Origin of the sequence: Sphingomonas jeddahensis (assembly GCF_001981525.1) — a bacterium.
In the GTDB taxonomy this organism is placed as follows: Bacteria; Pseudomonadota; Alphaproteobacteria; order Sphingomonadales; family Sphingomonadaceae; genus Sphingomonas; species Sphingomonas jeddahensis.
The window spans coordinates 1-54,488 of sequence record NZ_MPSB01000003.1 but is presented as its reverse complement, the minus strand read 5'-3'; the positions used below and the strand labels follow the sequence as shown (position 1 = coordinate 54,488).

At 65.6% G+C, this 54,488-nt stretch carries 62 protein-coding genes and 1 pseudogene (1 of these 63 running past the window's edge); 24 read left to right on the top strand and 39 right to left on the bottom strand.

Annotated features, from left to right (window positions below; all coding sequences use genetic code 11):
- Positions 1-344, bottom strand: partial view of a sensor histidine kinase gene (locus SPHI_RS04285; protein ID WP_076743932.1) — the start only. 964 nt of this gene lie to the left of the window's left edge; 344 of the gene's 1,308 nt are visible here — the first part of the coding sequence; the start codon lies at positions 342-344; the stop codon falls past the left edge of the window.
- 114 nt (positions 345-458) lie between these two features.
- On the opposite strand from SPHI_RS04285, the gene SPHI_RS04280 reads away from it, so the two are divergent.
- Positions 459-710 (top strand): hypothetical protein, encoded by a 252-nt coding sequence (locus tag SPHI_RS04280; RefSeq protein ID WP_144036153.1) that lies wholly within the window; start codon positions 459-461, stop codon positions 708-710.
- Here the strand turns inward: SPHI_RS04280 and SPHI_RS04275 are convergent.
- From SPHI_RS04275 to gltX, 10 genes are all read right to left on the bottom strand, one after another.
- On the bottom strand, positions 683-1,348 hold the full coding sequence (locus tag SPHI_RS04275) for a response regulator transcription factor (RefSeq protein WP_076743664.1): 666 nt from the start codon (positions 1,346-1,348) through the stop codon (positions 683-685). The genes SPHI_RS04280 and SPHI_RS04275 overlap by 28 nt on opposite strands.
- 64 nt (positions 1,349-1,412) lie before the next feature.
- Positions 1,413-1,709, bottom strand: a complete 297-nt coding sequence (locus SPHI_RS04270) for a hypothetical protein (protein WP_233130674.1) — start codon at positions 1,707-1,709, stop codon at positions 1,413-1,415.
- Positions 1,710-1,820: 111 nt separating this feature from the next.
- Positions 1,821-3,188: a cytochrome P450 gene (locus tag SPHI_RS04265; RefSeq protein WP_076743662.1), complete on the bottom strand. Its 1,368-nt coding sequence runs from the start codon at positions 3,186-3,188 to the stop codon at positions 1,821-1,823.
- Positions 3,189-3,276: 88 nt separating this feature from the next.
- Positions 3,277-4,158, bottom strand: coding sequence for a bestrophin family protein (locus SPHI_RS04260; RefSeq protein WP_076743661.1), 882 nt, complete (start codon positions 4,156-4,158; stop codon positions 3,277-3,279).
- A gap of 106 nt (positions 4,159-4,264) precedes the next feature.
- Positions 4,265-4,684 (bottom strand): 6,7-dimethyl-8-ribityllumazine synthase, encoded by a 420-nt coding sequence (ribH, locus tag SPHI_RS04255; protein ID WP_076743931.1) that lies wholly within the window; start codon positions 4,682-4,684, stop codon positions 4,265-4,267.
- 153 nt (positions 4,685-4,837) lie between these two features.
- Positions 4,838-6,028, bottom strand: a complete 1,191-nt coding sequence (gene ribB / locus SPHI_RS04250; protein ID WP_076743660.1) for a 3,4-dihydroxy-2-butanone-4-phosphate synthase — start codon at positions 6,026-6,028, stop codon at positions 4,838-4,840.
- Positions 5,973-6,587, bottom strand: a complete 615-nt coding sequence (locus SPHI_RS04245) for a riboflavin synthase (protein ID WP_076743659.1) — start codon at positions 6,585-6,587, stop codon at positions 5,973-5,975. The genes ribB and SPHI_RS04245 overlap by 56 nt, the downstream gene beginning before the upstream one ends.
- A complete protein-coding gene (ribD, locus tag SPHI_RS04240; RefSeq protein WP_076743930.1) occupies positions 6,560-7,537 on the bottom strand; it encodes a bifunctional diaminohydroxyphosphoribosylaminopyrimidine deaminase/5-amino-6-(5-phosphoribosylamino)uracil reductase RibD in 978 nt (325 codons plus the stop codon). Before ribD ends, SPHI_RS04245 begins: the two co-directional genes overlap by 28 nt.
- 20 nt (positions 7,538-7,557) lie before the next feature.
- A complete protein-coding gene (locus SPHI_RS04235) occupies positions 7,558-7,905 on the bottom strand; it encodes a hypothetical protein (protein ID WP_076743658.1) in 348 nt (115 codons plus the stop codon).
- Between the two features lie 68 nt (positions 7,906-7,973).
- A complete protein-coding gene (gltX, locus tag SPHI_RS04230; RefSeq protein WP_076743657.1) occupies positions 7,974-9,311 on the bottom strand; it encodes a glutamate--tRNA ligase in 1,338 nt (445 codons plus the stop codon).
- Positions 9,312-9,424: 113 nt separating this feature from the next.
- On the opposite strand from gltX, the gene SPHI_RS04225 reads away from it, so the two are divergent.
- A complete protein-coding gene (locus tag SPHI_RS04225) occupies positions 9,425-10,360 on the top strand; it encodes a ribose-phosphate pyrophosphokinase (protein WP_076743656.1) in 936 nt (311 codons plus the stop codon).
- A 136-nt stretch (positions 10,361-10,496) separates the two neighbouring features.
- On the opposite strand, the gene SPHI_RS04220 is transcribed toward SPHI_RS04225, so the two are convergent.
- Positions 10,497-10,823, bottom strand: coding sequence for a pilus assembly protein PilZ (locus tag SPHI_RS04220; RefSeq protein ID WP_076743655.1), 327 nt, complete (start codon positions 10,821-10,823; stop codon positions 10,497-10,499).
- Positions 10,824-10,847: 24 nt separating this feature from the next.
- Positions 10,848-11,369, bottom strand: a complete 522-nt coding sequence (locus SPHI_RS04215) for a sterol desaturase family protein (RefSeq protein ID WP_076743654.1) — start codon at positions 11,367-11,369, stop codon at positions 10,848-10,850.
- A gap of 51 nt (positions 11,370-11,420) precedes the next feature.
- Between SPHI_RS04215 and SPHI_RS04210 the strand changes: the two genes are divergently transcribed.
- The 3 genes from SPHI_RS04210 to nhaA all read left to right on the top strand — a co-directional run bounded on the left by SPHI_RS04210 (position 11,421) and on the right by nhaA (position 15,095).
- The gene (locus SPHI_RS04210; protein WP_076743653.1) at positions 11,421-12,992 is read left to right on the top strand and encodes a lysine--tRNA ligase; all 1,572 of its coding nucleotides are present in this window, start codon (positions 11,421-11,423) and stop codon (positions 12,990-12,992) included.
- A gap of 292 nt (positions 12,993-13,284) precedes the next feature.
- Positions 13,285-13,875, top strand: coding sequence for an SOS response-associated peptidase family protein (locus SPHI_RS04205; protein ID WP_076743652.1), 591 nt, complete (start codon positions 13,285-13,287; stop codon positions 13,873-13,875).
- Complete coding sequence (gene nhaA / locus SPHI_RS04200; protein WP_076743651.1) at positions 13,872-15,095, top strand: Na+/H+ antiporter NhaA; 1,224 nt, start codon at positions 13,872-13,874, stop codon at positions 15,093-15,095. The genes SPHI_RS04205 and nhaA overlap by 4 nt, the downstream gene beginning before the upstream one ends.
- Before the next feature lie 15 nt (positions 15,096-15,110).
- Here nhaA and SPHI_RS04195 read toward each other — a convergent pair whose 3' ends face one another.
- On the bottom strand, positions 15,111-16,346 hold the full coding sequence (locus SPHI_RS04195) for a dipeptidase (RefSeq protein ID WP_076743929.1): 1,236 nt from the start codon (positions 16,344-16,346) through the stop codon (positions 15,111-15,113).
- Between the two features lie 295 nt (positions 16,347-16,641).
- Here SPHI_RS04195 and SPHI_RS04190 point away from each other — a divergent pair, with 295 nt between their 5' ends.
- Entirely contained in the window at positions 16,642-16,845 is a 204-nt protein-coding gene (locus SPHI_RS04190; RefSeq protein ID WP_144036152.1) for a hypothetical protein, read from the top strand.
- Between the two features lie 296 nt (positions 16,846-17,141).
- Here the strand turns inward: SPHI_RS04190 and SPHI_RS04185 are convergent, their stop codons facing one another.
- Both SPHI_RS04185 and SPHI_RS04180 read right to left on the bottom strand, forming a co-directional pair.
- A complete protein-coding gene (locus tag SPHI_RS04185; protein ID WP_076743649.1) occupies positions 17,142-17,786 on the bottom strand; it encodes a peptidylprolyl isomerase in 645 nt (214 codons plus the stop codon).
- 483 nt (positions 17,787-18,269) lie between these two features.
- On the bottom strand, positions 18,270-18,806 hold the full coding sequence (locus tag SPHI_RS04180; protein WP_076743648.1) for a hypothetical protein: 537 nt from the start codon (positions 18,804-18,806) through the stop codon (positions 18,270-18,272).
- 88 nt (positions 18,807-18,894) lie between these two features.
- Here SPHI_RS04180 and SPHI_RS04175 point away from each other — a divergent pair, with 88 nt between their 5' ends.
- Positions 18,895-19,269 carry a PRC-barrel domain-containing protein gene (locus SPHI_RS04175; protein WP_076743647.1) on the top strand — a complete coding sequence of 125 codons (375 nt, stop codon included), beginning with the start codon at positions 18,895-18,897 and terminating at the stop codon, positions 19,267-19,269.
- 9 nt (positions 19,270-19,278) lie between these two features.
- Here the strand turns inward: SPHI_RS04175 and SPHI_RS04170 are convergent, their stop codons facing one another.
- From SPHI_RS04170 to uvrB, 3 genes are all read right to left on the bottom strand, one after another.
- The gene (locus tag SPHI_RS04170; RefSeq protein ID WP_076743646.1) at positions 19,279-19,602 is read right to left on the bottom strand and encodes a HigA family addiction module antitoxin; all 324 of its coding nucleotides are present in this window, start codon (positions 19,600-19,602) and stop codon (positions 19,279-19,281) included.
- Positions 19,574-19,882, bottom strand: a complete 309-nt coding sequence (locus tag SPHI_RS04165) for a type II toxin-antitoxin system RelE/ParE family toxin (protein ID WP_233130672.1) — start codon at positions 19,880-19,882, stop codon at positions 19,574-19,576. The genes SPHI_RS04170 and SPHI_RS04165 overlap by 29 nt, the downstream gene beginning before the upstream one ends.
- Positions 19,883-19,945: 63 nt before the next feature.
- Positions 19,946-22,135, bottom strand: coding sequence for an excinuclease ABC subunit UvrB (gene uvrB, locus SPHI_RS04160; RefSeq protein WP_076743645.1), 2,190 nt, complete (start codon positions 22,133-22,135; stop codon positions 19,946-19,948).
- 285 nt (positions 22,136-22,420) lie between these two features.
- Between uvrB and SPHI_RS04155 the strand changes: the two genes are divergently transcribed.
- The 3 genes from SPHI_RS04155 to SPHI_RS04145 all read left to right on the top strand — a co-directional run bounded on the left by SPHI_RS04155 (position 22,421) and on the right by SPHI_RS04145 (position 25,047).
- Complete coding sequence (locus SPHI_RS04155; RefSeq protein WP_076743644.1) at positions 22,421-23,242, top strand: ferredoxin--NADP reductase; 822 nt, start codon at positions 22,421-22,423, stop codon at positions 23,240-23,242.
- A 159-nt stretch (positions 23,243-23,401) separates the two neighbouring features.
- Positions 23,402-24,742, top strand: coding sequence for an amidohydrolase (locus SPHI_RS04150; RefSeq protein ID WP_076743643.1), 1,341 nt, complete (start codon positions 23,402-23,404; stop codon positions 24,740-24,742).
- The gene (locus SPHI_RS04145; RefSeq protein WP_076743642.1) at positions 24,739-25,047 is read left to right on the top strand and encodes a hypothetical protein; all 309 of its coding nucleotides are present in this window, start codon (positions 24,739-24,741) and stop codon (positions 25,045-25,047) included. Before SPHI_RS04150 ends, SPHI_RS04145 begins: the two co-directional genes overlap by 4 nt.
- 148 nt (positions 25,048-25,195) lie before the next feature.
- Here the strand turns inward: SPHI_RS04145 and SPHI_RS04140 are convergent, their stop codons facing one another.
- Positions 25,196-26,188: an adenosine kinase gene (locus SPHI_RS04140; protein ID WP_076743641.1), complete on the bottom strand. Its 993-nt coding sequence runs from the start codon at positions 26,186-26,188 to the stop codon at positions 25,196-25,198.
- Positions 26,189-26,221: 33 nt separating this feature from the next.
- Here SPHI_RS04140 and SPHI_RS04135 point away from each other — a divergent pair, with 33 nt between their 5' ends.
- Together SPHI_RS04135 and SPHI_RS04130 are read left to right on the top strand one after the other, a co-directional pair.
- On the top strand, positions 26,222-26,956 hold the full coding sequence (locus SPHI_RS04135; RefSeq protein WP_332888901.1) for an EI24 domain-containing protein: 735 nt from the start codon (positions 26,222-26,224) through the stop codon (positions 26,954-26,956).
- Positions 26,953-27,318 (top strand): hypothetical protein, encoded by a 366-nt coding sequence (locus SPHI_RS04130; protein ID WP_076743640.1) that lies wholly within the window; start codon positions 26,953-26,955, stop codon positions 27,316-27,318. Before SPHI_RS04135 ends, SPHI_RS04130 begins: the two co-directional genes overlap by 4 nt.
- A gap of 193 nt (positions 27,319-27,511) precedes the next feature.
- On the opposite strand, the gene SPHI_RS04125 is transcribed toward SPHI_RS04130, so the two are convergent.
- Complete coding sequence (locus tag SPHI_RS04125) at positions 27,512-27,709, bottom strand: hypothetical protein (RefSeq protein WP_076743639.1); 198 nt, start codon at positions 27,707-27,709, stop codon at positions 27,512-27,514.
- Positions 27,710-27,862: 153 nt separating this feature from the next.
- On the opposite strand from SPHI_RS04125, the gene SPHI_RS04120 reads away from it, so the two are divergent.
- Genes SPHI_RS04120 through SPHI_RS04110 form a run of 3 tightly spaced genes read left to right on the top strand, consistent with a single transcriptional unit; the run spans position 27,863 to position 31,334 of the window.
- The gene (locus SPHI_RS04120; protein ID WP_096348724.1) at positions 27,863-28,792 is read left to right on the top strand and encodes an ABC transporter ATP-binding protein; all 930 of its coding nucleotides are present in this window, start codon (positions 27,863-27,865) and stop codon (positions 28,790-28,792) included.
- Positions 28,789-30,039, top strand: a complete 1,251-nt coding sequence (locus tag SPHI_RS04115) for an ABC transporter permease (protein WP_076743637.1) — start codon at positions 28,789-28,791, stop codon at positions 30,037-30,039. The genes SPHI_RS04120 and SPHI_RS04115 overlap by 4 nt, the downstream gene beginning before the upstream one ends.
- A 53-nt stretch (positions 30,040-30,092) precedes the next feature.
- Complete coding sequence (locus SPHI_RS04110; protein WP_076743636.1) at positions 30,093-31,334, top strand: cytochrome P450; 1,242 nt, start codon at positions 30,093-30,095, stop codon at positions 31,332-31,334.
- A 102-nt stretch (positions 31,335-31,436) separates the two neighbouring features.
- Here the strand turns inward: SPHI_RS04110 and ftsH are convergent, their stop codons facing one another.
- The 12 genes from ftsH to SPHI_RS04050 all read right to left on the bottom strand — a co-directional run bounded on the left by ftsH (position 31,437) and on the right by SPHI_RS04050 (position 43,293).
- The gene (ftsH, locus tag SPHI_RS04105; protein ID WP_076743635.1) at positions 31,437-33,401 is read right to left on the bottom strand and encodes an ATP-dependent zinc metalloprotease FtsH; all 1,965 of its coding nucleotides are present in this window, start codon (positions 33,399-33,401) and stop codon (positions 31,437-31,439) included.
- Positions 33,402-33,476: 75 nt separating this feature from the next.
- On the bottom strand, positions 33,477-34,460 hold the full coding sequence (gene tilS / locus SPHI_RS04100; protein ID WP_076743634.1) for a tRNA lysidine(34) synthetase TilS: 984 nt from the start codon (positions 34,458-34,460) through the stop codon (positions 33,477-33,479).
- Positions 34,461-34,464: 4 nt separating this feature from the next.
- On the bottom strand, positions 34,465-35,385 hold the full coding sequence (locus tag SPHI_RS04095; protein ID WP_076743633.1) for a tetratricopeptide repeat protein: 921 nt from the start codon (positions 35,383-35,385) through the stop codon (positions 34,465-34,467).
- Between the two features lie 77 nt (positions 35,386-35,462).
- Entirely contained in the window at positions 35,463-36,335 is an 873-nt protein-coding gene (locus SPHI_RS04090; RefSeq protein WP_076743632.1) for a helix-turn-helix domain-containing protein, read from the bottom strand.
- Between the two features lie 105 nt (positions 36,336-36,440).
- Positions 36,441-38,708, bottom strand: a complete 2,268-nt coding sequence (ptsP, locus tag SPHI_RS04085; protein ID WP_076743631.1) for a phosphoenolpyruvate--protein phosphotransferase — start codon at positions 38,706-38,708, stop codon at positions 36,441-36,443.
- Positions 38,709-38,777: 69 nt separating this feature from the next.
- Positions 38,778-39,023: a hypothetical protein gene (locus SPHI_RS04080; RefSeq protein WP_144036151.1), complete on the bottom strand. Its 246-nt coding sequence runs from the start codon at positions 39,021-39,023 to the stop codon at positions 38,778-38,780.
- A gap of 54 nt (positions 39,024-39,077) precedes the next feature.
- Positions 39,078-40,100 carry a Holliday junction branch migration DNA helicase RuvB gene (gene ruvB, locus SPHI_RS04075; protein WP_076743629.1) on the bottom strand — a complete coding sequence of 341 codons (1,023 nt, stop codon included), beginning with the start codon at positions 40,098-40,100 and terminating at the stop codon, positions 39,078-39,080.
- The gene (locus SPHI_RS04070; protein ID WP_076743628.1) at positions 40,097-40,837 is read right to left on the bottom strand and encodes a ParA family protein; all 741 of its coding nucleotides are present in this window, start codon (positions 40,835-40,837) and stop codon (positions 40,097-40,099) included. Before SPHI_RS04070 ends, ruvB begins: the two co-directional genes overlap by 4 nt.
- Positions 40,837-41,229: a GFA family protein gene (locus SPHI_RS04065; protein ID WP_076743627.1), complete on the bottom strand. Its 393-nt coding sequence runs from the start codon at positions 41,227-41,229 to the stop codon at positions 40,837-40,839. The genes SPHI_RS04070 and SPHI_RS04065 overlap by 1 nt, the downstream gene beginning before the upstream one ends.
- Positions 41,226-41,825 carry a Holliday junction branch migration protein RuvA gene (gene ruvA / locus SPHI_RS04060; RefSeq protein WP_076743927.1) on the bottom strand — a complete coding sequence of 200 codons (600 nt, stop codon included), beginning with the start codon at positions 41,823-41,825 and terminating at the stop codon, positions 41,226-41,228. The genes SPHI_RS04065 and ruvA overlap by 4 nt, the downstream gene beginning before the upstream one ends.
- Before the next feature lie 76 nt (positions 41,826-41,901).
- Positions 41,902-42,402, bottom strand: coding sequence for a crossover junction endodeoxyribonuclease RuvC (gene ruvC, locus SPHI_RS04055; protein WP_076743626.1), 501 nt, complete (start codon positions 42,400-42,402; stop codon positions 41,902-41,904).
- Between the two features lie 147 nt (positions 42,403-42,549).
- On the bottom strand, positions 42,550-43,293 hold the full coding sequence (locus SPHI_RS04050) for a YebC/PmpR family DNA-binding transcriptional regulator (protein ID WP_076743625.1): 744 nt from the start codon (positions 43,291-43,293) through the stop codon (positions 42,550-42,552).
- A 78-nt stretch (positions 43,294-43,371) separates the two neighbouring features.
- On the opposite strand from SPHI_RS04050, the gene SPHI_RS04045 reads away from it, so the two are divergent.
- Positions 43,372-44,829 (top strand): ATP-binding protein, encoded by a 1,458-nt coding sequence (locus SPHI_RS04045; RefSeq protein ID WP_076743624.1) that lies wholly within the window; start codon positions 43,372-43,374, stop codon positions 44,827-44,829.
- Positions 44,830-44,971: 142 nt separating this feature from the next.
- Here the strand turns inward: SPHI_RS04045 and SPHI_RS04040 are convergent, their stop codons facing one another.
- The 3 genes from SPHI_RS04040 to SPHI_RS04030 form a co-directional block, all read right to left on the bottom strand.
- A complete protein-coding gene (locus SPHI_RS04040) occupies positions 44,972-45,238 on the bottom strand; it encodes a DUF2312 domain-containing protein (RefSeq protein ID WP_076743623.1) in 267 nt (88 codons plus the stop codon).
- Between the two features lie 123 nt (positions 45,239-45,361).
- Positions 45,362-46,678, bottom strand: coding sequence for a metal-dependent hydrolase family protein (locus SPHI_RS04035; protein ID WP_076743622.1), 1,317 nt, complete (start codon positions 46,676-46,678; stop codon positions 45,362-45,364).
- Between the two features lie 108 nt (positions 46,679-46,786).
- Positions 46,787-47,077 carry a DUF1244 domain-containing protein gene (locus SPHI_RS04030; RefSeq protein ID WP_076743621.1) on the bottom strand — a complete coding sequence of 97 codons (291 nt, stop codon included), beginning with the start codon at positions 47,075-47,077 and terminating at the stop codon, positions 46,787-46,789.
- Between the two features lie 72 nt (positions 47,078-47,149).
- Here SPHI_RS04030 and pyk point away from each other — a divergent pair, with 72 nt between their 5' ends.
- On the top strand, positions 47,150-48,604 hold the full coding sequence (gene pyk / locus SPHI_RS04025; protein WP_076743620.1) for a pyruvate kinase: 1,455 nt from the start codon (positions 47,150-47,152) through the stop codon (positions 48,602-48,604).
- Between the two features lie 241 nt (positions 48,605-48,845).
- A complete protein-coding gene (locus SPHI_RS15225) occupies positions 48,846-48,998 on the top strand; it encodes a hypothetical protein (RefSeq protein ID WP_233130670.1) in 153 nt (50 codons plus the stop codon).
- Between the two features lie 139 nt (positions 48,999-49,137).
- On the opposite strand, the gene SPHI_RS04020 is transcribed toward SPHI_RS15225, so the two are convergent.
- From SPHI_RS04020 to ykgO, 3 genes are read right to left on the bottom strand one after another with little or no spacing between them, the layout of a single operon-like run.
- Positions 49,138-49,275, bottom strand: coding sequence for a type II toxin-antitoxin system Phd/YefM family antitoxin (locus SPHI_RS04020; RefSeq protein ID WP_083719765.1), 138 nt, complete (start codon positions 49,273-49,275; stop codon positions 49,138-49,140).
- Between the two features lie 54 nt (positions 49,276-49,329).
- Positions 49,330-49,947, bottom strand: coding sequence for an HAD family hydrolase (locus SPHI_RS04015; RefSeq protein WP_408640475.1), 618 nt, complete (start codon positions 49,945-49,947; stop codon positions 49,330-49,332).
- Positions 49,947-50,072: a type B 50S ribosomal protein L36 gene (ykgO, locus tag SPHI_RS04010; RefSeq protein WP_003046794.1), complete on the bottom strand. Its 126-nt coding sequence runs from the start codon at positions 50,070-50,072 to the stop codon at positions 49,947-49,949. The genes SPHI_RS04015 and ykgO overlap by 1 nt, the downstream gene beginning before the upstream one ends.
- A 130-nt stretch (positions 50,073-50,202) precedes the next feature.
- Between ykgO and SPHI_RS04005 the strand changes: the two genes are divergently transcribed.
- From SPHI_RS04005 to SPHI_RS03980, 6 genes and pseudogenes are all read left to right on the top strand, one after another.
- Positions 50,203-50,802 (top strand): DUF4136 domain-containing protein, encoded by a 600-nt coding sequence (locus SPHI_RS04005; RefSeq protein WP_076743618.1) that lies wholly within the window; start codon positions 50,203-50,205, stop codon positions 50,800-50,802.
- On the top strand, positions 50,799-51,905 hold the full coding sequence (locus SPHI_RS04000; RefSeq protein WP_076743617.1) for a M14 family metallopeptidase: 1,107 nt from the start codon (positions 50,799-50,801) through the stop codon (positions 51,903-51,905). Before SPHI_RS04005 ends, SPHI_RS04000 begins: the two co-directional genes overlap by 4 nt.
- Before the next feature lie 118 nt (positions 51,906-52,023).
- A complete protein-coding gene (locus tag SPHI_RS03995) occupies positions 52,024-52,362 on the top strand; it encodes a GNAT family N-acetyltransferase (protein ID WP_144036150.1) in 339 nt (112 codons plus the stop codon).
- Between the two features lie 67 nt (positions 52,363-52,429).
- Positions 52,430-53,305 (top strand): dienelactone hydrolase family protein, encoded by an 876-nt coding sequence (locus tag SPHI_RS03990; protein WP_076743616.1) that lies wholly within the window; start codon positions 52,430-52,432, stop codon positions 53,303-53,305.
- 50 nt (positions 53,306-53,355) lie between these two features.
- Positions 53,356-53,967: a glutathione S-transferase family protein gene (locus tag SPHI_RS03985; protein WP_076743615.1), complete on the top strand. Its 612-nt coding sequence runs from the start codon at positions 53,356-53,358 to the stop codon at positions 53,965-53,967.
- Positions 53,968-54,303: 336 nt separating this feature from the next.
- Positions 54,304-54,488: pseudogene (locus tag SPHI_RS03980) on the top strand (hypothetical protein); the annotation flags it as partial.

The window sequence follows — 54,488 nt, the reverse complement described above, 5'->3', positions numbered from 1 at the left end:
CCGAACTGATTGCTATTATAGAAATGGACACCGCGGTCGTCGTGCGGCTCGCCATGCGCGAGTTGGCGATCCCACAAGGAGCGCGAGGGAAACGCGTCGCGCCCTTTCGCCGACACCTGCCAGTACAGGCCGGAATACGGCTCCAGGAAGCGCTGGTCAGCAGGCTCGCGATTGAAGATCACCTCGCCCTCCGGCCCGATCTCGGCCGAGACGAGCAGCGAGCGCAGCACGAATTCGAGCTGATCGTCGGAATTCTGAGTCACCGCCGCGGTCAGCACGCGATCGAGCGCGAAGCCGCCACCCGCGAGCAGCACGGCGATCCATATCGCCGCGATCACGATCATGCGCCGCGTCAACGATCCGCTGCTGGCCATCAGGCCGGTGCTGCCACTCACCTCGTCGCGCATCGGAACCATGCTGGCGCTATGCTGTTCACTGGGCAAGGAAGGAGACCTGTCTTGTCGCGTACCTTTCCAGTGATTGCCGTCGCCTGTCTGGGCGGCCTGTTTTTGAGCTTGATGGCAGGTTTCCTGCTCGCCTCATGGACCGTTGCCGGCATCGCCCCGGCCTATGCCGCACCACCCGTCATCGCCCGCGACGAGCCGCGGATCGTGACGGACGGTTGGCGCGATGCCGGGTATGAACGCATCGGTCTATGGGAACAGCCGCGCGCCGACATGCTTCAGGCCGCGGGATCTTCGAGGCTGTAGCCAAGCCCGCGGATCGTGGTGATCACGTCCTGACCCAGCTTCTTGCGGATGCGCGTGACGAACACTTCGATGGTGTTCGAATCGCGGTCGAAATCCTGATCGTAGATGTGTTCGATCAGTTCGGTGCGGCTGACCACCTTGCCCTTGTGATGGAGCAGGTATGAAAGCAGCTTATATTCCTGCGCGGTGAGCTTCACCGGCTCGCCAGCGCGGGTCACCTTGCCGCTGCGGGTGTCCAGCCGAACGTCGCCGGCAGTCAGCTCGGACGAGGCGTTGCCCGAGGCGCGGCGGATCAGCGCGCGCAGGCGGGCGATCAGTTCCTCGGACTGGAACGGCTTGGCGACATAATCGTCGGCACCCGCATCAAGCCCTGCGACCTTGTCGGACCAGCTGTCTCGCGCCGTGAGTACCAGCACGGGCATGACCTTGCCTTCCTTGCGCCAGCGATCGAGCACGGTGAGGCCGTCGATCTCCGGCAGACCCAAATCGAGCACCACCGCATCGTAATTCTCGGTTGAGCCGAGAAAATGCCCTTCCTCACCATCGGTAGCGAGATCGATGGCGTAGCCGGCGCCCTCCAGCGTGCTCTTGAGCTGCTGGCCCAGATTGGGCTCATCCTCGACGATCAGGACGCGCATGGTGACTCCCAAAGCATGAAAACGGGGCTGGTTAGCACCGTGCGCCGACGCGCAAAAGATCCTGTCACTTTCCGGTGCGGCCGATCACCTGGCCGGAGCGGCCGTCGACATCCACCCAGATCACCGTGCCGTCCCGCAGGAACTTGAGCGTATAGACCGCGCTCGGCATTTCGAAATCAAAGCCGATATATTGCGCGTTCTTCATCGACGGGATCACCCGCCGCTCGATCTCCTTGATCGGCAGGATGCGTCCTTCGCGCAGCGCTTTCCACGCGGCGACGCCGTCATGCTGCGGCTCGCCCGGCTGCGCGACCAGGGGCGCGGGCAGGAACAGCAGGGGAAGGGCGAAGCGCATCGTCATTGCCGCTTGCATAGCGCCAAGGGATTGAACAGCCTGTGAATACGGCGAAATAATCAAGCCGGCGGTTTCGGCCGCATCGTCCTGCCGGGCGCGTCCCGGCAGGACGATGGTTCACAGCGGCTTGAACGTCACCGGCAGCCCGTCGCGCGGCTTGGGGATGGGGAAAATCTGCCAGTCCTTGCCCGCGCCGGGCGCCAGTTCGATGCGATAGCGGCTGAGCAGCTGCGCCATCAGGATGCGGATCTGCATGGTCGCAAAGTGCAGCCCGATGCACATATGAGCGCCGCCGCCGAACGGCACCCAGGCGAAACGGTGCCGTCCCTTGGACGCTTCGGGCGAGAAGCGCATCGGATCGAACCGCTCGGGATCCGGCCAATGTTCCGGCATCCGATGCGTATAGCCGGGATTGACGCCGACATGCGTGCCGGCCGGGATGTGATAGCCGCCGAAGGTGAAATCGCGCAGGGCGCGGCGCGGGATCGAGGGCACCGGCGGCATCAGCCGAAGCGCTTCCTTGAACGCCCATTCGGTCTCCACCAGCCGGTCGAGCTGTTCATAGGGCACGCCGCCATCGTTGCTGCCGAGCGAGAGGACTTCCTCGCGCAGCCGATCCTGCCATTCGGTGTGGCGGCCGAGCAGCATCACGAGGCTGGTCGCCGAGGACGTGATCGTATCGTGCGCCGCCATCATCAGGAAGTTCATGTGATCAACGATGGCGTCGGCGGGCAGCGGTTGGCCGGCATCGTCGGTTGCCCGGCAAAACTGAGAAAAGAAATCCTGCCCATCCCCATCGCGGCGCGCCGGGATCTCGCGCGTGAAATAATCCACCAGATAGTCGCGCGCCTTCACCCCCCGCCGCATCGGCGTGCCCGGCACCGGGGTGCGGATCGGTGAGACGGAGGCCTGCACCTCGTCCACGAACGCCTGATTGATACGCGACGCCTCCGGCCCGAGCGGCACGCCGAGGAAGCTGGTGGCGGCAAGATCGAGGCTCAACGCCTTGATCGCAGCGTAGAAGGGCATCGGCCGGCCCGCCCAGTCGCCGACCTGCGCGGCGATGCCGGCGTTCAGCTCCGCGGCATAATGGCGCATCGGCTCGGGCTTGAAGGCAACGGAAAGCGCCTTGCGATCGGCACGATGCTTGTCGAAATCCATCAGCATCAGGCCGCGCGGGAAAACGAGATTGAGGATCGGGCCCCAGCCCTGTTCCGACGAGAAATTCTTGTCCTTGTCGAACAGGACGAGCTCGTTCGCCTCGGGGCCCAGCAGAACCACGCTATCGCCGCCGAAGGTGCGGTTGCGATAAACGGGTCCGTGTTTCGCCACCATCTTGTTGGTGAAAGCGATTGGGTCCTTCAGCACCGCAAAGGTGTTGCCGACGAACGGCAACCCGCGGCTGCCCGGCACATGCTTCAGCACCGACGGCGAGTTGGCAGGCAACCAGTGCGGATTGCCCGCCAGCGTATGCGCATAAGCCATCGGTGTTTCTCTCCCCGTACTACTTACACTAGTATAAGTAAGAACGGAAAGAGCCGCAATCCTCGCCTGGGGGGGCGAGAGGATCAGATCACCACAGGATGCCGCCGACCGGCTGCAACGGCGGCGGCGCCTCGTCACCGATCGATTGCAGCAGGTCGATCTCGATCGTGCGGCACATGCCGGTCAGCGGCACATCGTGCACCGTGTTGGCGAACGGATCGACCAGATCGTCGCCGATCTGAAGCGCCGCGAGGAACATCAACCCCGCCACGGTGGAGCCGATCGGCGTGGCGATGCCCAGCGTTTCGACGAGGCCGATCGGCAGCAGCACGCAGAACAGGCGCGTGAAGAACGTTGGGAAAAAGCGATATTGGTTCGGCAGCGGCGTGTTCTTGATCCGCTCCATGCCGCCCTGCGCATTGGCGATGTCAACGAACAGGCTTTCGAAATGCGTCTGCTGGATAGTGTCGATCCAGCCCTTTCGCCGCGCATCGTCCAGCCGCCGCGAGGAGCCGTCGAGGATGCCATTGGCGGTATTGGCGCGTTGTAGCGACGGCTCGGCCTCTCCGCGGGAGAGGAAGCGGAGCACTTCCGCATCCACCGGCTGCTTGCGGAGTTGGCAGCGTAGCGCATTCACATAAGCGACGTGGCGAAGCACGATGGTGCGTTTCAAATCGTGCGCTTCGTCGGGCAGCAGGTTGCGCGCAGTACGCGACAGGCTGCGCGACGCATTGATCATCAGGCCCCACAGCCCGCGGCCTTCCCACCAGCGCTGATAGGCCGAGTTGGTGCGAAAGCCGAGAAAGAGGGCAAGCGCCGAGCCGAAGATGGTGAGCGGCAGCGATGGCGCGGTGAATGGGGAATAGAGATAAACGCCGGTGACGATACAGTCCCAGACGAACAAGGCGAGGAGCGGCCGCCATACCTCGCTGATGAGGATTCCGAACCGCGGGGTTGAGGAAATGATCATAAAGTCGGGATCAGCTCGCTAGGGCAATGAATTGCCCCGGCCATACGCGCGACCCGCGCTTCGGGTCCGTAACGAACCTTTTCCCGACGTTGATCAGCGCCGCGCGTCAGCCGAACCGCTGCCGCAGCTCCAGCATCGCGATCGCCGCCTGAGCCGCCCCGCCGCCCTTGTCGAGCTGGGCCGGATCGGCGCGGCGGATCGCCTGTTCCTCATTCTCGGTGGTGAGGATGCCGTTGCCGATCGGAATGCCATCCATGGTCAGCGCCATGATGCCGCGCGCGCTTTCGTTGGAGACGATTTCGAAATGATAGGTCTCGCCACGGATCACCACGCCCAGCGCGACGAATGCGTCATAGCGGTCGCTTTCGGAGGCCATGGCGATCGCGCCCGGCACTTCGAGCGCGCCGGGCACGGTGATGACCTCAGTGGTGTGGCCCGCCGCCTCGATCGCGGCACGCGCGCCGGCGACCAGCATGTCGTTGAGGTGATCGTAGAAGCGAGCCTCGACGATGAGGATATGGGCCATCTGTGTCTCCTTGTCCTCCCCGGCATGGAAAGGGCGAACCATCGCGCAGCGATGGGGAAGGGGCTCAATTCCGTGCGATCTGCGCGTGGAGAGCCCCCTCCCCCACGCTGCTTCGCGTCGCCTCCCCTCCCCGTTACCGGGGAGGATGAGGCTTTATTCGCCGCCGGTGCCCGGGATCGGGCGCTCACCGACGATCGACAGACCATATCCCTCCAGGCCAACCAGCGTATGGTGCGTGTTGGTGAGCAGGATCATTTCCTCGACGCCAAGGTCCGCCAGGATCTGCGCGCCGACGCCGTAATCCCGCAACTCCTCGATCTCCGGCGCGCCGGCGCCCTTGCCCTCAGCGCGCAGCTGCATGAAGCGAGTGACGCTGCCCTTCATTGGACGGTTGATGACGACGATGACGCCGGCGCCTTCCTCAGCGATCAATTCCATCGAATGCGACAGCAGGCCCGAGCGCTCCGAATTCTCGCCGAACATGTCGACGAAGAAGCTGGCGGTATGCATCCGCACCAGCGTCGGCTTGGTCGGATCGATCCGGCCCTTCACCAGCGCGATCGTCTCGTCTCCGGTCGCCTTGTTGTGGAAGGTCAGCGCCTTCCACTGCCCACCCCATTTCGAATCGAAGGTCATCTCCGCCTTCTTTTCGACCAGGTGATCGTAGCGGCGGCGATAGGCGATCAGGTCCCGGATCGTGCCGATCTTGAGGTTGTGGAGCTGCGCAAAGGAGACAAGGTCGTCCATCCGCGACATGGTGCCGTCCTCGTTCATGATCTCGCAGATCACGCCCGAGGGATTGAGGCCGGCAAGTCGTGACACGTCCACCGCCGCTTCGGTATGGCCAGCGCGAACCAGCACGCCGCCGTCGCGCGCCACCAGCGGGAAGACATGGCCCGGGGTGACGATCTCGTCGCGGCTCTTGGAAGAGTCGATCGCCACCGCGATGGTACGCGCGCGGTCTGCCGCCGAAATGCCGGTAGTCACGCCGTCACGCGCCTCGATCGATACGGTAAAGGCGGTTTCGTGCCGGGTGCCGTTGTGACGGCTCATCAGATCGAGACCGAGCGCATCGACCCGCGACTTGGTCATGGCGAGGCAGATCAGCCCGCGGCCATGGCGCGCCATGAAGTTGATCTTTTCGGGCGTCGCCATCTGCGCCGGAATGACGAGATCGCCCTCATTCTCGCGATCCTCGTCATCGACCAGGATGAACATCCGGCCGTTCTTGGCCTCGTCGATGATCTCTTCCGGGGTGGAAAGAAAGGCGTGGCGCAGGCGCGCGAGTTCAGCGGGCTTTTGCACGATAATGTTCCATTCGCTGGAGGTAGCGGGCGAGTACATCGATCTCGATGTTGACGGCGCTGCCCGGCGCCAGATCCGACAAGGTGGTCACCGCCTGAGTATGCGGGATGATGTTCACCGCGAACTGCGTGGAGCCGTCCTCGGCATCGCGCACATCGTTGACGGTCAATGACACGCCATCGACAGTGATCGACCCTTTGGTGGCAAGAAACGGTGCGAGATCGCTGGACACGCGAAAGCCGACCCGCTTGGAATCACCGTCGGGCCGGATATCCACCACTTCGGCGATGCCATCGACATGGCCGGTAACGATGTGACCGCCAAGCTCGTCGCCGAGCTTCATCGCTCGTTCGAGGTTTAGGCGGCGCCCCTCGGTCCACTGCCCCTGACCCGTACGGTGCACTGTTTCCCCCGACACGTCGAAGGCGAGCCAGTCCGGCCCCTTGTCGACGACGGTGAGGCACACGCCCGAACAAGCGACCGATGCGCCCAGATCAATGTCGAGCGTTTCGTAGCTGGTGGAGACGACGACGCGCGTGTCGCCACGCGATTCGACCCGCGTGATCTTCCCTACGTCGGTGATGATTCCCGTGAACATTGCGACCGCTCGTAAACCTCGAGCCGGTCGCTGCCAAGCTGGCGCGAATCGACCAACGTCCAGCGGCCATGCGCGTCGGCGAGCGACTCGAGACCGATGTCCCCCAGCGCGGGACGTCCACCGCCGATCAGGATCGGCGCGCGGTAGAGCAACAGACGATCGACCAGGTCGGCGGTGAGAAAGGCGGAGGCGGCACCCGCCCCGCCTTCAACGAACAGGTGATCGCCCGGGAGCGACGTGATGGCCGGCGGTGAGTCGATGACGGCCGGTTCATCAGCCCGACCGAGAGGGAGCGTCCCCGACAGCACCACCCGCCGCGGCGCTCGCGGCTCGAGACCGGGCAAGCGCACGTCGAGTCGCGGGTGATCCGCTTCCCAGGTGCCCCGACCGACCAGGATCGCCTCATGCCGGCTGCGTTCGAGGTGGACGTGCGCGCGCGCTTCCGGGCCGGTAATCCAGCGGCTCTCGCCGCTGGCCCGCGCGATACAGCCGTCAAGCGAGGTGGCGAGCTTCAGGGTGACGTGCGGTCGGCCCTTCGCCAGCCTCGTCAGGAACCCGGCCATCGCGGCGCGAGCTTCATCGACGCGCACGCCGCTCGCCGTAGCGATGCCGGCCGCTGCCAGGCGCGCCAGCCCCGCGCCGTTGGTCCGCGGATCGGGATCGCCGACCGCGGCGACAACGCGCCCAACGCGGGCAGCGACCAGCAGATCGGCGCAGGCCGGCCCGCGCGGCGACACATGCGCGCAGGGCTCCAGCGTGACATAGGCGGTTGCGCCGCGCGCGCGCTCGCCCGCTTCGGCCAGCGCCATCGCCTCAGCGTGCGGTCGCCCGCTCGGCTGGGTCCAGCCGCGGCCGACCACCGCGCCATCGCTCACGATCACGCATCCGACCGGGGGGTTGGGGCTGGTTCGTCCACGCCCGCGCGCCGCCAATGCCAGCGCCGCGCCCATCCAGCGATCGTCGCCGGTGCTTACAGGCCCCACTTCGTCATCTTGTCATCCAGCCGCTTGAACGCGGCCTGCCGCTCGGCCAGCGCCTTTTCGCGCTCGTCGATCATCTTCTGCTTGATCGGCGCATCGATCGCCTGCTGCGCACGGATCTCGGCATCGGTCCGGTCGAGCCGCCATTGCTCCACATAGACGATCTCGGGCCGATATTCCTTTTCGATCCGCGAATCCTTCCAGAAGCCGATCAGCAACAGGCTGGTCATCATCACCGAGATGAACAGAAAGATCAGTTCGTGCTTCTGCCGCTGGTGCAGGAACAGGCGCAGGTCGCGCAGCGCACGAAACGGGCTCATCCGGGCGAAGAAATTCATGGCGTTAACATAGGGCTTGCCGCGCAGGAGGGCCAGACCTGCCGGACCTCCCCCCGTCGCGACCCTTTTTATTCAACCGCCTGCCGCAACCGCGCGACCGCCCGGTCACGGCCGATCAGCGGCAGGAGTGCCGCCATGTCTGGGCCATGATCGCGGCCCGTCAGCGCGCGGCGGAGCGGCAGGAACAGCGCCTTGCCCTTGCGCCCGGTCCGTTGCTTCAACTGCGCGGTGAGCGCCTGCCAGGGATCTGCAGCCCAGTCGATCGCGGCGGCTGCTTCAGCGGCGGCCGCGAGATAATCGGCATCCTCTCCGACGGGGGGCGAGTCCACGGGCCCTTCGATCACTTGCCACCAGTCCGCAGCTTCGGCGACCGTTGAAAGGTTCGGGCGCACCGCTTCCCAGGCCTCAGCCTCCATCCCGGCCGGGATACGCCCGCGTACGGCGTCGAGCGGCAGCTGGTGGACGACCCGCGCATTGAGCTGCGCCAGCTCGGCTTCATCGAAGCGCGCCGGTGCGCGGCCGAAGCGCCCGAAGTCGAAGCCGGCGAGCAGCGGGGCCATATCGACTGCAGGTTCCACCGGATCGCTCGTGCCGAGACGCGCCAGCAAGGCGCGGATCGCCTGCGGCTCGATCCCCGATTCGCGCAATTGATCGACCCCAAGGCTGCCCAGCCGCTTGGACAATTTGCCCTCGCTGCCCGTCAGCAGCGCGGTATGTGCAAAAGTCGGCGGGGTAGCGCCGAGTGCGGCGAACATCTGGATCTGCAACGCCGTATTGGCGACGTGATCCTCGCCGCGCACGACATGGCTGATGCCCAAGTCGATATCGTCGATCGCCGAGGGCAGCATGTAGAGCCACGATCCGTCCGCGCGTCGCACGACCGGATCACTCATCGTTGCCGGCTCGAAACGCTGGTCGCCGCGGACCAGATCGTCCCACTCGACGGCCGTGTCGTGATCGAGCCGGAAACGCCAGTGCGGCTGGACACCCTCGCCTTCCAGCCGTGCGCGATCAGCATCGGTGAGGGCCAGGGCGGCGCGATCATAGACCGGCGGCAAGCCGCGCCCGAGCTGGATCTTGCGCTTGAGGTCGAGTTCCTGCGCCGTTTCATAAGCGGGGTAGATCCGCCCGGCGGCGACCAGCTCATCGAACCGCGCCTCGTACAGCGCGAACCGTTCGGACTGACGCACTTCGGCATCCGGCGTGAGGCCGAGCCACGCGAGGTCCACGCGAATCGCTTCAACGAACCGCTCCTCGCTCCGCGCAGCGTCGGTATCGTCGATCCGCAACAGGAAACGCCCGCCGTTCGCCTTCGCGAACATCCAGTTATGGAGTGCGGTGCGGATGTTGCCGACGTGCAGCCGACCTGTGGGCGATGGCGCGAAACGGGTGACGATGGGGGTCATACCAGCCGGTTACGCGCTCGCTCGGTGATCGGCAAACACCGCCCGGTTAACCGTCGCATGATTGCAACATGAGGGCGGGCCGCTAAGGGAGCCGCGACGAAAGGGCGCGACTCATGAAATTGATGACCGGCAATTCCAACCTGCCGCTGGCACGCGACATCGCCTCCTATTTGGAGTTGCCGCTCACCGAAGCTCTGGTACGGCGCTTCGCCGACGAGGAGATCTTCGTCGAGATCATGGAGAATGTGCGCGGCGAGGACGTGTTCCTGATCCAGTCGACCAGCTATCCCGTCAACGATAACCTGATGGAGTTGCTGATCTGCATCGATGCGCTGAAGCGCGCATCCGCCAAGCGGATCACGGCCGTTGTCCCCTATTTTGGCTATGCGCGGCAGGATCGGAAGCCCGGCCCCCGGACGCCGATCTCAGCCAAGCTGGTCGCGAACCTCATCACCACCGCGGGCGCTGATCGCGTCCTATCGGTCGATCTGCACGCCGGGCAGATCCAGGGGTTCTTCGATATTCCAACCGACAATCTGTTTGCCGCGCCGGTGATGTCGGCGGATATCAACGCCCGCTTCGGATCGAAGAATCTCACTGTCGTCTCCCCGGACGTCGGCGGCGTGGTGCGCGCGCGGGCGCTGGCCAAGCGGCTGAACAATGCGCCGCTGGCGATCGTCGATAAGCGCCGCGAGCGCGCCGGCGAATCGGAAGTGATGAACATCATCGGCGACGTCGAGGGCCGCTTCTGCATCCTGATCGACGATATCGTCGATTCGGCGGGCACTTTGTGCAACGCCGCCGCGGCGCTGCGTGAGGCGGGCGCCGAGGACGTGGTCGCCTATGTCACGCATGGCGTGCTGTCGGGCGGCGCGGTGGCGCGGGTCGAGGGATCGGCGCTGCGCGAGCTGGTGATCACCGACTCCATCGGCAATCAGGAAGCAATCGGCGGCGCCAACCGCATCCGCCACCTGACCATCGCGCCGCTGCTCGCCGAAGCCGTTCGCCGTATCGCGGATGAATCGAGCGTTTCGTCACTGTTCGATTGAGAATTGGCGACCAGCGCCAATTCGACACCGCTAGGAAGCTGCCCTGCTAAGTCGTTCGGGCTGAGCTTGTCGAAGCCTTGCCCTTCTTCGCCAAGGAGTGCAGCCCTTCGACAAGCTCAGGGCGCACGGTGGACTGCTAGCTGTTGCCCAGGGCCACGATATGGTCGAACACCGCCGGATGCAGCGGCTTGGTGAAGGCGCAGCCGTAGCGGTATTTGTCGCGCCACGCGACCACGGCCTCCAGCCCAGCCAGCCCCGGCAGCGTGAGCCACACCGTCGTGCCCGGCCACAAGGTAAAGCTGGTCTGGGCGCGAAAACCGGTGGTGGAAAGGTCGACCACCTCGATCTCGAACCGCGTCGTGCCGCGGTCGCGCAGGTGAGCGCGCATCTTCACTGCCTTGCGCAGCGCGCGGCGGTTCTCTTCGCCCTCGTCCGGGCCCGGCAGCGGAATTGCGTGGTCCATGGGCGACGTTATCCGCCCGAACCGTTACTTTTCGGCAAACATCCTGTCCGATCCGGTGGAGGCACGAACCCCGGCGCGACCGCGGCGCTTCAATTCCGCCTTCAGCACCTCGGGCTTGGGCGCGAGGAGGAAGCCGAAGCTGACCGTGCCCTTCTTGGTGCTCACCACATGGTGCAGCCGGTGGGCCTGAACGATGCGGCGCATGTAGCTGGACTTGGGAAGATAGCGCGTGCGCACCCGTTCATGCACGATCACGTCGTGGAAGCCGAAGTAGATTGCGCCATAGGCCGCGATTCCCGCGCCGATCCAGGCATAGCCTTCCCACCAGCCGCCCTGCACCCCGCCCCAGATCAGCACGATCGAGGGCACAGCGAAGATCACGCCGTACAGATCGTTCAACTCGAACTTGCCGGTGCGCGGGCGATGGTGGCTTTCGTGCAGGAACCAGCCCGGCCCATGCATCACCCAGCGGTGCATGACGTAAGCGAAGGCCTCCATCAGTGCGACGGTAAGAAAGAACAGGAATAGGCCGGCCCAGATCGACATGTGCCCGCCATATAGCCATCGCGCGCGTGCGTCGCTACGTCGCACGGTATCATGACAGACGATCTTCGCTCCGCCGCTCTCGAGTCCAAGGCCTGGCCGTATGAGGAGGCTCGCAAGCTCCTCAAACGCTGGCCCGACGGCAAGCCGGACGGGGCGCCGATGCTGTTCGAAACCGGCTACGGCCCATCGGGCCTGCCGCACATCGGCACCTTTCAGGAAGTGCTGCGTACCACCATGGTCCGCCGCGCCTATGAAGAGATGACCGGGCTGCCGACCCGCCTTGTCGCGTTCAGCGACGACATGGACGGGCTGCGCAAGGTGCCCGATAATGTGCCGAATAAGGAGATGCTCGCCCAGCACCTTGGCAAGCCGCTGTCGCGAATCCCCGATCCTTTCGGCAAGTTCGACAGCTTCGCTGCGCACAACAATGCCATGCTGCGTGACTTCCTCGATCGCTTCGGCTTCGATTACGAATTCGCATCCTCCACGGACTATTACACGTCCGGTCGCTTCGACGAGCAGTTGCGCAACGTGCTGCGCAACTACGGGAAGATCATGGCGGTGATGCTGCCGACGCTTCGTGCCGAGCGGCAGGCGACCTATTCGCCGGTCCTGCCGATCAGTGAAAAGTCGGGCATTGTCCTTCAGGTACCGGTCGAGGTGGTCGATGCCGAAGCGGGGATCATCCGCTTTGACGATGAGGGCGAAACAGTCGAGCAGTCGGTCTTCGGCGGCAAGGCCAAGCTGCAGTGGAAGCCCGATTGGGGCATGCGCTGGGCGGCGCTGGGCGTTGACTATGAGATGTATGGCAAGGACCTGATCGATTCGGGCGTGCTCGGGGGCAAGATCGCGCAGATCCTCGGCGGTCGCCGGCCGGAGGGGCTGATCTACGAATTGTATCTTGACGCCAAGGGCGAGAAGATTTCCAAGTCCAAGGGCAATGGCCTGTCGATCGAACAATGGCTGACCTACGGCCCCGACGAGAGCCTCGCTTTCTACATCTATCGCGAGCCCAAGAAGGCCAAGGCGCTCCACCTTGGCCTGATCCCGCGCGCGATCGATGATTACTGGCAGTTCCGCGCCAATTACGCGGCCCAGGAATGGAAGGAACGGCTCGGCAATCCGGTGCATCACGTGCACACGGGCGATGTGCCGGCAGAGGGTCTGCCGGTCACCTTCGGGCTGCTGCTCAACCTCGTCGGCGTGATGGGTGAAGGCGCGACCAACGAGCAGGTGTGGGGCTATCTCGGCAACTATCTGCCCGATGCCTCCGCGGCGGCGCACCCCGAACTCGACCGGATGATCGGCTATGCCCTCGCCTACCACCGCGACTTTATCGCGCCGACGCTGAAGCGTCGTGCGCCCGAGGGGGTTGAGGTGGAAGCGTTGCAGCGGCTCGACACGGATCTGGCGGCGCTGGGCGAGGATGCGTCGGCCGAGGATATCCAGAACGCCGTGTATGAGATCGGCAAGACGGGCGGCTTCGCCGAGCTGCGCGACTGGTTCAAGGCGCTCTACGAAACGCTGCTGGGTTCTAGCCAGGGACCGCGGATGGGCAGCTTCATCAAGCTTTACGGCGTGGCGAACACGCGGCGGCTGATCGCGGAGGCGCTAGCGGGCTGATTTTCACGCGAAGGCGCGAAGACGCGAAGAGGGAAGTGGTTCTCACAGAGAGCGCAAAGGACGCAGAGATGGCTCGCCTGCGTCGGCTGTCTCGCGTTAGCGAGACCTTATGGCACTGAGCCGCTCAGCGGCTTAACGCTCACTCGCCGTGGCTGACGCGAGACGGCGCATAGACCACAGCACCTCTGCGACCTCAGCGCTCTCTGTGAGAACCACCCTCTTCTCGATATTTTTCGCATCTTCGCGTGAACTAAGTTGGCCCGGCCGCTCCCAACGCCCTAACCGTAAAAGCATGTGCAACGAGGCCGCCCGCCGCATCGCCATCGGCGAACTCCGCAACGATTGGGGCGAGACACGCATCCCGCTCGTGTTCCCCGAAGGCGTGCCCAACATGGCGCCGCTCGAAGGGTTCAGGATCACCGATCCGACGATCATCATCCGCGGGGTGGACGGCGCGGCAAGCGAGGCGGAGTGCGTCACCCGCCGCTGGAGTTGGCCGGGCGCGGGCGGCAAGCCGGTGTATAATTATCGCTCCGACGAGCGCGACCTGCGCAAGGGACGGTGCCTGATCCCGGTCAATGCGTTCTACGAGTTCACCGCGCCCGCGGACTCCAAGGCCAAGCGCAAGGACAAATGGGCGTTCCGCCTGCGGGACCATGACTGGTTCTGCATCGCCGGCTTGTGGCGCCAGGATCCGAAGGTGGGAGAGGCCTTCACGATGCTGACATGCGAGCCCGGTCCCGACGTCGCGCCTTATCATTCCCGGCAAGTCGTCGTGCTGGGGCGTGAGCGATGGGGGGCATGGCTTGACCCGGCGGTACCATCCGCGGACCTGTGCCAGCCGCTCGCTGCCGGTTCCCTGATAGTGGAGCCCGCGCGATGACTAACCGCAAGCCCCTCTCCGCCATGCGCGCCTTTCTGACGGGGGAGGCGGCGGGCGGATTCGTGCTGATCGGCGCGGCGCTGCTGGCCTTGCTGGTCGCCAATCTGCCGGCGACGGCGGCGCTGTACGAACATGCCCTGCACGCTGAGATTGGCCCGGTGCTCGCCCCCGCGCTGGGGCCGATGACCGTGCATCTGTGGATCAACGACGCGCTGATGGCGCTGTTTTTCCTGCTCGTCGGGCTGGAGATCAAACGCGAGTTCGTCGACGGGCGGCTCGCGCGCGCCGACGATCGCCGCCTGCCGTTCATCGCCGCCGTTGCCGGCATGGCGGTACCCGCGCTGATTTACCTGTTGCTCGTCGGTGACGCGCCCGGGCTGCAAGCCGGTTGGGCTGTGCCCGCGGCGACCGACATCGCCTTTGCGATCGGCGTGATGGCGATGCTCGGCTCGCGCGTCCCGTCGTCACTCAAGCTGCTGCTGACCACGGTGGCGATCGTCGATGACATGGGTGCGGTGGCGATCATCGCGCTTGCCTATACCGATCAGATCAGCGTCATCTCGCTTGCGGGCGCCGGGCTGGCTGCCGTGGTGCTGTATGTGATGAACCGGCGCAAGGTGATGGCGCTGGCGCCCTATCTCCTGGTTGGCGCGGCCTTGTGGTTCTTCGTGCTGCGGTCAGGCGTCCATGCCACCGTTGCGGGCGTAATCACCGCCGCCTTCGTGCCGATCATCCCCACCCCTGGCGCGCCGGATGCCGCAAACTCGCCGCTGCACCGGCTGGAACATGCGCTCCATCCCTGGTCGGCCTTTGTCATCGTCCCCGTATTCGCCTTCGCCAATGCCGGCGTGGCGCTGGGCGGCTTCAGCTGGGCAGTGTTCGGCGAGCCGCTGGTGCTGGCGATCGCGGCCGGGCTTTTCCTCGGCAAGCAGCTCGGCATCCTCGGTGCGATCTGGGGTGCGGACCGGCTGCGCATCGCGCAGCGGCCGCATAACGTCAGCTGGATGCAGATCTACGGCATGGCGCTGCTCGCTGGGATCGGCTTCACCATGAGCCTGTTCATCGGCACCTTGGCCTTCCCCGGCAGCGCGCTGCTGATCGAGGAGGTCAAGATTGGCGTGCTGGTCGGCTCGATCCTGTCGGCGCTGTGCGGCGCGGCGGTTCTGGCCCTGGCGGCGCCGCCGACCGCAATACGACGGATGCGGGCGACGCCGCTTTGAAGCAGCTCCGGGCACTCAGTCGGGTTCGGTGGCATCCACCGGCGGCATGCTCTTCTGGCTTGCCGCCACCGCCTCCACCCGCTCCATAACGCGCAGCACATTGCCTTGGGCAAGCGCGGCGAGCTCCGCATCGCTCCACCCCCGCCGCGCCAATTCGGCGAACAGCCGCGGATAGCCGTCCACACCTGTCATATCTTCGGGCGCGGTGCCGCCGATCCCGTCATAATCGCCGCCGATCCCCACGGCGCCTTTGCCCGCCACACGCGCGATATGGTCGATATGATCGGCGACATTCGCGGACGTAACCCGTGGCATCGGATGGGCGGCGTCCCAAGCGAGCAGCGGCGCGGGAGATTTCGGCCCATAAGCATCGGTCGCCAGCCCCTGGGACTTGGCAAAGGCCGTCCGCTGTTGATCCCAGGCGCGCCATTCGGCGGAAACGAACGCCGGATAGACATTGGCCATCACCACGCCGCCCGCCGCACCGATCCGCCGCAGCAGATCGTCCGGAATGTTGCGCGGCACATCGGCAACGGCGCGTGCGCCGGAATGTGAGGCGATCACCGGCGCCTTGGACACATCCAGCACCGCCGCCATGGTCGCGTCCGACACATGGCTGACGTCGACGATCATGCCGATGCGGTTCATCTCGGCAACCACGTCTCGCCCGAACTGGGTCAGCCCGTTCGCGCGGGGGGCATCGGTGGAGGAATCCGCCCAATCCAGGCTCTTGCCGTGCGTCAGCGTCATATAGCCGACCCCCAGCGCCTTCATCTGTCGCAGCACCGACAAGCGGCCGTCGATCTGGTGCCCGCCCTCGATCCCGATCAGCGAGGCGATCCTGCCCTCGCGCTGAACGCGGCGCACATCGGCTGCCGTGCGCGCCATCGCAAAGGCGGAGGGGTTCGCCGCCACGAAGCGGCGGACGATGTCGATCTCCTCCAGCGTCATTTCCACCGCACGCGGCCCGGTGACGGTCGCGGGGATCCACACCGACCAGAATTGTCCGCCCAAGCCGCCACGCTTCAGCCGCGGAATATCGGTCTGCATGGGATAGGGCAGCGCGGCCGTATTCGCGGATAGGTCGACCGCCTCCACCCTGGCATCATGCCGCTCGCGGATCTCCCAGGCCAAGTCATTGTGACCGTCCACCACGGGGCTGTGCTCCAGCAAGCGGGTGATCCGCGCTGGTACTTCAGTCGCAGGCGCAGGCGCAGCTTGGGCAAGGAGAAGAACGGCGAGCAGCGACATGGCACCTCCGGACGAACGATGCAGCACCGGAACCATCGGCGGCATTCGCGAGTTATGGTTGGGCTGTGCCACAGGCCAGCGACACGATCGTCTTGCAAACTCGCCAACGGCGCAAGCGTGAAACGAGCCTCTGCGCTCCGCGCTGGCGCTTGCGTGTTTGAAAGGTTCGAGAGGGGGTGTGACGCTTTGATGTGACGTTATGGTCCGGTTTCGATCAAGCCGATAATCTCGTAGGATTGATCCAGTTTACATCGCGACTCCCGGTTTTGCTTCATGTAATAAGCCAGGAGATGGAGTGAGTTCGGTGGACGACAAGGAATATTACTATCAGCGCGCCGAGTCCGAGCTCGAAATGGCGCAGCGTGCCGAAGTGCCAGAGGCCGTGAAGGCGCACTACACACTGGCGGGATATTATCTCGACAAAGTCTATAACGATGGCGAAACCGCATTGGCTGACAGCATGACCAGCCGCGCCCAACCGTCTTCGTCGATGGCGTAACGGTGCCGCCAATTCGCGTGCCCACGGTCAAGGCGGCAGGCGCTTCTCGAATTTGGTGAACTGCCCAGCCGATGCATTGTCGTGCACCGGCACATCATCCAGCCTTGATGCTGAAAAAATGTCGCGCTCGGCCGATCGCCGCCTCCACTGTCCCATCGGCCCGATTGCGAACTCAGCCGCGTACGGCCAACCACACCGTCTGTTGTCCTCGCCAGTGGTGGTACCGCACGTTCTGGACACGGCCGGCGATGACGAGGTGGCAGGTTCAGCCGTGAACGTCCGTCGCCGTGGCGGGCTCAGCCGTCCTTGCGGCCTTCCAGCACCCAAGGGCGCGGCCGGCCAGTCGGCTTGGGCTTCCCGTCGATCCGCACCGCACGCTTCACGTAGATCGGCTTGAGCAGCAACGTCCCGTTCATCGCGCCACCGGTGCGCTGGGCCAGAATGCGCTTCACCACCGCCTGGCCGGCGACCACACGACCGAACGCTGCATAGCCCGGATTGTCCGGCTTCCAATCCATCCACGGCATCGCACCGACCGAGATGAACCAATTGCCGTTCGCCGAGCCGGGCGGGCCGCGCCGCGCCATGGAGATCGTCATATCGAGATGCTTGATCCCGGTCTTCTTGGTCGATTCATGCGGGATCATGTCAAGGAAACGGCGGGCATCCGTGCGAATACCCGATTGGATGAAGCCGAACTGCGGCGCCTTCTTGTTCCGGGCGACCCGGTAGAAGCTCACCCCGTCGAAGCGGCCATCGTCGACATATTTCATGAAATTAGCGGTGGTCGCCGGCGCCCGCTTCGCATCGAGCGCCAGGACGATATTGCCGAGCGCGGTTTCGAGCCGCACGCGCACATAGCCCGGCGTTGCGCGGTCGGCCCGCTGGGCGGTGGCCGGCGTAACGGAAAGAAGGGCGAGCAGCAGGAGAATGAGGCGCATCGCCGTGGAGAGTAGCGGCACCCGGCGGCTAGCGCCACTTCTTCCCCCCACCCTGCGGGGGTGTCCACAAGTACCAGCGCTCGTGAAGATAGCCTGCAAGCGCCACAGCGGGCCATTGCTACCAGATATGAGAAGAGGTTGCCGAACGACCCGGCAGGATCGCCCGACAACCCCTAAACATGGTCAGCGGCCGGAGAGCTCCAGCCCGGGAGACCATGCGGGCCTCTGCTACCTAAGCGATCCGACGTTGTCTGAGGGATGATACCCTCCGCCGAGCCGCAACGGTGTTAGAAGCGCGTCCCCCGAACGAACTGAACCGACCCCATTGCTGAACCATGAGACATCGGATCACCTCCTTTCGCTGGTTGATAACGAGCGTGGCCATGATGGCCACGCCACCTATTTGAGTCGTCCCGCAGCACGAAACAAGTCTTGTTTTACGTGCGACTTTGGATGATCCTTTCGCGCCTTGCCGATCGCCAATCAGCCGCGGCAATCCTCGATCACACGGCCGATCTCGGCATAGGTCGGCACCACCAAAGTCGGCGCGCCCGCCTGCTCGATCACGAAGCGCCCGCGGCTGAACGCCATCGCGTCCAGCAGCGGATCACGCGCGCCGGGCTCCGCCGCGACATAGGCCGGGGTGCCCCCGGTGGGCCGCACCGGCACCGCGCGGGTGGCGCTTGTCGTTCGAACGGTAAGCGGGCTCGTGCCCTGGCCCGCGCGCGAGAGGAAGAGCCGGCGCTCGGGCAAGTCGCAGCGCAGCACCAGGTGCGCGTCGCTGCCGCCCGTGCCGAACATTGAGCGGGTGCCGCGCGCATCGCGCTCATAAGTCCACGTCCCCGGCGTCAGCGGCCAATCGCGCCAGTCCCCGGCGAGCGGCGCCGGCTTCGGCGCGGAAGGCGGGGGCGGAGCCGGTGCGGGCGCCGGGCGAGCCGACGGTGCGCGCTCGACCGGCGGCGGGACACAGGCAGACACGGCAACGGCGAGCAGGCTGGCGAGAGCAAGAGAATGGCGCATCGACGCGCATCCTAGCCTGCCCGGTGTGCCGCGCTCAACCGGGAACCGGCGTGCGGCAAGAGCGGTTCAGCGTGGCAGGGAGACCAAGATGAGCACCACCGACACCCCCGCCACCCTCGCGCTGATCGAGGCGACGCTTGCCGACACCATCCGAATCGAGAGCCGCGACGGTGACAAGGTCGGCACGGTGCATTCCTTCCTGACCCATAAGGTGAGCGGCCGGGTGACGCATGCGGTGCTCAGCCTCGGCGGTTTCCTGGGCATGGGCAAGAGCTATTACCCCTTGCCCTTCTCGCTCCTCCAGTTTGATCCGGTGCGCGACCTCTATGTGGTCACGATCGATCGCCGCATGCTCGAAGGCGGGCCAAGCTGGGCGAACAACGCGCCGCATTTCGATCAGGCTTATGCCGATCGCGTCGCTGGCTATTACGGGGTGAGCGGCGAGGATCTGTCGCTGGGGTGAGCGGCGGATTCAGGCCGCACGGCGGACGATTTTAGCGAGGGCGTCCGCCTCGTTACGGACCACGTCCTCCATGTCGTAGCTGTTCTGCAGCCGCAGGAAAAATCCGTCGGACATACCGAAGTAGCGTGTCAGACGGGCACCCAGCGATGCGTCCACATCGCGGCTGCAGGTGAGCACGGCCTCCAGCACCGCAGGGTCGATCTGCGCGCCCAACGCCACCTCCTGCACCGGAACCTCGCTGCCGATCAGAAAATCCTCGCGCAGGATGTCGCCCGGATGGATGTTATCCAGCAGCCCGTCGTCGTCAGCGGTGATAGTCTTCGATCCGGACATGCTCCGCGCGTCCACCCGACCAGTCAAACGTGATCCGCCACTGATCGTTGATCCGAACACTATATCGTGGAGGGTCGAAGCCCTTCAACTGTTCCAGCCGATTGCCGGGCGGCACGCGCATGTCGTCCAGCCGCTCGGCATCATGCAGGAAGCCGAGCTTGCGACGCGCTGTCTGTTGAATGTCCGGCGGCAGCTTGCGACTGCGCCGAAATCGGAAGATGCACTCGTTTCGGGATCGGCGAAAGACAGGATCATGGCTGCGCCCCCGGGATAACAGCACCTAAGACACGCACCGGCACTGGATCAGCAAGAGTTTAGATCCGAATTGAGCTCTTCTTCGGCCCTACCGCCGCTTCGCCATCCGCATCTGCTGCTGCTTGCCGTAGCGCGTCTTGCGCGTCCCCGGCTTGCCTTCATTGCTGCGCCCCATCAGCGGCGCCTTTTGCTCGTGCACCGGTAGGCCAAGCTCTTCCTGTTCCAGGTTGCGGATTTCGTCGCGCAGGCGGCCGGCTTCCTCGAACTCGAGGTCGGATGCGGCCTTGCGCATCTTCTTCTCCAGCTCCTCGATATAGGCGCGCAGATTGTGGCCGACCATGTGCGGCCGCTCCTCGTCGATCGGAACGGTGACCTGATCCTTGGAGGCGACGTGTGCGATGATGTCGCCGATGTTCTTGCGCACCGTCATCGGCGTGATGCCGTGCTCGCGATTGTACGCTTCTTGCTTCTCGCGACGACGCGCGGTCTCGTTCATCGCCCGCTCCATCGAGCCGGTGATCCGATCGGCGTAGAGGATCACGCGCCCGTCGACGTTACGCGCGGCGCGGCCGATCGTCTGGATCAGCGATGTTTCCGAGCGCAGGAAACCTTCCTTGTCAGCGTCCATGATGCACACCAGACCGCATTCGGGAATGTCGAGCCCTTCGCGCAACAGGTTGATGCCGATCAGCACGTCATACACCCCGAGCCGAAGATCGCGGATCAGCTCGATACGTTCCAGCGTCTCGACGTCCGAGTGCATGTAGCGCACGCGAACGCCCGCCTCGTGCATATATTCGGTCAAATCCTCGGCCATCCGCTTGGTCAGCGTGGTGACGAGCGTGCGGTAGCCGAGCTCGGCGGTCTTGCGGCATTCGACGATGCAATCCTGCACCTGCTCCTCGACCGGCTTGATCTCGACCGGCGGGTCGATGAGGCCGGTTGGGCGGATCACCTGTTCGGCAAAGACGCCGCCGGTCTGCTCCATCTCCCAGCCGCCCGGTGTCGCCGAGACGCTGACGGTCTGCGGGCGCATCGCGTCCCATTCGTTAAAGCGAAGCGGGCGGTTGTCGATGCAGCTCGGCAGGCGAAAGCCGTATTCCGCCAGCGTGATCTTTCGCCGGTGATCGCCGCGCGCCATCGCGCCGATCTGCGGCACCGTCTGGTGGCTTTCGTCGACGAACAGCAGGGCGTTCTCGGGGAGATATTCGAACAGGGTGGGCGGCGGCTCGCCGGGCAGACGGCCGGTTAGGAATCGGCTGTAATTCTCGATGCCATTGCAGCTGCCGGTGGCGGCGATCATCTCCAGATCGAAATTGGTGCGCTGCTCCAGCCGCTGGTGCTCCAACAGCTTGCCTTCCGCCTCCATCTCCTTGAGCCGCTCGGTCAGCTCGTGGCGGATCGCTTCGGTCGCCTGCTTCATCGTCGGACCGGGCGTGACATAGTGCGAATTGGCATAGACCCGCACCGAGTTCATGCTCGCCGCCTTCTTGCCGGTGAGCGGATCGAATTCGACGATTTCCTCGATGTCGTCGCCGAAAAAGCTGATCCGCCACGCCGCATCTTCCAGATGTGACGGAAAAATCTCCAGATTGTCTCCTTTAACACGGAAATTACCCCGCGCGAACGCCGCATCGTTGCGCTTGTACTGAAGCGCAACGAGCTTGCGCACGATCTCGCGCTGATCGGCGGTCTGGCCCTTCTTCAGGTCGAAGATCATCGCCGAGTAGGTTTCGACCGATCCGATGCCGTACAGGCACGAGACCGAGGCGACGATCAGCACGTCGTCGCGCTCCAGCAGCGATCGGGTGGCCGAATGGCGCATCCGGTCGATCGCCTCGTTCACCGAGCTTTCCTTCTCGATGTACGTGTCGGACCGGGGGACGTAGGCCTCGGGCTGATAATAGTCATAGTAACTGACAAAATACTCGACGGCATTTTCGGGAAAGAACGACTTGAACTCGCCATAGAGCTGCGCGGCCAGGATCTTGTTTGGGGCGAGAATCAGCGCGGGGCGCTGCAACGCCTCGATCACCTTGGCCATGGTGAAGGTTTTGCCCGAGCCAGTGACGCCCAGCAGCACCTGGTCCTTTTCGCCCGCCTTGGCGGCCGCGACGAGCTCTGCGATCGCGGTCGGCTGGTCACCCGCGGGCTGATAATCAGACACCAGCTTGAACGGCCTGCCACCCTCCACCTTCTGGGGGCGCTGCGGACGGTGAGGGACAAAATTGTCGCCCGTCTCGGGCTCGGCAAGCGTGGTACGGATCTGGATCGCCATGGCGTGAATATGGGGGCGCGCCAGCTGGAACGGAAGAGCAACGAGGGAGCGCCAATCGGCGGCGCGTTGCGCTGGCGCCGTGCTACACCTACTTGGCCGTTGTTGGCACGTGTCGCTAGCTGTACGGCGCGTGGCCGGCTTTCCGGGGTGCGAGCTTTTCTTGCTTGCGGCCGGAGCGCAGGACGACGACGTAGTTGATAACCGAAATGGTGGTCAGGTGTTGAAGACTGCCGATGAATGGATGGCGCCGCCTCTCGCACAGGGCGTCATCGAGGAGCGAGATCGTTGACCGTGCTTGAAGAACCCAAGTTGATCCCCGACCACAAGGCTTTCCTGACGGTCAACGTCAAATGGGTGCGCCATTGGAACGAGCATTTGTTCAGCTTTGCAGTCGATCGCCCGTCGTCGCTGCGCTTCCGCTCGGGCGAATTCATCATGATCGGCCTGCCGGGGGAGAATGATGATCCCAAGCCGGTGATGCGCGCTTATTCGATTGCCAGCCCGTCCTATTCGGACGAGCTCGAATTTCTGTCGATCAAGGTGCAGGACGGCCCCTTGACCGGCCGCCTTCAGGCGATCCAGCCCGGCGACCAGCTATACATGGGCAAGAAGCCGACCGGCACCCTGGTGTGCGATGCTTTACTTGGCGGCGAGCGGCTGTGGCTGCTCTCGACCGGCACTGGGCTGGCACCTTTCCTCAGCCTCGCCCGCGATCCCGAAGTGTACGAGCGCTTCAACCAGATCATCGTCGTCCACGGAGTGCGTCGCGTGAACGATCTCGCCTTCCGTGAGGAACTAGGCGCGCGGCTAGCGGACGATCCGCTGATCGGCGATCAGGCGCAGGAACAATTCCATTATATTCCGACCGTGACCCGCGAGGAGTTCGAGACCAAGGGGCGGATCACCGACTTGATCGCCGACGGCCGCCTCTTCGCCCCGCCGGTGACCGGGCCCGCGCAGTTCGATCCGGAGACGGACCGCGTGATGCTGTGCGGCTCCACCGCGATGATCCGCGAGACCGCGCAAATGCTGGAAGGACTCGGCATGACCGAAGGCTCCAACGCCAACCCCGGCCAGTTCGTGATCGAGCGCGCCTTCGTCGATTGAGTTCACTACTGTCACCCGGCCTTGAACCGGTGTCCCGCTTCAACTCCAGAGTGCGAGGGTAGCGAGATCCCCGGATCAAGCCGGGGCGACGTGGAATGTGGATCACTCTTCACCCCTGGGCTCCGCCAGCTATGCTGCGCGCAACAAAGGGGGATTCGCATGCGCAATACCGTCATCGCCGCTCTACTCGCCGCCGTTGCCACGCCCGTAGCGGCAGCGCCTGATTACCAGGCGCAGATAAAGGCCGATTACGATCGCGACCTCGGCAAGCTGTGGGATCAGTTCCACCGCAGTCCCGAGCTGTCGTTCCGCGAGACGAAGACCGCCGCGGCGATCGCCGCCGAGCTGCGCAAGATACCCGGCATGCAGGTGACCGAGAAGATCGGCCAGACCGGTGTGGTCGGCGTGCTGAAGAACGGCGCCGGCCCGACCGTGATGATCCGCGCCGACATGGACGGCCTCCCCGTGCAGGAGAAATCGGGCCTGTCGAACGCCTCGACGGTGCGTCAGGTCGGCGTCGATGGCGTCGAGGCGCCGGTGATGCACGCCTGCGGCCATGACACACACGTCGTCGGCCTGATCGCCACCGCGCGTCGGCTCGCCGCAATGAAGGATCGCTGGAACGGCACGGTGGTGTTCGTCGGCCAGCCGGCGGAGGAGCGCGTCGCTGGCGCCAAGGCGATGGTCGCTGACGGACTGTACACGCGCTTCCCCAAGCCAGATTATGCGCTCGCCTATCACGTCGCGGCCGGGCTGGAGACCGGCAAGATCTCCGCCAGCGAGGGAATTCAATATTCCTCCTCCGATTCGATCGACATCGTCGTGCCCGGGATCGGCGCGCATGGAGCAAGCCCGCATGCCGGCAAGGATCCGGTGTACATGGCCTCGCAGATCGTCATCGCGCTGCAAGGCCTGATCAGCCGCGAACGCCAGCCACTGCTCCCCGGTGTCATCACGGTCGGCTCGTTCCACTCCGGGCTGAAGCACAACATCATCACCGACGAGGCCAAGCTTCAGGTGACGGTGCGCGCCAATGACGAAAAAACCCGCGCACAGCTGGTCGCGGGCATCAAGCGGATCGCCGAGGGCGTGGGCGTGATGAACGGCATGCCCAAGGACAAGATGCCGGTGGTGACGGTAATCGAAGGCACGCCCACGACGATCAACGACGCCCAGCTCGCCCGCCGCCTGAACGCGGTCATGACGCAGACGCTCGGCGCGCCCAATGTACTGCCGTTCGAGCAGAACGGCATGGGCGCGGAGGATTTCGCCTATTTCGTTCAGCCCGATGCCGGGGTGAAGGGCTATTACTTCGCCGTTGGCGGCACACCCAAGGCGGAGATCGACGCGGCCAGGAACGGTGGCCCACCCGTGCCCTCGCACCACTCGCCCTTGTTCAGGATCACACCCGAGCCGGTGGTGGTAACCGGCGCAACCGCGATGACCGCCGCCGCGCTGGAATTGCTCAAGCCCGGCCCAGCGATCGGGGCAGGCCAGTGAAGCGCGCGATTGCCTTCATGCTGTTGCTCGCGGGCTGCGGCGTGGAGCCGGACGCAAGCGAGGTCGCACGCGTGCGTGAGGGCACCGAAACCGTCCGGCAGCAACTGAAGCTGCCGGAAAGCGCCCAGTTCAAAGGCGTTACGGCGCATGACGGGGCGGTATGCGGCGAGGTGAACGCCAGCGTCGGCATGGGCCGGACCGGCTATGAAAGGTTCATCGTCAAGGATGGAGCAGTGACGCTCGCCTCGCAGCTCGACACCGACGCCGAGATGAACGCGCGGTGGAAGGCGGATTGCGGGGGCTGACCCTCGCCGCCGTTAGGGCTGAGCTTGTCGAAGCCCTGCCCTTCCTCTCGGGAGAAGGGCAGCCCTTCGACACGCTCAGGGCGAACGGGATTGCTGGGCGCACAAACGACCTTCGCCGTGCCGGGCTCGGCCCGGCATGGCGTAGCGCTTAGACTTCCGCCGCCAGCGCCTTCAGGTCCGCCAAGGGCCGCGCACCGAAGTGGCTGATCACTTCCGCCGCGCAGACCGCGCCGAGCCGCAGCGAGCGCTCAAGCCCCCAGCCCTGCGCCTGCCCGTGGAGGAAGCCCGCCGCGAACAGATCGCCCGCGCCTGTCGTGTCAACCACCTTGTCGACCGGCGCCGCCGGCACCTGTACCCGCTCATTGCCCGCAATCGCGCAGGCGCCCTGCTCGCTCAGAGTGACCACTACCAGCGGCACCTTGTCCTTGATTGCCGCGATCGCGGCCTCGGTATCCGCCGCCTGCGTCAGCGACACGATCTCCGCCTCGTTGCCGAACAGCACGTCGATCTCGCCAGCATCGATCAGCTGGTGGAAGGCATCGCGGTGGCGGTCGATCACGAACTCGGCCGAAAGCGTGAAGGCGACCTTGCGGCCCGCTGCGCGCGCCACGTCGATGGCGGCGCGCATCGCCGCCCGCGGTTCTTCCGGATCCCAAAGATACCCCTCGAGATACAGATATTTGGCGTCCGCGATCAGCGCGCGGTCGAGCGCCTCGGCCGGCAGATAGTGCGATGCGCCAAGGAAGGTGTTCATCGTGCGCTGCCCATCGGGCGTCACGAAGATCAGGCAGCGCCCCGTCGTCGGGCTGCCGGCGCGTGCTTCGGTGTCGAAGCGGATGCCGGCCGCGCGAATGTCGTGCGCGAACACGGCGCCAAGCTGATCGTCCGCCACCTGACCGATAAAGGCGCACTTGCCGCCCAGCGCCGCCATGCCCGCGATCGTGTTCGCCGCCGATCCGCCAGACACTTCCTGCCCCGGCCCCATCTTGCCGTACAGCGCATCGGCTTCCTCCGGCGAGAAGACCAGCGCCATCGCCCCCTTGGTCATGCCAATGTCCGCGATAAAGGCGTCGGTGGCGGGGGAGAGGATGTCGACGATGGCATTGCCGATCGCGACGACGTCATAGGAAGGCTGGGTCAAACGAAGGATCTCCGATCCCGGATGGGGTGAGCGTTGCGCGCGGCCGTAAATGCCGGACCCGTCTTGCGCAACCGCGCGACCGCGCGCATTTCCGCCGCAATGTTCACCGCCCTTGCCCTCAGCCTCGGCCAGATCGGCGATCGTGCGGTGCTGGCGGTGCTCGCGAAAAGCCTCGCGTTGACGCTCGGGATTTTCATCCTGCTTGGCGCGGGCGTGTGGTGGGGAGCCGATACGCTGCTCGCCAGCTGGACCCATGGTGGCGCGCTCGCCTCCGCCGCCTCGTTGGTTATCACCGTGGTGGCATTGTGGCTGCTGTTCCGCGCTGTCGCAATTGCGGTGGTGGGACTATTTGCCGACACGATTGTCGCGGCGGTGGAGCGCAAACATTATCCAGAGGCACTGGCCAGCGCGCGCGATGTCCCGCTGGCCCGCTCGCTACGCATGGGGCTGGGCTCGGCCGGTCGCTTCGTTGCGGTCAACCTGCTGCTCGCGCCGCTTTACCTCCTGCTGCTGGCGACAGGGATCGGTACTGCCGCGCTGTTCCTGGCAGTGAACGCCTGGCTGCTCGGCCGCGATCTTGGCGACATGGTGTCCGCGCGCCACTTGACGCCCCAAGCGATGCGCGACTGGCGGCGCACCACGTCGGCACGGCGTTTCCTGCTTGGCCTTGCGACAACCGCGCTGTTTCTGATCCCGTTCGCCAACATTCTCGCGCCGGTGCTCGGCGCGGCCATGGCCACACATTTCTATCACCGGAGCCGTCGATGACCCGCGTTGCCGCCCCCGTCCTCCTCGTCCTGATGTCCGGCTGCGCGACCGCCGTCGGCAGTGCGCCCGAACGCGCCGGGCCGGTGCCAATCACGTACAGCGGCGTCGGACTGGAACGCGTGATCGGGCAGAATGCGAACCAACTCGTCCGCTTGTTCGGCCAACCCGACGCCGACGTGCGCGAAGGCACCGCACGCAAGCTCCAGTTCCAGAGCCGCATCTGCGTGCTGGATACTTATCTGTACCCGAAGGGTTCGGCCGAACCGCGCGTCACCTATGTCGATGCGCGCCAGCCCGACGGCCGCGCGATCGACCGGGCCAGTTGCGTGGCCGCGCTGACACGGCGCGAGGGCGGGAAATAATACCAGCCCGCCGCTACCTTCTCGAGAGTGGCCAGTGCTCAGCTTGTCTTGACTGCCGCTGGAGCACGACTAATCTTTGCCGATGCGCTTCCACTTCGCCTCCGGTCCGCAAAACCGCACGCTGGTTGCGCGGCATCTCTAATCGCAGCGATAAACAGGAACCTACGCCCTCACAGCGCGGTCAAATTCAACGTCAACTTTTCGTGCCGTTGATCGCGGAGGCATAGGACATCGCCTCCGCTGTTCCAGTAGCGGGCTTCAACGTGAACCAGTTCTGGTGCTCGATAGCCACAAGGAACAGCAACAATGCGATACCAAAGCTTAAAAAGAACACCGACGACCAGAAAGGCTCAGCGTCCGAACCGTCCGATTTTCTACGCTCACGGCCCATCTAAACTTGCTCCTCATCGTTAGCGACAGGATATAGGAGCGCCATTGTTTCTTCGCGTCTGCGGAATGTAATCAAGTTTTGCTGCGTTGCGGCGAGAAGTGAAACACGCCCGACGGGTGGATTCGCCGACGCCGACCCGCTAGCAACATGGCCATGGCCGTGGCGCACACCGCAGATCCCGTGATTGTCGCTAAGGGATTGGTGAAGCGGTTCGGTGGGCGTCGTGTGGTCGATGGATTCGATCTCATTGTCCCGCAAGGGAGCGTTTATGGCGTGCTTGGCCCCAACGGCGCCGGCAAGACCACTACCTTGCGCATGCTGCTCGGCATCATCGAACCCGACACAGGCGAGCGCCACCTGCTCGGCATGCGCCACCCACGCGACGCCAGCGACCGTGTCGGCTATCTGCCCGAGGAGCGCGGACTGTACCCTGCGATGAAGGCGCGCGACGCGATTGCCTTCATGGGTGCGCTCCGCGGCCTTCCCTGGCGCGAAGGCCGCGCCCGCGCCGCGACGCTGCTGGAGACTGCCGGCCTCGGGCACGCCGCGGACGACAAGATCCGCAAGCTATCCAAGGGCATGGCGCAGCTTGTGCAATTGCTCGGCTCGATCGTCCATCAGCCCGACCTGCTGGTGCTCGACGAACCTTTCTCGGGCCTCGACCCCGTCAATCAGGAACGGCTCGAGTCGCTGATCCTCGCCGAGCGTGATCGCGGCGCGACCATCGTCCTGTCCACCCATGTCATGGCCCACGCCCAGCGCTTGTGCGACCGGCTGGCGATCATTGCCCATGGCAAGCAGCGCTTCGAAGGCACGGTTGCCGAGGCACGCGGCACCTTGCCGCAGCAGGTGCATTACGTGCCGAATTCCCCGCGCGAGGGGTTGCGCGAGCAACTCCCCGCCGACGCGCGCCCGGACGGCGATGGCTGGCGCTTCGAACTGCCACACAGCGGGATTGAAGCATTGCTCAAGCGGCTGATCGACCTAGGCTACGGCATATCCGGCCTGTCGATCGAGCGCCCTGGCCTGCACGAGGCCTTTGTCCGCATCGTGGGCGAGGCTGCGGCGGAGCCGTCCGAATGAGCGCGCCGCAAAGCCAATTCGGCCGCCGCCTGCGCCAGACGCTGACGATCGCCCGACGCGATTTCACGGCCACCGTCTTCACCCCGATCTTTCTGCTGTTCCTGTTCGCACCCGTCATCATGGGATCGTTCGGCGCGATCGGGGGCCTTGGCGCCGCATCGGTATCAGCCGGCTCGGCCCAGAAGGAACGGCTGGTCGCCATCGCGGAGCCGCGCAATGCCGCGGCGCTGGTCGCGGCCGATCGCCAGTTGCGCCGGCTGTTCAGCGAGGAAGCCAACCCGCCCCCGCTAGACATCCGCACACCGGAACGCGACACCGCCGCTCAAGCAAAGGCGGCTCTCAACACGCGTGACGGCGACGTGGTCGCGGTGCTGCACGGCCCGCTTGAGGCACCTGGAATATTGTTCGGCCGCAGCCATCGTCCAGCGCGTTACCTTGCCGTGCTCGCCGAACAGGCGCTTCGCGTCGACCGTACCGGCGCTGCACAGCTCAGCCGCCCCACCTTTACTCGCAACGCTCGCGAAGCGCCCTCACTCGGCGGTCGCAATGCGTCTGCCTTCTTCGCGGTGTTCGGCATCTTCTTCCTCACACTGTTCCTCTCGGGTCAGGTGGTCGGCACCATGGCGGAGGAGCGCAACAACAAGGTCATCGAGGTGCTGGCCGCCGCGGTGCCCCTCGAAAGCGTGTTCCTGGGCAAATTGCTCGGCATGTTCGGCGTTGCGGTGCTGTTTGTCGGCTTCTGGGGCACGGTAGTGAGCCAGATTGGCGCGCTGCTGCCGCCCGACGTGAACATCGCTGAACTCACCCCTGCTGTCGGGTTTAGCACCTTTGCGCTCCTGTTTGCGGCCTATTTCACCACTGCCTATCTGCTGCTCGGCTCGGTCTTCCTCGGCATTGGCGCGCAGGCATCGACGATGCGTGAAATCCAGATGCTCTCCCTGCCGATCACCATTCTTCAGGTCGGCATGTTTGCCCTTTCTTCCGCCGCCGCCTCGAAGCCGGGAAGCTGGATTGCAACCGCGGCCGAGTTGTTCCCGCTCTCCTCGCCCTTCGCCATGGCCGGCCATGCGGCGAACGCGCCGGACCTGTGGCCGCACCTCGCCGCGCTCGCCTGGCAGTTGCTGTGGGTCACGATCTTCATCACGGTTGGCGCGCGCCTGTTCCGCCGCGGCGTGCTGCAATCTGGCAGTCCGGCAGGGGCATGGAAGAAGCTGTTCCGCCGCGCGGGTGATCGCACCGGCTATTGACAGAATTGTCAATTGGGGTTTCTCTTGCACCAATAATAACCGGGAGAGAGATGATGGCGACGCTTGCCAGGGAAGCGACTCGGGCGACCGACCCGTTCGACGTCAGCCGGCCGGAGCTATACCGCGACGACACCTGGCGCGAGCCTTTCGCCCGCCTGCGCGCCGAAGCCCCGGTTCACTACGTCCCCGAATCAGAGTTTGGCCCCTATTGGTCGGTCTCCACCTACAAGCCGATCGTCGAGGTCGAGTCGCTGCCGGATCTCTATTCTTCGGAAGCTGGCGGCATCACCATCGCCAATTTCGATGAGGACGATCCCAATGCGGTGCGCATGCCGATGTTTATCGCGCGCGATCGCCCCGTCCACACCGCGCAGCGCCGCACCGTTTCCCCTGCCTTCACCCCATCCGAAATGACGCGCATGTCGGCCGACATCCGCCACCGGACCGCCGAGGTGCTCGATCGGCTGCCTTGGGGGCAGGAATTTGACTGGGTCGACACCGTCTCGATCGAGTTGACGACGGGGATGCTCGCCATCCTGTTTGATTTCCCTTGGGAGGACCGCCGAAAGCTCACCTTCTGGTCCGATTGGGCGGGCGATATCGAGATCATCAAGAATGACGAACTGCGCCAGCAGCGGCTGATGCACATGTACGAATGCGGCAGCTATTTTCGTCGCTTGTGGAACGAGCGCGTCAACAAGCCGCTCCAACCCGATCTCATCAGCATGATGATTCACTCTGACGCGATGCGCGAGATGGACGACAATGAGTTCATCGGGAACCTGATCCTGCTGATCGTCGGCGGCAACGACACCACGCGCAACACCATGTCCGGCCTCGCCTATGGCCTCGACAAATATCCGGACCAGCGCGGCAAGCTGGAGGCTGATCCGTCGCTGATCCCCAATGCGGTGAGCGAACTTATCCGCTGGCAAACTCCGCTCGCCCACATGCGCCGCACCGCGACCCAGGACACCGAGTTGATGGGGCAGCAGATCAAGGCCGGCGACAAGCTCGCGCTTTGGTACATTTCCGGCAACCGCGACGAGAGCGTGTTCGGCGAGGACGCCGACAAACTGATCGTCGACCGGTCCAACGCCCGGCGCCACCTCGCCTTCGGTCACGGCATCCACCGTTGCGTCGGGGCGCGTCTCGCCGAGCTACAGATCGGCATCCTCCTGGAGGAGATGGCCATCCGCCGGATGCGGGTGAACGTCGCTGGCGCGCCGGAGCGCGTGTCGGCGTGCTTCGTCCACGGCTATCGCAAGCTGCCTGTGGAAATCAGCAAATACTGATCGCTCTTGCCCTCCGCCGAGACGGGAGAGCATCACTGAAACGCAAATCGGCCGCCCTGCGGGGCGGCCGATCATGTCGCGCGCAACGTCAGAAGTAAGGCGTCAGGCCCCTGCGGGAGAAGGGTTGCTGAACGGCCCCTGCGGCCGCCGCGTCTTGGGAATCGACGTGCCCACGGTCGGCATCGAAGATTTCTTCGGCTGATCCACCCGTCCGATGCCTTCGCCAGCGATCAGTTTCTTGATCTCGTCGCCCGACAGAGTCTCATATTCGAGCAGCGCCTCTGCGAGCAGATGGAGCTGGTCGCTATGCTCGGTCAGCACGGTCTTGGCGCGCGCCAGACCCCCCTCGACGATCGACTTGATCTCGAAATCGATCAGTTGCGCCGTCTCGTTCGACATGTGCGTCGGCTGCGAAGACGAATAGCCAAGGAAGCTCTCGCCCTCCGGCTGCGCATAGTCGACCGGGCCGACCTTGTCGGACATGCCCCATTTGGTGACCATGTCACGCGCCAGGCCAGTGGCGTACTGGATGTCGCCCGAAGCTCCCGACGACACCTTGTCGTAGCCGAAGATGATCTCCTCGGCGACCCGACCGCCCATCGCCACCGCGAGGTTCGCGTACATCTTGTCGCGGTGATAGCTGTAGCTGTCGCGTTCCGGCAGGCGCATCACCATGCCCAGCGCGCGGCCACGCGGGATGATCGTCGCCTTGTGGATCGGGTCGGATGCCGGCTCGTGCAGCGCGACGATGGCGTGACCCGCCTCGTGATAGGCGGTCATGCGCTTCTCGTCCTCGGTCATCACCATGGAGCGCCGCTCGGCGCCCATCATGACCTTGTCCTTGGCCTCCTCGAACTCGGCCATGGCGACCAGCCGCTTGCCCTTGCGCGCCGCCGTCAGCGCTGCCTCGTTGACGAGGTTGGCTAGATCCGCGCCCGAGAAGCCCGGCGTGCCGCGCGCAATGGTGCGGCTGTCGACGTCGGGTGCCAGCGGCACCTTCTTCATGTGCACTTCGAGGATCTTCACGCGACCTTCGATGTCGGGCCGCGGCACAACGACCTGACGGTCGAAGCGGCCCGGACGAAGCAGCGCGGGATCGAGCACGTCGGGGCGGTTGGTCGCCGCGATGATGATGATGCCTTCGTTGGCCTCGAAGCCGTCCATCTCGACCAGCAGCTGGTTGAGCGTCTGTTCACGCTCGTCATTGCCGTTGCCGAGGCCAGCGCCGCGATGGCGGCCGACGGCGTCGATTTCGTCAATGAAGACGATGCACGGCGCGCTTTTCTTGGCCTGTTCGAACATGTCGCGCACGCGGCTTGCACCGACGCCGACGAACATTTCGACGAAGTCCGAACCCGAAATGGTGAAGAAGGGCACGCCTGCCTCACCCGCGATCGCGCGGGCGAGCAGCGTCTTGCCGGTGCCGGGCGAGCCGACCAGCAGCGCGCCCTTGGGGATCTTGCCGCCAAGGCGAGCAAAGCGCGACGGATCCTTGAGGAACTCGACGATCTCCTCCAGCTCCTCGCGCGCCTCGTCGATGCCGGCGACGTCGGCGAAAGTTACCTTTCCTTCCTTTTGCGTCAGCATCTTGGCGCGGCTTTTCCCAAAGCCCATCGCCCCGCCCGCACCGCCGCCCTTCTGCATCTGGCGGACGACGAAGAAGGCGATGCCGAGGAACAGCAGGAACGGCAGCGCCTGAACCAGCATATATTGCCAGATCGACGGCCCCTCATCGCGCTTGCCCGAAATCTCCACGCCCGCCTTGCGCAGGCGATCGGTCAGCGCCGGATCGGAAACGGGATCGGTGCGGAACTTTTCGCCGCTCGACAGCGTGCCCGAAATCTGGTCGCGCGAGATCACGACGTCCTTGACGGTGCCTTCATCGACCTTGTCGAGGAAGGCCGAATAGGCGATCGAATTGCCGGTCGCGGCGCTGGTACGTCCATCGAACATCGTTACGACGATGGCCAGCGACAGGAGAATACCTACCCAGATGAGCAGGCTTTTCATCCACGGATTGGGGCCGTTGCCTCCACCATCGCCGGACTGCTTGTCGTTGTCGTTCATGCGCTACCTTTCAACAAGCGCAATGTAGGCTCCGCTAAGTTAATGGCAATGGAACGGGGGGCGGAATTCCGCCGATCAGAGTGATCGGCGCGGCGGTGCCGGGCGGAAGTGCCAAATGCCGCGTCGCACGGCCGCCGCCACGCCACCATGGGTTGCGCGGCGGCCTGCGCGCAAGGCATCGAGCAACGGTTCGACATTTGCGGAATCGTCGAACGGCGGGGCGGCGATACTTCCCGCCGCACGCACATTGGCGATTGCACGCCGCGCCAGGCGGCGCAGCGTATCACGCGGCAAGCCCTGCGGATCGATCGTCACCACTTCTTCCGCAATGACCACACGCTCGCGCCAGAACAACGCCGCGAGTTCACCCAGACTGCGTTCCGCCTCGGCCACCGCAGCTGCGGTTCGTCCGAGCGCCGGCGGATCGAGCCATTCATTGTGACCGAGGAGCGAGCGGAAACGCGTGCGATCATGCCGGAGGTCAGTGTTCGCCGGATCATCGACGAAGGGCAGGCCAGCGCGGCGGACAGTCGCGCGCAGTGCCGCGCGGCGCCACCCAAGCAGGGGGCGGACCACCGCGGCGCCAGCGATGACGCTCCCCGGCCGGATCGCCGCCAGGCCCGAGATGCCGGAGCCACGCGCGGCGCGCATCAGAAACGTCTCCGCCTGATCGTCAGCGTGATGAGCGGTGGCGACCGCCATCGCACGCTGCCGGTCCGCCCAGGCCGCCAGCAAGCCGTAACGAGCGTCGCGCGCGCGCGCCTGAAGGCTGGAGCCTGAGATCGGTTCGGCAACGGCAAGCACGTCGTGAGGCACATTCAATCGCGCCGCTTCCGCCGCTACCATGCGCGCCTCATCCGCCGATCCGGGGCGCAGGCCATGATCCACGGTGGCAGCTACCGTCGCGTCGGGAAAGGCCAATGCGGAAAGCAAGAGCAGCGCCATGCTGTCCGGCCCACCGGAAATCGCCACGCCGATCGGTCGTTCACGGGTTGGCGCTTCATAGGTGAGCGCGATCAGATCCTGTCGGAAACGCGCAACGTCAGCAGCGTCGGCCACGCGTTCACTTGCACTTGGCGGAGGTTCGCGAGCGCGCCACGTCGTCCTTCATGCCCTGACCGATCTTGTCGCCATATACGTCAATCAACTCGCCATAGACCTTGCAGGCGTCCGCCGGCTTGTTGAGTTTGATCAGCGCCTGCCCAAGGAAATACAGGCTGTCGGGCGCGCGCTCGCCATCCGGCATCTTCTTGTAATTGTCATAGAACGCGATGGAGGCGAGGCTCGGCTTGCCGTCGTCCAGATAAGAGCGCCCGAGCAGGTTTTGCGCAAAGCTGGCCCGCCGCGACTTGGGGTAGGTGGCCACGACCTTCTTCAACTGCTCGGCCGCTTCGGCGTAGCGCTTTGCCGTCCACAGCCGATAGCCGTAGATATATTCGTCCTCGTCGGGCTGGCCCGTTGACGGCTTCTCGATCCCGCCCGCAGCGGGCGTACGCTCGGCCACCTGCGCTTCCAGACTGCCAGAAGGGCGCGGTGTTGCCGATGCCGGCGAGGTCCTTGCCGGGCGCGACGCAGGTGGCACGATCGGGCCGCCCTCGCCGCCGCCCTCGACGTCGGTCCTGCCACTACCGAACCGCGCATCCGTCGCCTTCTTGTATGCGGCGAACTGGTCCTCCAGCTGGCGCATGCGATATTGCGTCTGCTCGATCTGACCAGTCATCGACGCAATCTGGGCTTCCAGCGACGATACGCGTTGCGTTAGGTCAAGCACCGCGCTCGACGATGGTGCGCCGATCTCCTCAGGCGCAGCCTGCGGCGCACGGACCTGCGGCTCCAGGTACGCACCTGCCCCGCCCGGAAACACCTTGCGCTGCACGGCCCGCATTTCGCTCTCGAGCCGGCCCACGCGGCCTTCAAGCCCCGATTGAGCGACGGAGGGGGTCGCCACCCCGGCGAGCATCAGTGCAACGAGGAACCTACGCATCAATCAAACACCCCCCGGTGTGGGTTAACAACCCGCTATACCTACACCCGCACGCCTGTCGCCAGCCTTAAGGACGATCAGTTTCCAGCTGGCGAAGGCGAGGCAAAGGCGGGGGGAACGGACGCGCCGGCGGTCGGCGCAGCCGCCCCCGGCGTCGGCGCTGCGGCAGGGGCAGCCGCGCCACTATCCCGTGCGGCAAGCGCAGTGGCACTAACCGGCACGTCCTTGATCGGACGCGCGCCGCTGCCGAGCGGTGGCAGGTTGGAGCCGTTCAGCGTCACCTGTAATTTGTCGGGCCGCCCGACGTTGATCATCGGATTGTCCGCCTCCGCCGGCACGTCGAAGCGCTCGCCCGGCTTCATCGTCCCGAGGTAAAGCGTCTTGTTCGCGCCGTCATAGACCCGCAACCAGACCTCGTCGGTCGCAGTCAGAGTCACGTGGCCGCCCGACGCCGGCGTCGGTGACGGCTGAACGGCAGGTACCGCAACCGCAACCGACGGCGTTCCGGCCGGCGCATCGCCGTCTTCGCCGCGAAAAAGTCCGCTGGCGAACCAAAGCATCGCCAGCACGACAATCGCGAGACCCAGCCCGGCAGCGACAATCACCAGCCCGCGGCTCGGCACGCGGGTCGGGTCCGCAATCTCGTAGGGCTGATACTGCGGAGTTGCGCGCGGCGTGTTCTGCGCCTCCACGCGCACATCACGCGCGAGCGTCACCTCATCCTCGCCCACCGCTCGCGCATAGGCCCGCACGAAGCCCACGGCATAGGTTGGCGACGGCAGCGCACCGTAATTGGACGCTTCAATCGCCTCGAGATGGCGCAAGGGCACGCGGGTGCGTGCGCCGACCTCGGCCAGCGACATGCCGTGCCGCTCACGAGCCGCGCGCAGCCTTTCGCCAACGGGTTGTGGAAAGAGCGTCGCGTTGTCGCTGCGCTCGGCGTCAGTCATTCGCTTCTCCGCTTGGGACAGACCGGACCCCGTCCGCCCTCGGCCGCACGTCTCACAGAGGCGGCAACCTGTGTCAATCGAGCCACACCTCTTTTGGTCGGTGGCTTAGCCCAATTCGACGCCCTGTGCCTCCGCCCAGACGGACAGTGCGCCGCGCAGATCGCGCGGCGGCGCTGCGAGCAGCCGCTCCATCTCCGCCATTGCTGCGCCGCGATCCAGCGTACGGATCATTGCCTTAATCGGGCCGACCGCAGCCGGGGTGATCGAAAAGCGATCGATGCCGATCGCGATCAGCGCCAGCGCCTCCAGCGGCCGACCGCCCATCTCGCCGCAAATCGCGAGCGGCACGCCAGCCGCCCGCGCCGGCGCGATGACCGATCGGATGAAGCGCAGGATCGAGGCGGAGAGCCAGTCGTAACGCTCCGCCAGCTTGGGATTGGCGCGATCGGCAGCAAACAGGAATTGCGTCAGATCGTTGGTGCCGATCGACAGGAAATCGACCTGCGGCAGCAGCAAATCGAGCTGATAGGCAAGGCTCGGCACCTCCAGCATCGCACCATAGCGGATCTCGGTCGGCAAGCGGCGGTTGCGCGTCGCGATCCACGCGCGCTGCTGCTCGAACAGGTCACGCGCCTCGGCAAACTCCCACGCTTCGCTGACCATCGGGAACATGACGTTGAGCGTCCGCCCTGCCGCCGCCTCGATCAGCGCGCGGGCCTGCGCCTTCATCAGCCCGTTGCGTTCCAGCGCAAGCCGAAGCGCGCGCCAGCCCATCGCCGGATTTTCCTCATCCTCGTCCTGGATCAGGTAAGGCAGCGCCTTGTCCCCGCCGATATCAACGGTGCGGAAGATCACGGGGCGCTCGCCGGCCACGTCCAGCACTTCGCGGTACAGCCGCTGCTGGCGCTCACGCTGTGGCAGGGTGGCGGACACGAGGAACTGGAATTCGGTGCGGAACAGCCCGATCCCGTCCGCCCCGGTCACGTCGAGCGCACCCACGTCATCACGCAGGCCCGCGTTGACCATCACCGTCACCCGGTGCCCGTCCCTGGTGGTCGGTGCCACGTCGCGCAGCGCGGCATAAGCCGCACGCCGCTTCTGCCGCAGCGCCAGCTTGGCGTCGAACGCCTCCTCCATCGCCGTTGATGGGCGGACGACCACCGACCCTTCGTTGACGTCGAGCAGCAGCAGGTCGCCCTCGGTGATCTGCCGCCGCACCTCGCGCACGCGGCCGAGCACCGGCACGCCCATTGCACGCGCGACGATGGTGACGTGCGCCGTCAACGAGCCTTCCTCGAGGATCACACCCTTCAGCCGCCGGCGATCATATTCCAGCAATTCCGCCGGCCCCAGGTTGCGCGCGATCAGGATCGTGTCCTGCCGCAGGCCCATCTGCGCCGCCGTGCCCATCTGGCCCGAGACGATACGCAGCAGCCGGTTCGACAAATCCTCCAGATCGTGCATCCGGTCGGCGAGCAGCGGATCGTCGATCTGGCGCATGCGCTGACGCGTGCGCTGCTGCACACGCTCGATCGCCGCCTCTGCCGTGAGGCCGCTATCAATTGCCTCGTTGATGCGCCGTGACCAACCTTCATCATAGGCGAACATTTTATAGGTTTCGAGCACCTCCTCATGCTCGCCGCCGACGCCGAACTCGGCCTCGCGGGTCATGCGGTCGATCTGCTCGCGCATCTTGTCGAAGGCCGCATAGACGCGGTGGCGCTCGGCCTCGATGTCTTCAGCCACCGTGTGCTCGATATGAATACGCGGCTGGTGAAACACCGCGCAGCCCGCCGCCATGCCTTCGACCAGTTTCTGCCCGGGAAGGCGGATGCTGGCCGTGGACTGCTGCGGGCGGTCCTTGGGTCCGGCCGGATCGATCAACCCAGCGTTGGCGATCAGCTCACTGAGCACCATCGCCACCGTCTGCAGCGCCTCGATCTCGATATCGGCGTAGCGCCGCGGATCGGCATGCTGCACCGCGAGCACGCCGACCGCGCGCTCGCGCCGGATGATCGGCACGCCGGCGAAACTGTGGAAACGATCCTCGCCCGTTTCGGGCTTGTAGGCGAAATCGGGGTGGCTCGCCGCTTCGTCGAGGTTCAGCACCTCATTGTTCTGCGCAATGGTGCCGACCAGCCCTTCGCCCATCGCCAGCTTGGTAACATGGACGGCGTCTGCAGCGAGGCCGCGGGTCGCGAACAGCTCCAGCACGCCCTCGCGAAGCAGGTAGATCGAGCAGACCTCGCTATCCAGCGCCTCACCGATGATCTCCACCACCTGGTTCAGCTTGGCTTGCGCGTTCGATCGCGCCGCCATCACGTCATGCAAGTTGACCAGGATCTCACGGGCGGAAGCGGCAGCGGACAGCATAAGCTCTGGCTAGCAGGCGGGTGCGCCGGGTGCCACGCAACATTTGCTGCGCGGCATCGCAGCAGAACGTCAACTTTTCCGGTTCTTTTTCTTCTTCGGCGTCGGGGCACTATCGCGCGGGAACAGCACAGCAGCGACACCGATCGCGATGGCGCCGATGCCCGCTGCCGCGCCGACGATCTTGCCAAGTGACCAGCCACGCGATGCCGGCTCGGCCCATTCCTCAGTTGCACGCGGCGGCGCAGGCGGATGCGGGGGCTCCTGGATCGGATAGGGAGACTGATTGGCGGGGGGCACCGGCGGCGTGTTCGTCATCGTCATCCTCTTGCTTGCGCATAACAAACGCCGCTGATCGCCAGCGGCTCCCGGTTAATCGAACAGTCCCTCCTGGCTGCCCGCCGGCGGGTTCAGGCCGAGATGTTTCCACCCGCCGGCATTGAGGACGCGCCCGCGCGCCGTTCGCGCCACCAGGCCCAGCTGGATCAGATAGGGCTCGATCACTTCCTCGATCGTGTCGCGCGGCTCGGACAGGCCCGCCGCGAGCGTTTCCACGCCCACCGGCCCGCCGCGATAGATGTCGGCGATCATCGTCAGATAGCGGCGGTCCATCGCGTCGAGGCCGAGCCCGTCCACCTCCAGCCGGTTGAGCGCGCGGTCGGCGGCGGTCGCATCCACCTCGGTCACCCCGGCGACATTAGCGAAATCGCGCACGCGCCGCAGCAGCCGCCCGGAAATACGCGGCGTTCCGCGCGATCGGCGCGCGATCTCCGCCGCGCCATCGGGCGCGATATGCAGGTCGAGCAGCGAGGCAGCGCGCGTCACCACCCGCGTCAGTTCCTCCACCGTATAGAATTGCAGCCGGACCGGGATGCCGAAGCGATCGCGCAGCGGCGTCGTCAGCAGCCCCTGCCGCGTCGTCGCGCCCACCAGGGTGAAGCGCGGCAGGTCGATCCGCACGCTGCGCGCCGATGGCCCCTCACCGATCATCAGATCGAGCGCGCGATCTTCCATTGCGGGATAAAGCACTTCCTCGACGGCCGGCTGAAGCCGATGGATTTCGTCGATGAACAGCACGTCGCCGTCCTCGAGATTGGTCAACAGCGCGGCAAGGTCGCCCGACTTGGCGATCACCGGCCCGGACGTGGCGCGGAACCCCACCCCCATCTCGCGCGCAACGATCTGCGCCAGCGTTGTTTTGCCGAGCCCCGGTGGGCCGAAGAACAGCACATGATCCAGCGCATCGCCGCGCGACTTCGCCGCTTCGATGAACACGCGCAGATTGTCGCGCGCCGCCGCCTGCCCTACGAACTCGTCCAGCCGCTTGGGCCGCAGCGCCGCGTCGGCGTCTTCCACACGGCGCGCAGGGGTGATGAGGCGATCAGTGTCGGTCATTTCAGCGCCGATAGCGCACTTTCGATGCGGCGCCACAATGCGCTCACCGCCTCCACGCCGGGCGATATGCGCGAAGCGAACGCCCCCAGCGGCGCGCGGCGTTCGGTCATCGTTTCGAATGCGCTCGCCATCGGGATCGTCGGCCAGTCCGGGTGCTGCACCAAAGCGTCACGGTGCAGCGCGCGGCGGCGATCCACCATCGAAAAGACGGGCGCCAGCGTTACCTTGGGACCCTTTTTACGCTGCACATGCGCCGCGATCGTGTCCAGCGCGCGGCGTGAGAGGGCGGAGGGGATCACCGGTACCACCACCAGATCGGCAGCGCGCATGATCTGGTCCGATGTATCGGTCAGCCCCGGCGGGCAATCGATCACGATCCGCTCGTAATTGCGCCCCAGATCCTCGACCAGCCGCGCCAGCCGGTTCTTTTTGTCGAGCGCATGAAAAGCGACGTCCAGTTCGCGCAGCGACGCGTCCGCCGGCAGCAGATCGAGCCGCTCGATCGCGGTCGGCCGTACTAGCCGCCGCGCGTCCACCTCGCGCCGGATCGCTGCCCCCGCCTCGCGCCCCTCGGGATCATGGCCGAGGATCCAGGTGGACGCTGCCTGCCCGTCGAGATCCCACAGCAACGTGCGCCGTGACGACAAAGTCGCCGACGCCCAAGCGAGGTTCACCGCCAGCGTCGTCTTCCCCACGCCGCCTTTCAGGCTGTACACGCCGATCGTCCGCGCACTCATCAGTCGTGAATCACTCCCTCGCCGGTGATCGCCACCCAGGAATGGCGCCGATTTTCATAGACCGAGAAGGCCGGCGGCGGGAATTGCGGGTCGGCGAACGCGCCAAGCGCCACGGCGACCAGTCCGGGCTGCCGCTCCAGCACGTAGAACAAGGTCAGGCCGCAGGTGTCGCAGAAATGATGGACCGCCGCGCTGCCGCTGCTGCCGATCCGCCGCCACTGTCGCGGCGTGCCGGTCACGCTGACATGTTCGATCGGGAATCGCGCCTGCGCCGCAAAGGCGGAACCGCTGCGCCGCTGGCAATCGAGGCAATGGCATACCGAGATACGCACCGGCTCGCCCGCGCATTCGATCGCCAGCGCGCCGCAGGAACAGGCCGCCCGCCGCGTCACTTCTTCCCCGCCTTGCGCAGCGCCAGCCGGACCAGCGCATCCAGCGTGGCGCCGGCCCCGAGTTCCTCCTCCGCCGCCGTCACCGCCGACGCGGCTTCCGCCGGCCGGAAACCGAGATTGAGCAGCGCCGACGCCGCATCCGCGCTCGCTCCCACGGGCGCAGCCTGCGCCGCGGCCGCCGGCCCGAGCACGATACCCCCCGCCTTGTCCTTCAGCTCGCGCACGATGCGTTCGGCGAGCTTCGGCCCGACGCCATTGGCGCGCGCCACCATCGCCTTGTCCTGCGCCGCCACCGCTCGATTGAGCTCGGCCGGCTCCAGCGCGGAAAGGATTGCCAACGCGACCCGCGCGCCGACCCCCTGCACACCAGTGAGCAGCCGAAACCAGTCGCGCTCATCGGCGCTGGCGAAGCCGACCAGCCGCTGGAAATCCTCGCCGACCAGCAGCTCGGTATGGACGTGCACCGCTTCGCCGACCGGCCCCAGCGCCGCGAGCGTACGCGAAGAGGCGCCGACGAGATAGCCGACGCCACCTACTTCGATCACCGCGTGATCGGCGCTCGTGCTGGCGAGGATGCCCTTGAGATATGCGATCACCGATTGCTGCCCATCATGTCGCGCCGACATCTAGCGGGTACGGGAACGCGGGCCAACCGTATGCCAGCATGCCGGATTACCCCTGCACGCGCCGCATCATCCCCGCCGCGCTCGCGCGGTGATGCGCGTGGCAGATCGCCACCGCCAGCGCATCCGCCGCATCCGGTCCGGCCACCTTGGCGCCGGGCAGCAGCACCCCGATCATCGCCTGGATCTGCCGCTTCTCCGCGCCGCCGGTCCCCACCACCGCCTTCTTCACGGTGGACGGGTGATATTCGCCGATGTGGAGCCCCGCCCCCGCCGCCGCGAGCAGCACCACACCGCGTGCCTGGCCGAGCTTCAGCGTCGATTGGGCATTGGTGTTGCCAAGCACTTCCTCCGCCGCGGCACTATCCGGCCGCTCCGTGCGGATCACGTCGATCAAGGCGCTGTAGAGATTGGCCAGCCGCCGCGGCAGCGGCGCGGACGGATCGGTCCTGATCTGTCCGTTGGCGACATGCCGCAGCCGATTTCCCTCTGCCGCGATCACACCCCAGCCGGTGGTGCCGAGGCCAGGATCAAGGCCGAGGATGATCAATTCTTCCCTCCCGCTTGCGGAAGTGGTCGGGGAAGGGGCTGTCGGCAAATACGCGGGAACATTCGGAAGATGTGCCCTCCCCCCGCCCCTCCCGCAAGCGGGAGCGGAGGAGATGGTGCCCTCCCCGCAAGCAGGAGGAGGTTTAGATCACCCCAGCTTTTCCATCACCTCGTCGGAGACTTCGTAATTGCCCCAGACCTGCTGGACGTCGTCGTCATCGTCCAGCGCATCGATCAGCTTGAACAGGGTCGCCGCATCACCCTCGTCCACCGCGACCATCGTCTGCGGGCGCCAGGCGAGCTTCGCGCTCTCCGCCTCGCCGAGCACCGGCTCCAGCGCCTTGGCCACTTCGTGCAGATCGGCCTGTGCGGTCCAGATCTCGTGGCCGTCCTCGCTCGACGTCACGTCCTCGGCACCCGCCTCAAGCGCGGCCTCGAACACCTTCTCGCCGTCGCCGACGCTCGCGGGATAGTTGATCAGGCCGAGCCGGTCGAAGGCATGGCTGACCGATCCCGATGCGCCGAGGTTGCCGCCGTTCTTGCTCACTGCGGTGCGCACGTTGGTGGCGGTGCGGTTGCGGTTGTCGGTCAGCGCCTCGATGATCAGGCTGACGCCGCCCGGGCCGAAGCCTTCGTAGCGGATTTCCTCGTAATTCTCCGCGTCGCCCCGGCTCGCCTTGTCGATCGAGCGCTGGATATTGTCCTTGGGCATCGACTGCGCCTTGGCGGCGTTGACCGCCGCGCGCAGCCGCGGGTTCATGTCCGGATCGGGAAGCCCCATCTTCGCCGCGACGGTGATTTCGCGGGAAAGCTTCGAGAACATGCCCGAACGCTTCTTATCCTGCGCACCCTTGCGGTGCATGATGTTCTTGAATTTGGAATGACCTGCCATGGGCATGCGCCATAAGCTGGCGCAGGGGGCTTCATCAAGCCTTGCGCCGACTCCCGCGCATGCGGCAAACGCGCCGCCATGACGATTGCCGTGGACATGGGCGCCGACACCTCGGGCGCGCCGGTCCTGATCGACCTAGAGGAACTGCTGGCCACCCGATTGCTCGTGCAGGGCAATTCGGGTTCGGGAAAGTCGCATCTACTGCGCCGCCTGCTCGAACGCTCCGCCGGGCAGGTGCAGCAGGTGGTGATCGACCCCGAGGGCGATTTCGTGACGCTCGGGCCGACCTACGGCCATGTCGTGGTGGAGGCGACCGACTATTCCGAACGCGAGATCGCGCGAATCGCCGGCCGCTTGCGCGAGCATCGCGCCTCGGTGGTGCTGAGCCTCGAAGGGCTGGAGGCGGAGGGCCAGATGCGCTGCGCCGCGACCTTTCTGTCGGCGATGTTCGATGCGCCGCGCGAACATTGGTATCCCGCGCTGGTCGTGGTCGATGAGGCGCAGCTCTTCGCCCCGACCACCGGCGGGGAGGTGGCGGAGGACGTGCGCCGCGCCTCGCTCGCGGCGATGACCAACCTAATGTGCCGCGGGCGCAAGCGCGGCCTCGCCGGCGTGATCGCGACTCAGCGCCTCGCCAAGCTCGCCAAGAACGTCGCGGCCGAAGCCTCCAACTTCCTGATGGGCCGCACCTTCCTCGACATCGACATGGCGCGCGCGGCCGACCTGCTCGGCATGGAGCGCCGCCAGGCCGAGGCGATCCGCGATCTGCCGCGCGGCACCTTCCTGGCGCTCGGCCCGGCCGTATGCCGCCGCCCGCAGACGGTGAAGATCGGTGCGGTCGAAACTAGCGCCCGCTCGGGCAGCCCCAAGCTGACCCCACTTCCCTCCGCCCCGGCCGCGGACCTCAAGGAGCTGATCTTCGCTGAACCGGAGCCCGAGGCCGCGCCCCAGCTACCGATGGCGTTCGAGGCGCGCCCGCGCCGCGTGCCGGCGGAGGAACTGATTTCCGAGATGGCGCGTCCGGCGTCATTGCCGCCCGAGCCGGAGCGCTCAGACGAGGAAGTCACCACGATCATCGCGGACGTGCTTCGGGCGATTGTCGAAGATCCCGAATCCGCCGGTCGCCCAGCTTCCGTGCTGTTCCAGGACTTTCAGGTCCGCTGCCGGATGCAGGGTCTGTCGCGGTCAGGGGTCGAACTCGGCGATTTCACCCGCCGGCTCTCCTCGGCCCGTGCCGGCATCTTCGACACGACTGATCCCGAATGGGCGGAAGCCGTGGCGCTCGCCGGCGCATTGCCGGACGAAATGGTCGGCCCATTCCTGCTGGTCGCCAAGGCTGCCAAGGAAGGCGCCCCCTGCCCCAGCGACGCCGCACTGGCGGAAACCTACGGTACGTCGTCGCTCGGCCGGGTCCGTCGCTTGATGGGCTATATCGAAAGCCGTGAGCTAATCGTCACCCGCACCGACCTGTCCGGCAAACGCTCGATCACCATCGCGCGACTGGGGTGGACGACGGCGGCCGCGGAGGCAGCGTAGTTCTCGCGAGCCGTCGCCCGCCGACGTCCGTCATCCCGCCTTGAGCCGGGATCCAACCGTCAACGGGCATTGCGACCAATCACGTCTCGCGGCGTTCGCGGCACCTTGGATCCCGGATCTTATAAAAACGTTAGATGGCGCCTCACAGCATCCCCAAGGCCTGCATGTACGTCTCGAGGATCATCTCCTCTTCCTGGTATTCCTCGCGCTTCTTCTTGCGGATCGACATGATCTTTCGGATCGCCTTGGGGTCGTAGCCTCGGCTCTTCGCCTCCGCCATCACGTCCTTGATGTCGTCCGAAATGCCCTTCTTCTCTTCTTCCAGGCGCTCGGCGCGCTCGATCAGCAGGCGCAGTTCCTCTGCCGCCACCTGACCGCCACCCATGCCCTCGCCGCGTTCTTCAGCCATCTTGCATCCCACTTGCATCCCAAATGTGAAGCACCGCCCGGCTCATGTGTGAGGGGCGGTGCGGTTACCGGAAAATCGGTTGCGGCGGCGGCTCCTATGGGAAGCCGCCGCCTCGATCAAACCTTATTCGGCGATAGGCTTTGCCACCGCGCCCTTGTGCATCACGAAGCGTACGCGCTCGAGCTGACGCACGTCCTTCAGCGGCGAAGCGTCGACGGCGATGATGTCTGCCGCTTTGCCCGGCTCGATCGTGCCGATCGCATTGCCTTGCCCCAGCACTTCGGCCGCAGTCACCGTTGCGCTGCGGATCGCGTCTGCCGGCGTCATGCCAACCTTCTCCACCAGCAATGCGAATTCCTGCGCATTGTCGCCGTGCTTGGAAACGCCGCTGTCGGTCCCGAAGGCGAATTTGACGCCCGCCTTGTACGCCTTGCGATGACTTTCCTGCATCGCGGCCGCCGCGGCTTCGGCTTTGGGAAGCACCGCCGCCGGCAACGAACCGGCGCGCGCCTGCGCCACCGCGGCGACCGGCGCGATCTCGGTCGGGACAAGATAGGCACCCGTCCGCTTGAACGCGGCGATCGTCTCCTCGTCGATAAAGCTCCCGTGCTCGACCGTATCTACACCCGCTGCCAGCGCCGCCTTGGTACCTTCCGCCGCGTGGCTGTGCGCGGCGACCTTGCGGCCGAGATTATGTGCGGTGTCGACGATTGCCTTCATTTCCTCCGGCGTGAAGGCACGGCCGAGCCCGCCCGACACGTTGGACAGCACGCCGCCGGTCGCGGTGATCTTGATCACCTGCGCACCCAGACCGACTTGCCGGCGCGTCGCGCGGACGCAATCTGCCGGGCCGTCGCAGGTATTCTCGACCGTTTCCTTCACCGCATGGGCGAACGGTTCCGCGATCCCGTTGAGCGGGTCGCCATGGCCGCCAGTTACCGAAATCGCCGTCCCGGCATTGACGATCGTCGGCCCATCGACATCGCCGCGATCCACCGCATCGCGTAACGCGCGGATGCTGCGGGGCTCGCCGCCCAGGTCCCGCACGGTGGTGAAGCCGGCGTGCAGCGTGGCCCTGGCATTGCCGGCGCCGTAGAGCACGTTATCGGCCCCCTCGATGTTGAGCGCGGACAATCTCGCGCGCATCGGATCGCCGCCGATCCCCAGCAGATGGACATGAAGGTCGATCAGCCCCGGCAGCACGAACTTGTCGTTGAGCGCCACCAGTTTGGCGCCCGCCTCTGCCGGCACGAAGCCGTTCCGCACCTCGGCGATCTTGTCGTCGCGCACGATAATGGTGCTGTTGCCGCGCGGGGCCTGACCGGGACGATCGAGCAGCGCGCCGGCATGGATGTAGGTGACCTTCGATGCCGGCGCGGTCTGCGCCACGACGGGCATTGCAGCCCCCATCAACAATGCGGCCGCGATCGTTTTTCTCATTCCCTACCCCCGTTCGCGCTGAACTTGTCGAAGCGCTGCCCTTGTTCTTGGAGATGGGTAGAAGAAAGAGCGGGGCATCGACAAGGTCAGCCCGAACGAGATGGACCGTCACGCATTCTTCGCGACACTCTCCGCCATCCGGCGCAGCTGCTCGGGCGTCGCCTCGTTCTGGTGCATCGCCTTCCACTCGCCATAAGGCATGCCGTAGATCGCCTCGCGCGCCGTCTCCTTCGGCAGGCCGCCCGCCTCGCCGACCCAGTCCGACAGGCAGTTGCGGCAGAAGCCCGCCAGCCCCATCAGATCGATATTCTCCGCATCGCTGCGGTGGCGCAGATGGTGCACCAGCCGGCGAAAGGCGGCGGCGGCCGTTGCGTCGTCGATCGTGTCGATCGGGTCCATCATCGTCTCCAAGGTTGATCCGTGCGAGATAGCGGCTAGGGGGTCGCGCGGCAAAGCGAGGAAACCGATTACATGACACGAGCGATCACCCCCCGCAGCCGCAAGGTGCGCGTGCTCGCGACCCTTGGGCCCGCAAGCAACACGCCGGAGATGATCGCCAAGCTGTTCGAGGCCGGCGCCGACGCCTTCCGCATCAACATGAGTCATGGCGATCAGGCGTCCAAGGTGGACGTGATCAAGGCGATCCGCGCGCTGGAAAAGCAGTTCGGCCGCCCGACGACGATTCTTGCCGATCTTCAGGGTCCCAAGCTGCGCGTCGGCCGCTTCTCCGAAGGCCGCATCGAACTGGCGCATGGCTCCACCTTCGTGCTCGACCGCGATCCCACGCCCGGTGACGCGACTCGCGTGGAACTGCCGCACCGCGAGATCTTCGAGGCGATCGAGCCGGGTGCACGCCTGCTGCTCGACGATGGCAAGCTGGTGTTGCGCGTCTTGGAGCATGAGCACGACCGCATCGTCACCCATGTCGAGGTCGGCGGCCCGCTCAGCAACAACAAGGGCCTGAACGTTCCCGACGTGGTGCTGCCGATGGCCGCGCTGACCGACAAGGATCGATCGGACCTCGCCTTTGCCACCGAGGAAGGCGTCGACTGGATCGCCTTGTCGTTCGTGCAGCGCCCAGAGGACCTCGCCGAGGCCCGCAAGCTGATCGCCGGCCGTGCCGCGCTGCTCGCCAAGGTCGAGAAGCCCGCTGCCATCGAACGGCTCGAGGAGATCGTCGAGATGTGCGACGGCGTGATGGTCGCCCGCGGCGATCTTGGCGTCGAGCTGCCGCCCGAAACCGTGCCGCCGCTCCAGAAGCGGATCGTCGAGACTGCGCGCCGCCTCGGCCGCCCGGTGGTGGTGGCAACGCAGATGCTCGAATCGATGATCACCTCGCCCTCCCCGACCCGCGCCGAGGTGTCGGACGTCGCGACCGCGATCTACGACGGCGCCGACGCGATCATGCTGTCGGCTGAGAGCGCGGCGGGCGCCTGGCCGGTTGAATCAGTCGCGATGATGAACGCCATCGGCAATTCGGTTGAGCGCGATCCCATGCACGGCGATCGCGTACGCTTCACCGTTACGCGCCCTGATCCAACCACCGCCGACGCGCTGGCGGAGGCGGCAAAGAACATCGCAGCGACGATCTCGGCCAAGGCGATCGTGTGTTTCACCACATCGGGGTCGACGGCACGGCGCATCGCGCGTGAACGGCCGTCGGTGCCGCTGCTGGTGCTGACCCCCAATCACGATACGGCGCGGCGCCTCGGCCTGCTATGGGGCACCCACGCAGTTCACACCCGCGACGTCGACTCGTTTGAGGAAATGGTCGCCAAGGCCAAGCGCATGGCGCTGCGCCACAACATGGTGCAGGCCGGCGACCGGGTGATCATCATGGCCGGCATCCCCTTCCGCACGCCCGGCGCCACCAACGTACTCCATGTCGTCAGCATTCTCGGCGACGAGTTGAAGAACTACGGCTGATAGGGGAGCGGGTGTCCGGCGAGCTTGCTGTCGCGCGTCAGCAACCGGGCGCCCAGAACGCCGGCATGAACAAGCAGCATCTCGTCGAAAGGATCTCCATGCGCCAGCGCTGGCACAAGCTCGGCAGCGCATACCTTCGGCGACAAGGGTGCGAGGGCAATTCCGTTCGAGGTCGCGAAGGCAAGTAACGACGCAGGCGTTACTTGCCAAACCCCGCCTGGGCCTGCGCGCAGCCAGCCACTTGGCGCGAACTTCCCAGATCGAGATCGTCGACACCGGCAAATCGGCCACCGGCGCGGCAACCGCGGCGCGGTTGGAGAGCGTCGGCGCCCCGGGCTCCAAAATGAGCCAGATGATGATGTGCGTGTCGAGCAGCAGTCTCATCGTTCGTTAGGGGAAATCGCCGAATCGCTCATGCCTTCGATCTCAATCGAATCAATATCGCGGAACCACTCCTCCGCGCTGCCATCGCCCACCCGCGCCTTGTCGAAACAATTTGCACGACGCCACTCTTCAAGCCGTTCCCAGGAAAACTAATTCTTGCGGACGGCGGGTGGGCCGAGCTCTGCCACCGGCTTGCCATTTTTGGTGATCGTCACCCGTTCTCCGCGCCCGGCAGCGGCGAGAGGATGGGCGAATTGTGCGCGGGCCTTGCGAACGGACATTTCCATGGCGGGCTCCCATTCAACGCATCTTGTGTACGCAATGTACACGCCGGAACGCCGCTATTCGAGCAGTCCGAATCGCTCCAGATCCTCGCGCAGAGTAACGACATCGGTGAACGGCACCGCATGCATTCCTACTGCCTTGGCGCCATCGACGTTGTCCTGCCGGTCGTCGACGAACAACGCCTCGTGCGGTGCCAGCGCGAACCGCTCCAGCGCCAGCCGGTAGATCGCAGCATCCGGCTTCACGAGCTTCTCTGCGCCCGACAGCACGATGTCGCGGAAATGGCCGAACATCGCCGCTTCCTGTTCGCGGAAGGGCGTGAAGAACTCATCGCTGAAATTGGTGATCGCGAACAGCGGCACGCCGGCCGAGTCCAACTCGGCGACCAGCTCCGGCATGCCCTCGATCGGCCCCGGGATCTGTTCCGAGAAGCGCGGTCCCCACTGCGCGATCAGATGCGCCTGGTCCGGAAAGCGCGCGCAAAGCTCCGCCGATGTCTCTGCGAAGGGACGACCGGCGTCATGCTGAAAATGCCACTCTCTCGAGCAGACATCACGCAGGAATACGTCCAGCGCCCCATCGTCATCGATGAGGCGCCGGTAAAGAACCCTGGGGTCCCAATCGTAGAGGACGTTGCCGATGTCGAAGACAACGGCAATCGGCCGCTTCAAGATCAGCCCTGGCGGGCCTTGAAGCGACGGTTCGTCTTGTTGATGACATAGGTCCGGCCGCGACGACGGATGACGCGGTTGTCGCGGTGGCGGTCCTTGAGCGACTTCAGGCTGTTGCGGATCTTCATGGCGGATTCGCTTCTATCAATAGGCGTGTCTGGAAAGCGTGGCCGCCTAGTGGTTGCCCTCTTGCAAGTCAAGCCGGAGCCGGCGAGTGGGGAGTGCGTTATAGCGCCGTAACGAACAGGGAGAACGGGAATGCGCAGCGTGTTGATCGTCATCGGCATGGCCGCCGCACTCGCCGGCTGCGCCACGGGGCCATCGCGCTTCCCGGTTCAGACCACCCGCTTCCACTTCAACGCCATGGCGGATCGCGGCACGATCGCGGTGGAGCCGCTCACTGGAAGCGGCACCGCAAGCCTTGAATACAAAACCTATGCCGCAGCGGTGCAATCCGAGCTGCTGCGCCTCGGATATACTAGCCCGGCGCCGGGCGCGACGGCGCAATTCCTCGCCACCGTCTCCTTCAGCCGAACCGCACGCCCGCTGCCGCCGCGCCGTTCGCCGGTGTCGATCGGCCTTGGTGGTGGCGGGATCAGCGGCGGACGCGGCGGCGGCGTAGGGCTTGGCGGTGGCGTAAGCTTCCCGATCGGTGGCGCAGGTGCGGGCGACGGGATCGTGACCGAACTTTCCGTGCGTATCCGGCAGGGCGCTGACGCGGTGTGGGAGGGGCAGGCGCAATCTTTGACGGATGCAGCGGCGCCGGATGCAAACGCCGCCGCGATCGCCACCCGGCTCGCGCGCGCCCTGTTCACCGGCTTCCCCGGTGAAAGCGGGCGCACTATCGAGGTGCAATGACCCTCAGCATCAACGCCGCGTTCGACAGCGGCAACATCCGTCTCATCACCATTGATGGAAACCGCCTCGATCTGGAGATCGTGAAGGATCACCAATCCGATTTCTATCAATGGTTCTACTTCCGCGTCGCTGGCGCGGAGGGGCGCCCACTGACGTTCCGGATCCTCAATGCCGGCGGCTCAGCCTATCCTTTCGGCTGGCCTGGCTACAAGACACGCGCCTCGACCGACCGGAAGACGTGGCGCACCGTGGAGACGCGTTACGCGGACGGCGTGCTTGAGTTCGATTGGAGCGGCGATGCACCCGTGTGGTTCGCCTATTTCGCCCCCTATACGATGGAGCAGCATGCGGATCTGATCGCGCGCATCGCCGCCCGCCCCGGCGTGACTCATCGCGAACTCGGCACCACGCTCGACGGTCAGCCGATCGATTACCTCCGTATCGGCGACGGCCCCAAGCCGGTGTGGCTCTACGCCCGCCAGCATCCCGGCGAATCGATGGCCGAGCATTGGATGGAAGGCGCGCTCGACTGGCTGACCAGCCCGGCCGCCGCGCCGCTGCTCGCGGCCGCCACCGTCCACGTCGTCCCCAACATGAACCCGGACGGCTCTCGTCGCGGCCATTTGCGCACCAATGCCGCGGGCGTGAACCTCAACCGTGAATGGCATTCGCCGACGCCCGAGCGCAGCCCTGAAGTGCTGTGCGTCCTGAAGGCGATGGACGAAACCGGCGTTACCTTTGCGATGGACGTGCACGGCGACGAGGCGATCGCCGCGAACTTCATTGCCGGTTTCGAGGGCGTCCCCTCCTGGCGCGACGAGCGCGGCGCGCTTTTCTACGAGTTCGGCCGGCGCCTCGCCGCGCATACGCCCGATTTCCAGACCGAGCTCGGCTACGAGCGCACGCAGCCCGGCCGCGCGAACCTTTCCATGTCCACCAACCAGCTTGCCGAGCGCTTCGGCGCGGTCTCGGTAACGCTGGAGATGCCGTTCAAGGATCACGACGCCAATCCCGATCCCGAGCACGCCTGGTCGCCCGAGCGCTCCGCCAAGCTCGGCGTCTCCTGCCTTGAAGTGCTCGCCGAGATGATCGGCGACATTTAATGGAGCTGCGGGAGGGTGGCCTCGACGATCCTCGGGTGGTGGCGCTGATCGCCCACCACCAGACGGAGGCACGCGCCACGACCCCGCCGGACAATGCCCATGCCATGGCGCCGAGGCGCTGCGCCACCCCGACATCACCGTCTGGACAACGTGGGAGGGCGAGGCACTGCTTGGCGTCGCCGCATTGCGCCAGCTCTCGCCCGATCACGGCGAGATCAAATCGATGCGCACCGCGCCCGGCAATCTCCGACCGGGCGTGGCCCGCGCGCTCCTCGCGCACCTCCTCGCGCTGGCCCGTGCCCGCGGCTACACGCGGGTCAGCCTGGAAACGGGCACCGCGCCGATGTTCGCCGCCGCCAACCGTTTGTACGAGGCCGCCGGCTTCATCGACGGCCCCGTATTTGGTGGCTATCCCGAAAGCCCGCACAACCGCTTCATGACATTGGCGCTCCGGTAACCGGTCTTTCCACGGCAAGCTGGCAGCAATAGCTTCGGGTGCTTGAGGGGCGATTCGGGAGAGACGCATGACTGAACCTACCCCGCGCGACCGCGCCGTCCGGCTCTATGACGCATTCACGCATGAACACCGCGACCGGCGCACGCTGTTGCGTGAGATGACCGCGCTTGCCGGTTCAACAGTGGCGGCCGAAGCGCTAATTGCCGGCATCGCCGCCTCACCCGCCGCCGCCGCCGCAATCGTCGATCCCGCCGACAAGCGCCTCGACGTCGCCATGCGGACCGGGACGGAAGCCGGCGCCCCCGCACGCGCATATTTCGCCGAACTCAAGGACAAGGCGACACGCGGCACGGTGCTGGTGATCCATGAAAACCGCGGGCTCACGCCGCACATCCAGGACGTTGCACGGCGCGTCGCGCTCGCCGGCTTCCTCGCCATCGCGCCGGATCTGCTCGCCCCGCAGGGCGGTACGCCAGCGGACGAGGACAAGGCGCGTGATATGATCGGCAGCGCCGATTACGACCTTGCGCTGGCGCAGGCTCGCGCGTTCGCCCAACAGGCGCGCGCGCTGCCCGGCTCGAGCGGGAAGGTCGGGATCGTTGGTTTCTGCTGGGGCGGCGCGTTCGTGAACCGCATGGCGCTGGCGGGCGGCATCGACGCGGGCGTGAGTTACTACGGCCCCGCGCCAGACCCCGCGGAAGTCGCCAACGTCCGCGCGCCCCTGATGCTTCACTATGCCGAACGGGATGCGCGAGTCGCACAAACCGGCGACCCATGGGTCGCGGCGCTGAAGACAGCGAACAAGCCAGTGGAAGCCTTCACCTATCCCGACGTCGACCACGCCTTCAACAACGACACGTCAGCCGCACGCTACAACAAGGCCGCGGCCGATCTCGCCTGGGGTCGGACGATCGCCTTCCTTCATCGCCACCTTGACGGCTAAGTCGATATCGTTCCTATTTCGTTCGCACCGAACCCACGCGGAGGAAAACAATGAGCGATCTGGTCTTCTACACCAATCCCATGTCGCGCGGACGCATCGCCCGTTGGATGCTGGAGGAAGTGGGCGAGCCGTATGACGTTCGGCTGGTCGACTGGGTGAACAAGCCTGACGATTTCCTGGCGGCCAATCCGATGGCCAAGGTGCCCACCATCATCCACAAGGGCCGCGTGGTCACCGAATGCGCGGCGATCATCGCCTATCTCGCCGACACCTTCCCCAATGCCGCGCTTGCCCCGACCGATCGGGAGCGCGCCGATTACTACCGATGGATGTTCTTCGCCGCGGGTCCGCTCGAGGCGGCGACCACCAACCGCTCGCTCGGGGTCGTACCGACCGAGGAGCAGCAGGGCATGGTTGGCTATGGTACGCTCGATCGCGTGGTGGAGGCGTTGAAGCAGGCGGTCACCACCCACAGCTTCATAGCCGGCGATCGCTTCACAGCCGCCGACGTCTATGTCGGCAGCCATATCGGCTGGGGCTTGCAGTTCGGCTCCCTTCCCAAGTGCGGCGAATTCGACACCTATCTCGCCCGCATCAATGATCGGCCGGCCGCCGTTCGTGCACGCGAGCTGGACGACGCCTTGATCGCGGCTGCGGGGTGATCGTTGTCCTCCTTCGGCGGGGGAGTTCAAGACGGTGCGCACCGGCAGTCGAGCCCACCCCTGTGACGCCGCCGTCATGCTGACGTTGTTCCCGCGTCATGCCGCCACCCGCAACGACGAGCAGGTCGCAGGGCGGACCTGATCAAGTTCGCGGCGACAGCAAGGGTTCGGACACGCTCGTCGCCGATACCGGCCCGGCGCTGGCAAGATCCATAATCGCCAAGGGCACCGTAGAGGCGCGATGGCCGAGCACTGGATCACGCCCGCGGGTTGACGGTACGTGCAGCCCACCGCCCAGACAGCAGCCGTTCACCGCCCTCATGCGTTATCTCTGCCATGGCCTACGCCCAGACGTACCGCCCGCGCTGGACGCGCGAGCGCCTGCTCGCCGCAGGCGCCGCGATTCTCGTACAAGCGGCACTGGTCTATGCCCTGGTCGCCGGTCTCGCCGTTCACTTTCCGCAAGCAGTGGAGGATAGCCTGAAGCTCTTCACCGCCCAGCCCGCTCCGCCTCCCCCACC

What these genes read in the sequence shown, in the direction of transcription:
- SPHI_RS04275 (WP_076743664.1), bottom strand. Translation starts at nt 1,348, where the DNA reads ATGCGCGTCCTGATCGTCGAGGATGAGCCCAATCTGGGCCAGCAGCTC.
- SPHI_RS04270 (WP_233130674.1), bottom strand. Translation starts at nt 1,709, where the DNA reads ATGACGATGCGCTTCGCCCTTCCCCTGCTGTTCCTGCCCGCGCCCCTG.
- SPHI_RS04265 (WP_076743662.1), bottom strand. Translation starts at nt 3,188, where the DNA reads ATGGCTTATGCGCATACGCTGGCGGGCAATCCGCACTGGTTGCCTGCC.
- SPHI_RS04260 (WP_076743661.1), bottom strand. Translation starts at nt 4,158, where the DNA reads ATGATCATTTCCTCAACCCCGCGGTTCGGAATCCTCATCAGCGAGGTA.
- ribH (WP_076743931.1), bottom strand. Translation starts at nt 4,684, where the DNA reads ATGGCCCATATCCTCATCGTCGAGGCTCGCTTCTACGATCACCTCAAC.
- ribB (WP_076743660.1), bottom strand. Translation starts at nt 6,028, where the DNA reads ATGTACTCGCCCGCTACCTCCAGCGAATGGAACATTATCGTGCAAAAG.
- SPHI_RS04245 (WP_076743659.1), bottom strand. Translation starts at nt 6,587, where the DNA reads ATGTTCACGGGAATCATCACCGACGTAGGGAAGATCACGCGGGTCGAA.
- ribD (WP_076743930.1), bottom strand. Translation starts at nt 7,537, where the DNA reads ATGGGCGCGGCGCTGGCATTGGCGGCGCGCGGGCGTGGACGAACCAGC.
- SPHI_RS04235 (WP_076743658.1), bottom strand. Translation starts at nt 7,905, where the DNA reads ATGAATTTCTTCGCCCGGATGAGCCCGTTTCGTGCGCTGCGCGACCTG.
- gltX (WP_076743657.1), bottom strand. Translation starts at nt 9,311, where the DNA reads ATGACCCCCATCGTCACCCGTTTCGCGCCATCGCCCACAGGTCGGCTG.
- SPHI_RS04225 (WP_076743656.1), top strand. Translation starts at nt 9,425, where the DNA reads ATGAAATTGATGACCGGCAATTCCAACCTGCCGCTGGCACGCGACATC.
- SPHI_RS04220 (WP_076743655.1), bottom strand. Translation starts at nt 10,823, where the DNA reads ATGGACCACGCAATTCCGCTGCCGGGCCCGGACGAGGGCGAAGAGAAC.
- SPHI_RS04215 (WP_076743654.1), bottom strand. Translation starts at nt 11,369, where the DNA reads ATGTCGATCTGGGCCGGCCTATTCCTGTTCTTTCTTACCGTCGCACTG.
- SPHI_RS04210 (WP_076743653.1), top strand. Translation starts at nt 11,421, where the DNA reads ATGACAGACGATCTTCGCTCCGCCGCTCTCGAGTCCAAGGCCTGGCCG.
- SPHI_RS04205 (WP_076743652.1), top strand. Translation starts at nt 13,285, where the DNA reads ATGTGCAACGAGGCCGCCCGCCGCATCGCCATCGGCGAACTCCGCAAC.
- nhaA (WP_076743651.1), top strand. Translation starts at nt 13,872, where the DNA reads ATGACTAACCGCAAGCCCCTCTCCGCCATGCGCGCCTTTCTGACGGGG.
- SPHI_RS04195 (WP_076743929.1), bottom strand. Translation starts at nt 16,346, where the DNA reads ATGTCGCTGCTCGCCGTTCTTCTCCTTGCCCAAGCTGCGCCTGCGCCT.
- SPHI_RS04185 (WP_076743649.1), bottom strand. Translation starts at nt 17,786, where the DNA reads ATGCGCCTCATTCTCCTGCTGCTCGCCCTTCTTTCCGTTACGCCGGCC.
- SPHI_RS04180 (WP_076743648.1), bottom strand. Translation starts at nt 18,806, where the DNA reads ATGCGCCATTCTCTTGCTCTCGCCAGCCTGCTCGCCGTTGCCGTGTCT.
- SPHI_RS04175 (WP_076743647.1), top strand. Translation starts at nt 18,895, where the DNA reads ATGAGCACCACCGACACCCCCGCCACCCTCGCGCTGATCGAGGCGACG.
- SPHI_RS04170 (WP_076743646.1), bottom strand. Translation starts at nt 19,602, where the DNA reads ATGTCCGGATCGAAGACTATCACCGCTGACGACGACGGGCTGCTGGAT.
- uvrB (WP_076743645.1), bottom strand. Translation starts at nt 22,135, where the DNA reads ATGGCGATCCAGATCCGTACCACGCTTGCCGAGCCCGAGACGGGCGAC.
- SPHI_RS04150 (WP_076743643.1), top strand. Translation starts at nt 23,402, where the DNA reads ATGCGCAATACCGTCATCGCCGCTCTACTCGCCGCCGTTGCCACGCCC.
- SPHI_RS04130 (WP_076743640.1), top strand. Translation starts at nt 26,953, where the DNA reads ATGACCCGCGTTGCCGCCCCCGTCCTCCTCGTCCTGATGTCCGGCTGC.
- SPHI_RS04125 (WP_076743639.1), bottom strand. Translation starts at nt 27,709, where the DNA reads ATGGGCCGTGAGCGTAGAAAATCGGACGGTTCGGACGCTGAGCCTTTC.
- SPHI_RS04120 (WP_096348724.1), top strand. Translation starts at nt 27,863, where the DNA reads ATGGCCGTGGCGCACACCGCAGATCCCGTGATTGTCGCTAAGGGATTG.
- SPHI_RS04115 (WP_076743637.1), top strand. Translation starts at nt 28,789, where the DNA reads ATGAGCGCGCCGCAAAGCCAATTCGGCCGCCGCCTGCGCCAGACGCTG.
- SPHI_RS04110 (WP_076743636.1), top strand. Translation starts at nt 30,093, where the DNA reads ATGGCGACGCTTGCCAGGGAAGCGACTCGGGCGACCGACCCGTTCGAC.
- ftsH (WP_076743635.1), bottom strand. Translation starts at nt 33,401, where the DNA reads ATGAACGACAACGACAAGCAGTCCGGCGATGGTGGAGGCAACGGCCCC.
- SPHI_RS04095 (WP_076743633.1), bottom strand. Translation starts at nt 35,385, where the DNA reads ATGCGTAGGTTCCTCGTTGCACTGATGCTCGCCGGGGTGGCGACCCCC.
- SPHI_RS04090 (WP_076743632.1), bottom strand. Translation starts at nt 36,335, where the DNA reads ATGACTGACGCCGAGCGCAGCGACAACGCGACGCTCTTTCCACAACCC.
- ptsP (WP_076743631.1), bottom strand. Translation starts at nt 38,708, where the DNA reads ATGCTGTCCGCTGCCGCTTCCGCCCGTGAGATCCTGGTCAACTTGCAT.
- SPHI_RS04080 (WP_144036151.1), bottom strand. Translation starts at nt 39,023, where the DNA reads ATGACGAACACGCCGCCGGTGCCCCCCGCCAATCAGTCTCCCTATCCG.
- ruvB (WP_076743629.1), bottom strand. Translation starts at nt 40,100, where the DNA reads ATGACCGACACTGATCGCCTCATCACCCCTGCGCGCCGTGTGGAAGAC.
- SPHI_RS04070 (WP_076743628.1), bottom strand. Translation starts at nt 40,837, where the DNA reads ATGAGTGCGCGGACGATCGGCGTGTACAGCCTGAAAGGCGGCGTGGGG.
- SPHI_RS04050 (WP_076743625.1), bottom strand. Translation starts at nt 43,293, where the DNA reads ATGGCAGGTCATTCCAAATTCAAGAACATCATGCACCGCAAGGGTGCG.
- SPHI_RS04045 (WP_076743624.1), top strand. Translation starts at nt 43,372, where the DNA reads ATGACGATTGCCGTGGACATGGGCGCCGACACCTCGGGCGCGCCGGTC.
- SPHI_RS04040 (WP_076743623.1), bottom strand. Translation starts at nt 45,238, where the DNA reads ATGGCTGAAGAACGCGGCGAGGGCATGGGTGGCGGTCAGGTGGCGGCA.
- SPHI_RS04035 (WP_076743622.1), bottom strand. Translation starts at nt 46,678, where the DNA reads ATGAGAAAAACGATCGCGGCCGCATTGTTGATGGGGGCTGCAATGCCC.
- SPHI_RS04030 (WP_076743621.1), bottom strand. Translation starts at nt 47,077, where the DNA reads ATGGACCCGATCGACACGATCGACGACGCAACGGCCGCCGCCGCCTTT.
- pyk (WP_076743620.1), top strand. Translation starts at nt 47,150, where the DNA reads ATGACACGAGCGATCACCCCCCGCAGCCGCAAGGTGCGCGTGCTCGCG.
- SPHI_RS04020 (WP_083719765.1), bottom strand. Translation starts at nt 49,275, where the DNA reads ATGGAAATGTCCGTTCGCAAGGCCCGCGCACAATTCGCCCATCCTCTC.
- ykgO (WP_003046794.1), bottom strand. Translation starts at nt 50,072, where the DNA reads ATGAAGATCCGCAACAGCCTGAAGTCGCTCAAGGACCGCCACCGCGAC.
- SPHI_RS04005 (WP_076743618.1), top strand. Translation starts at nt 50,203, where the DNA reads ATGCGCAGCGTGTTGATCGTCATCGGCATGGCCGCCGCACTCGCCGGC.
- SPHI_RS04000 (WP_076743617.1), top strand. Translation starts at nt 50,799, where the DNA reads ATGACCCTCAGCATCAACGCCGCGTTCGACAGCGGCAACATCCGTCTC.
- SPHI_RS03990 (WP_076743616.1), top strand. Translation starts at nt 52,430, where the DNA reads ATGACTGAACCTACCCCGCGCGACCGCGCCGTCCGGCTCTATGACGCA.
- SPHI_RS03985 (WP_076743615.1), top strand. Translation starts at nt 53,356, where the DNA reads ATGAGCGATCTGGTCTTCTACACCAATCCCATGTCGCGCGGACGCATC.